General features: G+C 66.9%; 49 protein-coding genes (1 of these 49 only partly in view). 18 read left to right on the top strand and 31 right to left on the bottom strand.

Features of this window, described 5'->3' with window-relative positions; translation table 11 throughout:
• A protein-coding gene (locus tag KME78_RS53125; protein WP_219537673.1) for an SPFH domain-containing protein crosses the window boundary here: on the bottom strand, window positions 1-34 show its start. It extends 587 nt beyond the left edge of the window; only the first 34 of its 621 coding nucleotides appear in the window; its start codon is at window positions 32-34; its stop codon lies beyond the left edge, outside the window.
• Between the two features lie 243 nt (window positions 35-277).
• Between KME78_RS53125 and KME78_RS53120 the strand changes: the two genes are divergently transcribed.
• Together KME78_RS53120 and KME78_RS53115 are read left to right on the top strand one after the other, a co-directional pair.
• Window positions 278-1297 (top strand): HAMP domain-containing sensor histidine kinase, encoded by a 1020-nt coding sequence (locus tag KME78_RS53120; protein WP_219537672.1) that lies wholly within the window; start codon window positions 278-280, stop codon window positions 1295-1297.
• A 5-nt stretch (window positions 1298-1302) separates the two neighbouring features.
• Entirely contained in the window at window positions 1303-1965 is a 663-nt protein-coding gene (locus KME78_RS53115) for a response regulator (RefSeq protein WP_219537671.1), read from the top strand.
• A gap of 163 nt (window positions 1966-2128) precedes the next feature.
• Here the strand turns inward: KME78_RS53115 and KME78_RS53110 are convergent, their stop codons facing one another.
• The 10 genes from KME78_RS53110 to KME78_RS53065 all read right to left on the bottom strand — a co-directional run bounded on the left by KME78_RS53110 (window position 2129) and on the right by KME78_RS53065 (window position 10245).
• Entirely contained in the window at window positions 2129-3415 is a 1287-nt protein-coding gene (locus KME78_RS53110) for an ArsB/NhaD family transporter (RefSeq protein ID WP_219537670.1), read from the bottom strand.
• Between the two features lie 272 nt (window positions 3416-3687).
• Window positions 3688-4146, bottom strand: a complete 459-nt coding sequence (locus KME78_RS53105; RefSeq protein ID WP_219537669.1) for a CBS domain-containing protein — start codon at window positions 4144-4146, stop codon at window positions 3688-3690.
• Between the two features lie 44 nt (window positions 4147-4190).
• On the bottom strand, window positions 4191-4457 hold the full coding sequence (locus KME78_RS53100; protein WP_219537668.1) for a hypothetical protein: 267 nt from the start codon (window positions 4455-4457) through the stop codon (window positions 4191-4193).
• Between the two features lie 648 nt (window positions 4458-5105).
• Window positions 5106-5543, bottom strand: a complete 438-nt coding sequence (locus KME78_RS53095) for a GbsR/MarR family transcriptional regulator (RefSeq protein ID WP_219537667.1) — start codon at window positions 5541-5543, stop codon at window positions 5106-5108.
• The gene (locus tag KME78_RS53090) at window positions 5540-6265 is read right to left on the bottom strand and encodes an alpha/beta fold hydrolase (RefSeq protein ID WP_308127464.1); all 726 of its coding nucleotides are present in this window, start codon (window positions 6263-6265) and stop codon (window positions 5540-5542) included. Before KME78_RS53090 ends, KME78_RS53095 begins: the two co-directional genes overlap by 4 nt.
• 377 nt (window positions 6266-6642) lie before the next feature.
• Window positions 6643-7014 (bottom strand): hypothetical protein, encoded by a 372-nt coding sequence (locus tag KME78_RS53085; RefSeq protein ID WP_219537665.1) that lies wholly within the window; start codon window positions 7012-7014, stop codon window positions 6643-6645.
• A gap of 192 nt (window positions 7015-7206) precedes the next feature.
• Entirely contained in the window at window positions 7207-8367 is a 1161-nt protein-coding gene (locus KME78_RS53080) for a cation:proton antiporter (protein WP_219537664.1), read from the bottom strand.
• A gap of 7 nt (window positions 8368-8374) precedes the next feature.
• Complete coding sequence (locus tag KME78_RS53075; protein WP_246654405.1) at window positions 8375-8869, bottom strand: cation:proton antiporter regulatory subunit; 495 nt, start codon at window positions 8867-8869, stop codon at window positions 8375-8377.
• A gap of 499 nt (window positions 8870-9368) precedes the next feature.
• A complete protein-coding gene (locus KME78_RS53070) occupies window positions 9369-9791 on the bottom strand; it encodes an STAS domain-containing protein (RefSeq protein ID WP_219537663.1) in 423 nt (140 codons plus the stop codon).
• A gap of 94 nt (window positions 9792-9885) precedes the next feature.
• Window positions 9886-10245 carry an STAS domain-containing protein gene (locus tag KME78_RS53065; protein ID WP_219537662.1) on the bottom strand — a complete coding sequence of 120 codons (360 nt, stop codon included), beginning with the start codon at window positions 10243-10245 and terminating at the stop codon, window positions 9886-9888.
• Window positions 10246-10397: 152 nt separating this feature from the next.
• Here KME78_RS53065 and KME78_RS53060 point away from each other — a divergent pair, with 152 nt between their 5' ends.
• The 3 genes from KME78_RS53060 (at window position 10398) to KME78_RS53050 (ending at window position 11413) form a co-directional block, all read left to right on the top strand.
• The gene (locus KME78_RS53060) at window positions 10398-10646 is read left to right on the top strand and encodes a hypothetical protein (RefSeq protein ID WP_219537661.1); all 249 of its coding nucleotides are present in this window, start codon (window positions 10398-10400) and stop codon (window positions 10644-10646) included.
• Complete coding sequence (locus tag KME78_RS53055; RefSeq protein WP_219537660.1) at window positions 10646-10999, top strand: ArsR/SmtB family transcription factor; 354 nt, start codon at window positions 10646-10648, stop codon at window positions 10997-10999. Before KME78_RS53060 ends, KME78_RS53055 begins: the two co-directional genes overlap by 1 nt.
• A 153-nt stretch (window positions 11000-11152) precedes the next feature.
• Window positions 11153-11413: a hypothetical protein gene (locus tag KME78_RS53050; RefSeq protein ID WP_219537659.1), complete on the top strand. Its 261-nt coding sequence runs from the start codon at window positions 11153-11155 to the stop codon at window positions 11411-11413.
• A 277-nt stretch (window positions 11414-11690) separates the two neighbouring features.
• Here the strand turns inward: KME78_RS53050 and KME78_RS53045 are convergent, their stop codons facing one another.
• From KME78_RS53045 to KME78_RS65515, 7 genes are all read right to left on the bottom strand, one after another.
• Entirely contained in the window at window positions 11691-13772 is a 2082-nt protein-coding gene (locus tag KME78_RS53045; RefSeq protein ID WP_308127468.1) for a SpoIIE family protein phosphatase, read from the bottom strand.
• A 98-nt stretch (window positions 13773-13870) separates the two neighbouring features.
• Complete coding sequence (locus KME78_RS53040; RefSeq protein ID WP_219537658.1) at window positions 13871-14611, bottom strand: cation transporting ATPase C-terminal domain-containing protein; 741 nt, start codon at window positions 14609-14611, stop codon at window positions 13871-13873.
• Entirely contained in the window at window positions 14608-14787 is a 180-nt protein-coding gene (locus KME78_RS53035; protein WP_219537657.1) for a hypothetical protein, read from the bottom strand. The genes KME78_RS53040 and KME78_RS53035 overlap by 4 nt, the downstream gene beginning before the upstream one ends.
• Before the next feature lie 75 nt (window positions 14788-14862).
• Complete coding sequence (locus KME78_RS53030) at window positions 14863-15528, bottom strand: hypothetical protein (protein ID WP_219537656.1); 666 nt, start codon at window positions 15526-15528, stop codon at window positions 14863-14865.
• The gene (locus KME78_RS53025) at window positions 15528-15881 is read right to left on the bottom strand and encodes a PadR family transcriptional regulator (protein ID WP_219537655.1); all 354 of its coding nucleotides are present in this window, start codon (window positions 15879-15881) and stop codon (window positions 15528-15530) included. Before KME78_RS53025 ends, KME78_RS53030 begins: the two co-directional genes overlap by 1 nt.
• 361 nt (window positions 15882-16242) lie before the next feature.
• Window positions 16243-16374: an SDR family oxidoreductase gene (locus tag KME78_RS65520; RefSeq protein ID WP_281429133.1), complete on the bottom strand. Its 132-nt coding sequence runs from the start codon at window positions 16372-16374 to the stop codon at window positions 16243-16245.
• Window positions 16375-16533: 159 nt separating this feature from the next.
• Window positions 16534-16788 carry a helix-turn-helix transcriptional regulator gene (locus tag KME78_RS65515; protein WP_219537654.1) on the bottom strand — a complete coding sequence of 85 codons (255 nt, stop codon included), beginning with the start codon at window positions 16786-16788 and terminating at the stop codon, window positions 16534-16536.
• Window positions 16789-16939: 151 nt separating this feature from the next.
• On the opposite strand from KME78_RS65515, the gene KME78_RS53010 reads away from it, so the two are divergent.
• Window positions 16940-18352 (top strand): hypothetical protein, encoded by a 1413-nt coding sequence (locus tag KME78_RS53010; protein WP_219537653.1) that lies wholly within the window; start codon window positions 16940-16942, stop codon window positions 18350-18352.
• Window positions 18353-19228: 876 nt separating this feature from the next.
• A complete protein-coding gene (locus KME78_RS53005; RefSeq protein ID WP_219537652.1) occupies window positions 19229-19828 on the top strand; it encodes a hypothetical protein in 600 nt (199 codons plus the stop codon).
• 219 nt (window positions 19829-20047) lie between these two features.
• On the opposite strand, the gene KME78_RS53000 is transcribed toward KME78_RS53005, so the two are convergent.
• A complete protein-coding gene (locus tag KME78_RS53000; protein WP_219537651.1) occupies window positions 20048-20857 on the bottom strand; it encodes a hypothetical protein in 810 nt (269 codons plus the stop codon).
• Window positions 20844-25355, bottom strand: a complete 4512-nt coding sequence (locus KME78_RS52995) for a PDDEXK-like endonuclease domain-containing protein (RefSeq protein ID WP_219537650.1) — start codon at window positions 25353-25355, stop codon at window positions 20844-20846. Before KME78_RS52995 ends, KME78_RS53000 begins: the two co-directional genes overlap by 14 nt.
• Before the next feature lie 821 nt (window positions 25356-26176).
• Here KME78_RS52995 and KME78_RS52990 point away from each other — a divergent pair.
• Both KME78_RS52990 and KME78_RS52985 read left to right on the top strand, forming a co-directional pair.
• Window positions 26177-27631, top strand: a complete 1455-nt coding sequence (locus KME78_RS52990; RefSeq protein WP_219537649.1) for a hypothetical protein — start codon at window positions 26177-26179, stop codon at window positions 27629-27631.
• The gene (locus KME78_RS52985; protein WP_219537648.1) at window positions 27628-28371 is read left to right on the top strand and encodes a hypothetical protein; all 744 of its coding nucleotides are present in this window, start codon (window positions 27628-27630) and stop codon (window positions 28369-28371) included. Before KME78_RS52990 ends, KME78_RS52985 begins: the two co-directional genes overlap by 4 nt.
• A 41-nt stretch (window positions 28372-28412) precedes the next feature.
• Here the strand turns inward: KME78_RS52985 and KME78_RS52980 are convergent, their stop codons facing one another.
• The 6 genes from KME78_RS52980 to KME78_RS52955 all read right to left on the bottom strand — a co-directional run bounded on the left by KME78_RS52980 (window position 28413) and on the right by KME78_RS52955 (window position 34428).
• Window positions 28413-29513, bottom strand: a complete 1101-nt coding sequence (locus KME78_RS52980; RefSeq protein WP_219537647.1) for a site-specific integrase — start codon at window positions 29511-29513, stop codon at window positions 28413-28415.
• Window positions 29510-30298 (bottom strand): hypothetical protein, encoded by a 789-nt coding sequence (locus KME78_RS52975; protein WP_219537646.1) that lies wholly within the window; start codon window positions 30296-30298, stop codon window positions 29510-29512. The genes KME78_RS52980 and KME78_RS52975 overlap by 4 nt, the downstream gene beginning before the upstream one ends.
• Entirely contained in the window at window positions 30295-31926 is a 1632-nt protein-coding gene (locus KME78_RS52970) for a hypothetical protein (RefSeq protein ID WP_219537645.1), read from the bottom strand. Before KME78_RS52970 ends, KME78_RS52975 begins: the two co-directional genes overlap by 4 nt.
• A complete protein-coding gene (locus KME78_RS52965; protein ID WP_219537644.1) occupies window positions 31923-32630 on the bottom strand; it encodes an AAA family ATPase in 708 nt (235 codons plus the stop codon). Before KME78_RS52965 ends, KME78_RS52970 begins: the two co-directional genes overlap by 4 nt.
• Before the next feature lie 68 nt (window positions 32631-32698).
• Complete coding sequence (locus KME78_RS52960) at window positions 32699-32884, bottom strand: hypothetical protein (RefSeq protein ID WP_219537643.1); 186 nt, start codon at window positions 32882-32884, stop codon at window positions 32699-32701.
• The gene (locus tag KME78_RS52955) at window positions 32881-34428 is read right to left on the bottom strand and encodes a TnsB C-terminal domain-containing protein (protein WP_372455121.1); all 1548 of its coding nucleotides are present in this window, start codon (window positions 34426-34428) and stop codon (window positions 32881-32883) included. Before KME78_RS52955 ends, KME78_RS52960 begins: the two co-directional genes overlap by 4 nt.
• A 289-nt stretch (window positions 34429-34717) precedes the next feature.
• On the opposite strand from KME78_RS52955, the gene KME78_RS52950 reads away from it, so the two are divergent.
• Window positions 34718-35092 (top strand): winged helix-turn-helix transcriptional regulator, encoded by a 375-nt coding sequence (locus KME78_RS52950; RefSeq protein WP_219537641.1) that lies wholly within the window; start codon window positions 34718-34720, stop codon window positions 35090-35092.
• Window positions 35093-35494: 402 nt separating this feature from the next.
• On the opposite strand, the gene KME78_RS52945 is transcribed toward KME78_RS52950, so the two are convergent.
• Window positions 35495-36595 carry a hypothetical protein gene (locus KME78_RS52945; protein ID WP_219537640.1) on the bottom strand — a complete coding sequence of 367 codons (1101 nt, stop codon included), beginning with the start codon at window positions 36593-36595 and terminating at the stop codon, window positions 35495-35497.
• A gap of 722 nt (window positions 36596-37317) precedes the next feature.
• On the opposite strand from KME78_RS52945, the gene KME78_RS52940 reads away from it, so the two are divergent.
• Window positions 37318-38742: a glycosyltransferase gene (locus tag KME78_RS52940; protein WP_219537639.1), complete on the top strand. Its 1425-nt coding sequence runs from the start codon at window positions 37318-37320 to the stop codon at window positions 38740-38742.
• Here KME78_RS52940 and KME78_RS52935 read toward each other — a convergent pair.
• The gene (locus tag KME78_RS52935; protein ID WP_219537638.1) at window positions 38705-39688 is read right to left on the bottom strand and encodes a WD40 repeat domain-containing protein; all 984 of its coding nucleotides are present in this window, start codon (window positions 39686-39688) and stop codon (window positions 38705-38707) included. The two genes, KME78_RS52940 and KME78_RS52935, sit on opposite strands and share 38 nt — an antisense overlap.
• 333 nt (window positions 39689-40021) lie before the next feature.
• On the opposite strand from KME78_RS52935, the gene KME78_RS52930 reads away from it, so the two are divergent.
• From KME78_RS52930 to KME78_RS52910, 5 genes are all read left to right on the top strand, one after another.
• Complete coding sequence (locus KME78_RS52930; RefSeq protein ID WP_219537637.1) at window positions 40022-40264, top strand: hypothetical protein; 243 nt, start codon at window positions 40022-40024, stop codon at window positions 40262-40264.
• Window positions 40265-40371: 107 nt separating this feature from the next.
• Entirely contained in the window at window positions 40372-42465 is a 2094-nt protein-coding gene (locus KME78_RS52925; protein WP_219537636.1) for an NACHT domain-containing protein, read from the top strand.
• Between the two features lie 775 nt (window positions 42466-43240).
• Window positions 43241-43516, top strand: coding sequence for a hypothetical protein (locus KME78_RS52920; RefSeq protein ID WP_219537635.1), 276 nt, complete (start codon window positions 43241-43243; stop codon window positions 43514-43516).
• A gap of 362 nt (window positions 43517-43878) precedes the next feature.
• Entirely contained in the window at window positions 43879-44616 is a 738-nt protein-coding gene (locus KME78_RS52915; protein WP_219537634.1) for a hypothetical protein, read from the top strand.
• A 3-nt stretch (window positions 44617-44619) separates the two neighbouring features.
• Window positions 44620-47262, top strand: coding sequence for an outer membrane protein assembly factor BamB family protein (locus KME78_RS52910; protein ID WP_219537633.1), 2643 nt, complete (start codon window positions 44620-44622; stop codon window positions 47260-47262).
• 902 nt (window positions 47263-48164) lie between these two features.
• Here the strand turns inward: KME78_RS52910 and KME78_RS68300 are convergent.
• A complete protein-coding gene (locus KME78_RS68300) occupies window positions 48165-48662 on the bottom strand; it encodes an nSTAND1 domain-containing NTPase (protein ID WP_372455118.1) in 498 nt (165 codons plus the stop codon).
• Between the two features lie 721 nt (window positions 48663-49383).
• Between KME78_RS68300 and KME78_RS52905 the strand changes: the two genes are divergently transcribed.
• Window positions 49384-50550, top strand: coding sequence for a protein kinase family protein (locus KME78_RS52905; RefSeq protein WP_219537632.1), 1167 nt, complete (start codon window positions 49384-49386; stop codon window positions 50548-50550).
• Window positions 50551-51101: 551 nt separating this feature from the next.
• Here KME78_RS52905 and KME78_RS52900 read toward each other — a convergent pair.
• Window positions 51102-54617 (bottom strand): NB-ARC domain-containing protein, encoded by a 3516-nt coding sequence (locus KME78_RS52900; RefSeq protein ID WP_219537631.1) that lies wholly within the window; start codon window positions 54615-54617, stop codon window positions 51102-51104.
• Window positions 54618-54984: 367 nt separating this feature from the next.
• On the opposite strand from KME78_RS52900, the gene KME78_RS52895 reads away from it, so the two are divergent.
• Window positions 54985-55572: a hypothetical protein gene (locus KME78_RS52895; RefSeq protein WP_219537630.1), complete on the top strand. Its 588-nt coding sequence runs from the start codon at window positions 54985-54987 to the stop codon at window positions 55570-55572.
• On the opposite strand, the gene KME78_RS52890 is transcribed toward KME78_RS52895, so the two are convergent.
• A complete protein-coding gene (locus KME78_RS52890) occupies window positions 55566-56792 on the bottom strand; it encodes a hypothetical protein (RefSeq protein ID WP_219537629.1) in 1227 nt (408 codons plus the stop codon). The genes KME78_RS52895 and KME78_RS52890 overlap by 7 nt on opposite strands.
• Between the last annotated feature and the right edge of the window lie 879 nt (window positions 56793-57671).

Here is a 57671-nt window from a genome sequence, read left to right as displayed (position 1 = left end):
GGGCGGAGATGGCGTGAGCGCTCAGTGCGAGCATGGATCCTGCCTTTCTCCCCTTGCAGCCTTGCCTGCGTGAGCCTCCTCATCGCCCCGGGGCGGGCGTCCGGCTCCCCGTGAGGCCAGTCTGGTCCGGTGGCCGGGCGCGGCGCCATCGGGTGCAACACCCATTCCCGCGGGTGGGCGCCATGTAGATTGCCGCAGGTCAGATCACCACCGTGGGGAGTGTGATGGGGCGCGCCACCCATGGACAAACACCTGTCGCGGTGGGGAGGCTGGAGGTATGACCGTGCTGGCCGGCAAGCATCCCCAGGGATCACCACGCGCGCGCCGGGGGGCTCGTTCCCCGGCTTCGGCGCTGTTCTGGCGGCTGTTCCTGATCAACGGGCTGGTCTTCGCCGCGGGGCTGACCGTGCTGGCGTTGTCGCCGGCCACGGTGTCCTCGCCGGTTCTGCTGACGGAGCTGCCGATCCTGGCGGTGGGGCTGGCGGTGATGCTCGGCGCGAACGCGGTGCTGCTGCGTACCAGCCTGGCGCCGCTCGGTGCGCTGACCGCGCTCATGGAGCGGGTCGACCTGCTGCATTCCCGCGACCGCATCGCGCACAGCGGCAACGGCGACCTGGGGACGCTGATCGCGACGTTCAATGCCATGCTGGACCGGCTGGAGGCCGAGCGCAGCGCCAGCACCGCGCACGCCCTGGCCGCCCAGGAGGGCGAGCGGCAGCGCATCGCACGCGAGCTGCACGATGAGATCGGCCAGAGCCTGACGGTGGTGCTGCTCGGCCTCAAACGCGCTACCGACCGTGCCCCGCAGGAGCTGCGCGAGGACCTGCACACCGTCACCGAGACCGTGCGCGCCAGCTTGGACGAGGTGCGGCAGGTGGCCCGCCGGTTGCGGCCCGGCGTGCTGGAGGATCTGGGTCTGATCGCCGCGATGAACGCCCTGGCCAGCGACTTCTCGCACGTCAGCGGCGTGCCGGTCACCAGGGTGCTGGACTCGCCGCTGCCCGAGCTGAGCGGCGAGACCGAACTGGTGATCTACCGCATCGCGCAAGAGGGCCTGACCAACATCACCCGGCACGCCCACGCCTGCCAGGTGGAGCTGTCGCTGCGCGCGCGTGAGGAGGCCGTGGAGTTGAGCATTGCCGACGACGGCACCGGCGGGCCGATCCGCGAGGGCGCCGGCATCCGCGGCATGCGCGAACGCGCCCTGCTCATCGGTGCTCGCCTTGACATCGACAGCATGCCGTCGGCGGGCACCCAGGTGCGCCTCAAGGTCCCCGTCGCCCACGGAGAAAAGTGATCATCATGGATCAGCCGCCCACCCGGATCCTGATCGCCGACGATCACGCGTTGGTGCGCCACGGATTGCGGATGATCCTGGAGACCGAGCCTGATCTGACGGTGGTGGCGGAGGCGGGTGACGGCGCCGAGGCGATCGAGGTGGCTACCCGCTCCGGCATCGATGTCGATCTGGCCATCTTGGACATCGCCATGCCGCGGATGACGGGCCTCCAGGCGGCCCGGGAGATCTCCCGGCGCGCGCCCGGCATCCGGCTGCTGATGCTGTCGATGTACGACAACGAGCAGTACCTGTTCGAAGCGCTGAAGGCGGGCGCCTGCGGGTACGTGCTCAAATCCGTCGCCGACCGGGACCTGCTGGAGGCATGCCGGGCGGCGATGCGCGGCGAGCCGTTCCTCTACCCTGGGGCGATCACCTGCCTCATCCGCGACTACCTGCAACGCCACCAGCACGGCGAACCGATTCCGGACACCGTCCTGACCCCGCGAGAGGAGGAGATCGTCAAACTCATCGCCGAAGGCCACTCCTCCAAACAGATCGCCGACCTGCTCGTCATCAGCGTCAAGACCGTGGAACGGCACCGCGCCAACATCCTGGCCAAACTCGGCCTGCGCGATCGGCTGGAGTTGACCCGCCACGCCATCCGCGCCGGCCTGATCGAACCATGACCCGGTTGCGACCCGCAGAGGCCCTGCCGCCGGCCCATGCCGCCGGTCTCAACGAGTGCAGTTCCCAGACCACACAGCAGCAAGGCGCAGGAGGGGAGCGCCGAAATGGACCTCAAGCCATTCGCCGGCCGGCCGGACCTTCGGCGGGTGCTCCGCAGGCGCGTCAAATGAAATAGCGCAACCAGATGTACACCCAGGCCATGAGCGTGCTCAGCACGGTGACGAGGATGCCGTACTTGGTGAACTGCCAGAAGCTGATGTTGTGGCCGGTGCGCGCGGCGATGCCGATGGCGACCACGTTGGCGCTGGCCGCCACCGCGGTGCCGTTGCCGCCGAAGTCGGCGCCCAGGGCGAAGGCCCACCACAGGGCCTGCCCGGTCTGCGGATCCGGGGTTTGGGCGACCACGCCCTCCACGATAGGCGCCATCGTGGCGACGTAGGGGATGTTGTCGAAGAAGGCGCCCAGCGTACTGGAGCCGAACAGCAGCGTTGTGGCCGCGAGGAAGTGGTTGTCGCCGAACGCGGCCACCGTCCAGGCTCCGATCGCCGAGATGACGCCAGTGTGCACCAGGCCTGCGACCATGACGAACAGGCCCATGAAGAAGACCAGGGTGGGCCACTCGACCTCGCGCAAGACGTCGGAGACCTCTGAGCGGGACACCAGCAGCATCACCCCGGCGCCCACCAGGGCGATGATCGACGGTTCGATGGGCATCACGGCATGCAGCCCGAAGGCGGCGATGACGCCGCCGAGCACGATCAGGCACCGCGCCAGCAGCCGAGAGTCGGTGATGGCCCGCCGTTCCTGCAGCGCCATCACCGCGGCTACGTGCTCCTCGTTGTACACGAACGCGTTGCGGAACAGCACCCGGGTGAACAGCACGAAAGCGATGAAGACGACCACCACGATGGGTGCCATGTGCAGGAGGAAGTCGTTGAAGGTCAGCCCGGCGCGGCTACCGATGATGATGTTGGGCGGGTCGCCGATGAGCGTCGCCGCGCCGCCGATGTTGGAGGCGAGGACTTCGGCGATGAGGTACGGCTGCGCGGGAATGCGCAGCCGGTTGCAGACCACCACAGTGACGGGGGCGACGAGCATGATCGTGGTGACGTTGTCGAGGAACGGTGAGGCGATGGCGGTGATGGCCATCAGCATCACCATGAGCCGGTACGGCTCGCCCTTCGACCTCTTGGCCGCCCAGATCGCCAGGTAGTCGAAGACCCCCGTCTGCTTGATGACACCGACGATGATCATCATGCCGAACAGCAGGCAGATGACGTTCCAGTCGATGCCAGCGTGCTCGGAGAAGAACACCCGGGAACCGGGGATCAAGCCCAGGACGGCCATCGCCCCTGCGGCGATGAGTACCACCTTGACCTTGTTCGCCGTCTCGGTGGCGATGAGGAGGAACCCCACCGAGAAGATCGTGAGGGCGATGGCCGGGCTCATCGGTCCTGCCCCGGCGGACCGGCCCGGACCAGGGCAGCGGCCAGAGCGGCGGCCAGGGCGAGGCTCACGGCCGACGGGGTGGTGCTCGGCGGCGGGACACGTCCTGACGGTGTCGATACGCAAAAGCGGTACACGGAAACGACCTCCGAACGATGGGCACCTGATGAGCAACTGCGGCGTCACGCACGGGGGAAAACTGATCGGCGGAGCATGCCCGGTGAGTGCCGGGCAGCCGACGATGCGATGGAGCCGGTACCGCTCGCCGGGCCTGGTCAGTCGTCGAGGCCGGACAGCGCCAGGTTGGTGAGCAGCCGCTCCAGGGTGATCGCGCCGACCAGCGCGCCGTCGCGGTCGACGACCGCCACCAGCGGGCTGCGGAGCCTGGCCATGAGAGCGGCCACCTCGAGCAGGGTCGCGTCGAGGGCCACCGTCACCGGCCTGGCCGGCTGGCGCGGCAGACAGTCGCCCACTGTCAGATCGCCCAACTCCTCCCAGAACAGGTCGGCGTGCGCCTCGTCGATCGTCCGGGCGAGCGCCGGGTCCTCCCGATAGGCCCCCGGGACCGCCAGGCGCAGCACCTGAGTGCCCGGAAGTACCGTCCAGGGACGCGCCTGGTCGTCCACCACGATCAGGCCGGGCAGCCGGCCCAGCGCCATGACCCGTACGGCCTTCGCGACCGGGTCGCCGACGCTCACCGTCGGCAGCGTCACGGCGATATCGCGCGCTTGCATGGCACCATCCCGTTCAGGGGGGCGATGAGTCGTCCTCTGTCCGGTCACGGCGCATGCCCGGTGATCTGAGCCAAGCGGCACTCCAGGACGGCACGCCGATCAGCAGTGGACCGGCTGCGCCGGATCCCGCGAACCTGGCCGGATTCATCCTGCTCCACAGGGGAACTCCGCAGCGGCACATCGAGGCCGGCCGGGCCGTGGACCAGGCGCCGACGGCGACCGGCATCGCCCATCAGCATGCCGACACCCTGCCCGCCCCAGGAGAGGCTGTGATGCGCCGTGCCGGGCACGGCGGCATGGGTGATGTTCACGTTCGGAGCCTCCAATCCTCAGACCGCGGCGAACCGGTAACACGAGCCGCGCTCTCGGTGTCGACCGCCGTGTCCGCTCGCCGAGGCGCCCGCACGGCCATGACCAGCCCTGCCGCGACGACCCGGAAAAGGGACATCGTGGCGGCCGGCGCTACCTGCGACCGCAGGTAGCGCCGACGGGTCAGCGGCGATCACGACCATCACGTCCTTCCTGTCTACAGCGCCTGTAGCCCCAGTCTCGACGGCGCCGCCGACCTGCCACCATCGGGTCCAACACCCATTTATGGATGGGGACAACGTGTAGGTCGCAGGCCCCACATGAGGGGTGGCACCCCAGGTGAACCTCTCGCTCCGGGCCCAGCCTGCCCAAATGCCACGCGGCGACGGATCAGACGACGGCTTGTCCGGCCAAGAATTCGCCGGTCACGACGGGCGGCCTTCGTCACTCATCGCGCCGACCGCCCTCGACCGCTGGCTGCCCGCCTGCCAAGCGCCGAAGGCAGGCCGACAGCAGCCGATACGACGAAGCCACGTCGAACGCGTGAGAACGCATGGAACGACCGCGCTCACGCAGAGCCTTCTTTGGAGCTCATCGCACGGGCCGGGTGGAAGGCCTTGCCGGGGGCGACGGCTGACCGGGCGGCGGCCTCAGCGGCGGCGCTGGCGCAGCAACTCCCCGCCCATGTCGACGTACCCCTCGAACAGGCCGATCACGTCCTCCAGGCGGTCCCGGGCCGGACCGGGACCCACCAGAATCTCGCCGTCGCGCAGAGCGGCGATCAGCATCCTGGCCCGGGCGTGGCTCGCCTCCAGCAGTGTCTCCAGCCCGCCCGCCGCCTCCACCAGCAGCCGGCGGCTGCCGGGCTGTGGGATCACCCTGGCCAGCCCCCAGGAGCCGAGCTGCCGAACCGCGGTGCTCACCGCCCCCTTGCTCAGCCCCAGCTCGGCGGCGATCTCGTCGAGGGTGACCGGCCGTTCGGTGATCAGCAGCAGTCCGTAGACGCGGCCGGTGGCGTGCGGCAGGTGCCACGAGGCGAGCAGATCACCCACCGAGGTGACGAACGCGGCCCGTCGCTCCGCGTTCACGCCGTCCCCCTCGTACGGAGGAACGTCTCGATCGCGGCGTTGACCGCCTCCGGCGCATCCTGATTGGCGATGTGCCCGGCGCCGGGCACCACGATCTCCTCGACACCCTCGGCCGCGGCCCACCTCGGCATAGCCGTGGCGATGTTCCCGGTGCGGTCCTGCTCCCCGCGGATCAGGCAGAGCGGCACGGGGGTGCGATAGCCGGGAGCCGGGTCGAGCAAGCTCACGGTCGCCCGCCACACCTCCACGAACTCCCTCTTCGTGAGCTGCGAGAACGCCCTGCGCACATCGGCCCTGGCCGCCGGAGTCACCGCGCAGTCGTCGGCCATCAGTTCGGGGAGCCGCCCGGCCGGGATCATCGACAGGGAGGGCGCCGCGACCTTCAGCAGCAGGTGGTCCCTGGCGGACAGGCGCGCGGTGTTCCAGGTCGAGCCGATGACCACCAGCGCCCGGCACAGCTCGGGATGGCGCCGGACCAACGCCTGGCTCAGATTGCCGCCCAGCGACTGGCCCACCAGCACCGGCCGGTCGAGCCGCAGGTGTCCGATGAGCGCGCGCAGGTCCGCGATCGCCCGCTCGGCGGTGAACGGCGCACCGGCCGGGCGAGAGAGCCCGTGACCGCGCAGATCCCAGGTCACGGCCCGGTAGCCGAGCGCCCGCAGGTGGTCCCGCTGGGCGTCGAACATCACGTGATCGGCACCGGCACCGTGCGAGAACACCACCGGAACACCGTCGCCGCCGCTGTCGGCGTATCGAAGCTCGCAACCGTCTAAGCTGAGAAACAAATTTAACATTTACTAAATATAGCGAATTTGACAGGCGCTCGGCGGGGCACCAGACGGTCAGGGACGGCCTGGACCAGAGCTACGCCTTCACCGCCCCGGGAACAGGGGATCCTGACCGGCGAGGCGGCCACGGCGCCGGTCAACCAGGAGTCGTTCCTGCCCTACTTCGCTCGACGTCACCGGCCGCTTTCCTCCACCAGGCGCGCCGCCCCTCCACCGCCGAAGGGAAGGCCGCTCTCCTCGGCAGACTCCGGCGAGCCATCCTGATCCGGGCACGATCCCGTGGCCAGTGCACCTGCCCTGGGCGAGAACGCTCAGCGCTGCCTGCGCCGCCACCAACTCCAGCGGCGCCGCCGCCGGGCCTGCAACTGCTCCACCCGGGCGTCCAAGGAGTCCAGGCGCGCCTGCATCGTCGTCTGGGCCAGCCCGCGCGCATCACCCAACGTCACGGTGAGTCGCCGTACCAGGAAGCGGCGGGCGGCCCAGGAGGAGTTGCCTGCGGCTGAACGTCCAGCCGCCGACGCAGCCGTCGCACCTTGCCGGCCACGCCCGTCGCCGGCCTCCTGCACGACAGTGGCCGCATCGATGAAACACACCAGATCATCCAGCCACTGCATCGTCTCGGCCAGCACCCGGCCGGGCACGGCGACGAGGTCGGCGGCATCGTGCTCAGGACGGTGTGTCATCGCGTCGACTCAGCTTCGGTCGCCCGAGGCACGGCCGATCGGAACGGGCCAACCCCGAGATCGTGGCACGGAAGTGCTGGCGTTGCCGGGGCGAACCAGCCAGGCCGGTCGCTGCCGCCCTCCTGGCCGTCGGCGTGCCGCTCGGAAACCCCGGGCGACGCTGCACTCCGGCTCAGCACCGCCCGGGGGAGGTCATGCGCGTTTGGCGATGGCGGTGATGAACGGTTGGACCAGGCGGGCGGCCAGCGGCCCGAACGCGGCCAGAATCAGCACATAGGCGGCGGCCAGGGGGCCGAGGTCGGGGTGGGCGCCGGCGGCTACCGCCAGCCCGGCGATGACGATGTTGAACTCACCACGCGGGATCAGCGCGATGCCCGCCCGGGCCCGGCCCGCTTGCGCGATCCCGGCCCGGCGCGCGGCATAGTAACCGGTCAGCAGCTTGGTGATCATGCTGACCAGCGCGAGCAGCGCCGCCAGCCCGGCCACCGGACCGATCTTCGTCGGGTCGGTCTGCAGACCGAAGAAGACGAAGAACACTGCCGCGAACAGATCCCGCAGCGGAGCCAGCAACGCCTGGGCGTCGTGGGCGAGCTCACCCGACAGGGCGATGCCGACCAGGAACGCTCCCACCGCCGCCGACACCTGCAACTGCTGGGCCAGCCCGGCCACCACCAACGCCAGCCCGACCACCTTCAACAACAGCACTTCATTGTTGGGACTGCGGACGAACGCCTCTATAACGCGGCCGAACCGCAACGCCACCAACAGCACCACACTCACGGTGGCCAGCGCGATGCCCACCGTGATCGCGCCGCCGACGAAGCTCAACCCGGCCAGCAGCGCGGTCAGCAGCGGCAGGTAGATCGCCATGGTCAGATCTTCGAACACCAGCAGCGACAGCACCACCGGCGTCTCGCGGTTACCGATCCAGCCCAGATCTGAGAGCACCTTGGCGGTGATGCCGGAGGAGGTGGCGTAGGTGACCCCGGCCATCGCCACCGCCGCTACCGGCCCCCACCCCAAAAGCAGCGCCAAGATGGCGCCGGGCGCCGCGTTCAACACCAGATCGACGAGTCCGGCCCGGGCATTGCCGCGCAGGCTGGTTGCCAGCTCATCGGCGTTGTACTCCAGGCCGAGGGTGAGCAGTAGTAAGACGACGCCGATCTCGGCGCCGACCGCGACGAACTCCTCGCTGGTGGCCAGCGGCAGGATGCCGCCGGTGCCGAAGGCCAGCCCGGCGATCAGGTACAGCGGGATCGGCGAGATGCCCACCCGCAGCGCCAAAGCGCCGAGCAGGCCCAGACCGAGGATGATCGCGCCGAATTCGAGGAACAGCACAGCCGTGTGGTGCACCTGCGGCCTACCCGTGAGCCAGGATGTCGGCGACGGCGTTGACACTGTCCGCGTTGCCCACCACGACCACCAGGTCGCTGGCGGTCAGCGCGAAGTCCGGGGCCGGGCTGGTGTAGACCTGCCCGTCACGGACGACGGCCACGATCGAGGCGCCGGTGCGGGTGCGCACCCGTGCATCCCCCATCGGCCGGCCCGCGTACGGCGAGTCGTCGCCGATCGGCAGCTTCTCGCTGACCAGCCCCTCGACCTCGCGGTGCAGATCATTCAGGCGCTGCACCACGCGCGGCGCGCCGAGCAGTTCGGCCAGCGCGTCGGCCTCCTCATCGTTGAGCTTGACGGTCTCACACGCGCGATCGGGGTCGTCTGGGTCGTAGATCACCAGATCCCGGCGGCCGGTGCGGTGGGAGACGATCCCGATGCGCCGCCCGGATCGCGTGGTGAACTCATGCCGCAACCCGATGCCCGGCAACGCCGTCTGCTCGATCTCCACCATCAGCGCCATCTACTCCCAGCCAGGCATAGCCGCCCATACCGTCCCATTCGGGTTTTGCCTGCCGATCGCGGCCCACCTGCCCGGCGTCGTACGCCTCGAGCCGGGCGCCATCGCCGGCCTCACCGAAACTTCCGAGAACAACGTATCCCCAGGAGGGACTTCCGAGAACCCGGCCCACGGCGGATCACAACCCCCGGAAACAGCTTCCGAAAACACGGACAGGTCCACGGGGAGAAGCACGGAGAGCGTGGAGCCGAAGCGGCGCGGCGCCTGCCCCACCCCGCTGCCCGCCGCCTACGAACACCTGTCGCCGACTACGCCGCAGCCCTCGAAGGAGCTGCGCTGTCGGCCGAGACCCGCCACACCTACACCTCCCGCGTGCGGATATACCTGGCCTGGCTGGACGCAACGCTTCCCGCCGGCGGCGCTCCTGCCGCCGGCCGCGCTCGCCTCCTGCGGCAGGGCGAGCCGCGATTATCTTTGATCTTGCTCCGGGAATGGGTTTCGTTTAGGAGAGCGGCGCTGGCGGCCAGTCGCCCGCCGGCGGGTCCGCTGCGGGCGGCTGGCAGTTGTTGATGGTGCGCAGGTGTTGCCGGACTTGGCCAGGGGTGCGCTCGTCGAGGTAGTCGCGCAGCCCGGCCCGGGCCAGGATGCGCAGCAGCGAGCCGTGCAGGCCAGTGACGAAGACGCGGGCGATGCGGTTGGTGCGCTGGTGGCGCAGTAGGACGGCGAAGCATTGGGCGGCGTGCTGGGTGGCGTAGGTGACGGCGGTGACGTCGAGCAGCAGGCACGGCGGCCGCCGCGCGGCACCGATCAGCCGGTCGATCTGCAGCTCTAGGCGGGGCGCGGTGACGTCGTCGAACGGTCCGCTAAGCGTGAGCGTGATGAGGCGCGGGCGATTCGTCCCTTCGGCGCCGATGTCCACCTGCACAGTCAGTTCTCCCTGTCGTGATCGTTGGTCGGGTGCTGAATCCGTTTGGTGTCGCGTCGCATGGCGGGCGCGTACGGGGGGCGCCGGTCTGTGCTCAGCCGGAGCGCGCGGCGATGGCGGTGAGCGCGGCCTGCAGGGCCTGCTCGACGGTGGCGTCGGTCGGCACGCGGTCGCTGACGCCAGTGATTTGCAGGATGCGGGATGGACCGGTTGCGGCCGCCGCCACGTACACGCCGCCGTGCGGGGCGGCGGTGGTGTAGGTGTCGAGCAGGGCCCACAGGCCGCAGCTGTCCAGGTGCGACAGCGTGGACATGTCGAAAACCACATGGTCATCCGGCTGTGACTGCTCGATATTGCCGCGCAGTTGCTCATCGTTGCTGGCGTCGAGGTCGCCGTCGACGACGATGACGGCGATCCTGGGCAGGCGCCAGCACGACAGCCGCAGCGTCGTCATCAGTTGCGCCCCTTCCGCTGGCGCGATCACCACAATGAGCGCGCAAACAGTGACTCTCTGCTATACGACCAATTCTAAGACGAAGTTGCGAAACTGCGCAATTACTAAGAACATAAGGGGTGTATGCCCGACAGTAGTGTGGAGGTGGTTTCGTGAGCGGAGCATTTGCCGAAGCAGTCCGGGAACGAGCGCGGCTGGCTCAGGTGGCGTTGCGCGCCGCCGATCGCGACCAGGATCTGAACGAGGCTCTCGTGGCCGAGGCGGAGTGGGAGCACATCACGCGTGTAGCCCGCACGCACGGCGTCCGCCTGGCCGAGGATGTCTCGATTGGCCTGAACGCCGACACGGACGGCGCGGACGACAGCCTGCCGGGTGATTGGGAGCAGGGGGCGCAGCGCTGATGTCGGTGCCGCTGTATGAGGCCAAGGCGGAGTTGTTTCGGTTGCTGGGCCATCCGGTGCGGATCCGGGTGCTGGAGCTGCTGCAGGATGGGCCGATGCAGGTGCGTGATTTGCTGGCCGCGATCGAGGTGGAGGCGACCGGGTTGTCGCAGCATCTGGCGGTGCTGCGATGTTCCGACCTGGTGATCGCGCATCGTGAGGGCAGCACCGTGGTGTACGCGCTGTCCTGCGGGGACGTGGCCGAACTGCTGCGCGCGGCCCGACAGCTACTGACGGCCAAGCTCAGCGCCAAACTATCCGGCGAGCGTGAGCTGCTCAGCGAGTTGGTGCAGGCCGAGGCCGGTCGCCAGTGAACCATCTGTGACGACGGACCTTGCCCCGTCTGCGCCTGGTGCGCGACTTGGGGCATCGTCGCCGGGCCCGGGTGACTCGCAGGCTGCACAGATCCGCGGCATCGCCACGCGATCGGCATCACCGAGACAACCGTCCAGCGCATCGTGGAGGATTTGTGCGTAGCCGGTTACGTGCGGGGCGCCGGGCAAGGCGGCAGTCACTACGAGATCGTCCCCGGTGGACGACTGCGGCATCCCAGCCAGGACGATATTCCTGCCCAGATCCTTATTGACATGCTCACCCTCGGCCTGCCCGTCGGCAAGCCGGGCGATGCCCAAGACGCCGCCGACGTCGAGCGGCTGCATGACTCCCGGGACGGGACGGGACGGAACGCGCTACCGGACCCGACGAGTCTGAGCACCGGCTCTGAGTAACGTGCTGGCCGGGAGCCGGCGCGTCAACACCGGATCTCGCGCCCGATCACTCCGAGACCTCAGGCCCGGCCACGGCGGCCCCCTGCTGCAGGGCTTGCCGGTGACAGGTGCGCAACACGGGTCAGCGTGCGATCCGGATCGCTCACCGTCTGCTGTTTCCTCACGAGGAGGTAATCCCCCCTTCGGTCCCGGTGCTGGTGGCGAACGGCCTGTGCCACGGACACAGAGAGGTCAGATGGCGCAGTACCCGGCCGATCTGAGCGCGAGGCGGCAGCGGTCAGCCTGGATTCGCACGGTGTTGCAGAAGAAGGAGCGCGATGTCGTCGGCGCGCTGGGTGGTGTGTGGGGCGTGGTCGAGAAGCGTGCCGCTGACTTGGTCGAGGTGTTCGAAGGAGGCGTGGGTCAAGTGGCCGGCGAGGTTGGCGATCGCGTGGTCCAGATCGGTGCGGGGGGTTTCGACGAGGCCGTCGGTGTAGAGGGCCAGGACGGCGCCAGGTGGGAACGGGGCTTGGAGGGTGGGGTATTGAGCATCGGGGTCGATGCCGAGCAGGAGACCGGCCGGGACCTCGATGATCTCGGCGGGCATGTTCGGCGGGCGCAGCAGCGGCGGAGGGTGTCCCGCATTGGCCGCGCAGAGGGTGCGTAGTTGCAGGTCGAGGTGGATGAGCAGGCAACTGGTGAACAGATCGGTGTCCAGGTCGATGAGAAGGCGGTTGGTGTGCTTGAGCACATCGCCGGGACTGGCGCCGGCCGCCGCGTGGGCGTGGATGGCGGTACGCACCTGTCCCATGAGCGCGGCGGCTGTCATGTTGTGCCCTTGGACATCCCCGATGACCGCTGCGGCCGAGGTGGCGTTCAAGCGGATCAGGTCGTAGAAGTCGCCGCCGATGTCCACACCACGGGTGGCGGGCATATAGCGGGCGACCACCTCCAAGCCCGGGATCTCGGGCAGGCGGTGAGGGAGCAGAGTGGTCTGAAGGCTATGGGCGAGGCGTTCCTTGGTGTCATAGAGACGGGCGCGGTCAAGGGCTTGGGCCATCAATCCGGCCAGGGTGGTGAGGGTGGCGCGCTCCTGGGCGGTGAACGGGTGGGGCTGGTCGAAGGCGAGCACGCAGGTGCCGACAATGTCATCAAAGACCGTCAGCGGCAGGAACGCCCAGGCTGCCATCTGGTCATAATGCACGGCTGCCGGATATATCTGGCGTAGTTCGCTCCAGTTGGCGAAGAACATGGGCTCGCCGGTTCGCAGGACGTGCTCGGCGGGAGTGAGCGAGGTCAGGGCCAGGCCATCGAGTGGAGCAAGGACTTCGGGGTCGTAGCCGTGGGAGCCGATGATCCTCATCCTGCCGCCCTCGGCTACCAGGATCGCCATGGCTTGGGCCTTGAACACGGGCATGACGTGGTCGGCGGCCAGTTCGATGACCTCCCGCACGTTAAGCGCCCGGGTCAGAGCCGCCGCCATATGAAGAAAGTTGTAGAAGGCGTCTGCTCGCGGCAGCCCACCGAAGCCGGCGGCAGGCTCATGGGTGGGTTGTTGTGCGGGATGGTCCATCACGACAGGCGTGATTCGCAGGCTGATGCCGGACGGGTCCGGATACAGCTGGAATTGCAAGGTACGGCCATCAGGGTGTCGGGCTCTGCAGGACGTGATCTGCTGGCCGACCACCGCAGCTCGGCAGCGATCTTCGAATACCGGGTCCCGCAGCCATGCCGCCGCTTCCCACAGCGGCTTTCCCTGCAAGTCGGCCACGCTGGTGCCGAGAAGGTCGGCTGCCGTAGCGCTGACAAAAGTGATGAGACCTTCCAGGTCCAGCGCGACGCAGCCTTCGCGGAGCCGGTTGAGGTAGCCGGATGCGGCAAAGGCATGCTGCGGATCCGGCACCTGAGTCGGTGCCAGGGTCAGGACGCGCGGCTCACCTGCGGCTCGCAGCGGCTGCCCGCCGTCGGCTGCCTGCTGCAGCAGGGCGCTCAGCTCGTGGCAGGCGCGGCTGATGACGTCCAGCTCATCGGGGGCGAGCTCGTACGCGTGCGACGCCGGCCACAGCAGCACCCACGAGCCCCATAGGCGGGATCCGGTGTGAAGAGGAGCGGCAGCGGCGGCGAACGGATACGGCAAAGCGAGCGCCGCCCCAGGAAAGCGGCAGGCCATCTCCTGATGACTCTGTACCCATATCAGCTGGCGCTGGCGGACGGCAGCGGCCACCGGAACGCCGGCGCTCACCCTGACCCTGGTCCACGGCTTGACGATCTGGGCCGGAAGCCCGATCTCCGTGTCCATCAGCAGGAGGTCCCCCTCATCGGCCAGGAGATAAATCGCGCCGATGTGTGCTCCCGTGCTACGAGCAGCTTGGGTCAGCACCTCGTCCAACTCGGATGCATACCCGCAGCCAGCGCGACCGGGCACGATCTACCCCGCTCCGCCCTGCACCGACATTGGTACCGCACCTTCAGGCCCAGTCACGTCTCAACGGTAAGTGCCCACATCTGAGGCATTAGCCCGCATTGCTCAATTCTGATGACAAAGTTGCAGGAGCATGGGGATTTCCCGGCGACGTCTTCCTCACGCGCGGCGATAGCGGGCGCGCAGCAGGGCTTTGACGAGTTCGCCGACCACAGAATCGTCGACCCGACCGCCAGACAGGCCAGCCACTGCTGGGCGGTGAGGTCGGTGGTGGTGAAGAAGCCGTGCAGGCCGTCCGACTCGACGATGAGCAGCAGCAGGATGAAGACCGCAAGCGTTGCGATCAAGGGGCTGGCATGGTGCAGAGTTTCGCGACTGAACAGGGTGCGGGTGGGGTGTCGTACGTTCAGGAGGTTGAATGCCTGGAAGAATACGAAGGTGGCCAGAGCCATCGTGCCCGCTACGCTGGCGTGCCCCGGTCGCGGCTCCGGCCCGGGAGCCAAGGCCAGGACTGCGACGGTGCCCGCAGCCATGACTGCGCTGGCCAGCAGGATCCGGATCAGGCGCTGCCGGGTGAGGATGGGTTCGCGGACCGGCCGCGGCGGGCGGTTCATGGCGTCCGGGCTGGCCGGGTTGACGCCGAGTGACATTGCCTGCGGCCCGTCCATGACCAAGTTGACGAAGAGGATCTGCAATGCGGTGAACGGGGCTCCGCCGGCGATGCCGGTCAGCGAGGTGACAAGGAACGTCAGGACGAAGCCCAAGGCGGTCGAGACCTGGAAGCGGGCGAATTTCACGATGTTGTCGTAGATGCCGCGGCCTTCTCGGACGCGTTGACGATCGTGGCGAAGTTGTCGTCGGTGAGCACCATCGTCGCCACCTCCTTGGTCACCTCCGTTCCGGTGAGTCCCATGGCGATGCCGATGTCGGCCTTGCGGAGTGCCGGCGCATCGTTGACCCCAACAACTGGCACATCCTGGCCAAAGCCCGCATGAACCCGGGGATCAGACAGGACTAAAGGCCCACTGACGGTCGCGGAGATCGCGTTTCAACGACCCGACCGGCAGTAGTCCACGACGACAAGTGCCATTCGCTGTTCAAATTGCCGACCTATTTCGAACAGGCGCTCACTGGTGAAGTCGCCGCCCTCAAGCACCAGCGCCGTGGTTGTATGCGCATGGCCGGTCCAGTACACAACGTCGAGTTCCGCCGCACGTTGAGTGAACTCATCCGCTGCAGCTGGCTCACCTTTCCGGTGCACCACCACCATCAGCGGCGTTTCCCAGCGGCCAGGTGCCCATTTTAGGAGAAATGCACCCATGGTTACCAACTGTCGCCAAAACCACTCATATGTTGCAGTCCTGGCGCGGGACACTTCCACCGAAAGAACGTGCCTGCCGAGGACGAATCCCAGCCGCTCAACGAAGCGGACGTATGAGTCGCCGAACGCCAGCGCACGGTGAGTCGCCGGGGCGGTCGCCAGGACGCGTATCGCGAAGCACAACTGCGTTACGTTCTTGCCTGCCAGCTCGTCCAACTCGGCGGCCCACTCATAGGCGTAACGGTCGCGATCTGCAGCAGGCATCAGTTGAGCGGCGGCCTGCACAACCCGATAGGCAATATGCGGCGCCTGTTCTTTGACAAGCTCGACGGCTAAAGGCATAAGCATCGCGTTCACGACCACTACAACAAGGCCGACGAGCAAGTTGCTCATCAATTCCCCCTCGCCATGTTGTGGTGATGCGAACTCGCAGCGGCTTCGCCACCGGCACCAGCGAATGCCTGCGCAGCCGACGCCAAAGCCTCCTCCGCGCGCAGTGCACCCTGAGTGGTCAGATGGTAGTAACGGCGGCGGCGGCGCCCCTCGGCAGATTCATCGATATTCTCCCAATCGCTGATAACCCATCCGGCGCGCTCCAATCGAGCCAGGATCGGGTAGATGCTGCCGTTCGGCAGCCCAGTCTTCGCGGCGATCTCCAGGCCATAGTGATCTTCATCTCGATCGTCTAGCAGCACACGCAGGACCAAAAGCGTCTGCAAGGTTAGACGGAACGGGTACACCCCCATACTTGCAACTCTAGATAGGGGGGCCAGGGAAGTAAAGCACATGGGTTGGTGACCAGTCTGAAAAACCATTTGACGGGATTCGAGACACACCTCTGAAGGGCGATTGGGGCTGGCTGGCCCTCCGCTGGAGATCTCGCGAGCTCTCAGCGCTGTTTCGATGTCTCATGAGACATGCAGATCGTGGAGAACACATGATCGCCGATCTGGAAGCCCGGCTCACCGAGCCGGCCACGAGCTGATCAGGGCGGCCTTCGCGTCGTGGCCCGGAGTGGAAACACCCGGTCCGGTTCGCGACGCCTGATACTGGCAGGCTCCTCCTGCAGGTCACGGGTCACGGCGGAAGCTTTTCCCGTCAGTGCTGTCACTTGACCCAGCGTCGGAACCCGCCCTCGGAGTTGATCACCTGTCCAGTGATCCAGGCGGGCTCGTCCGAGGCAAGCCAGCGGACCAGACGAGCGACCTCCTCTGATCGGCCCCACCGGCCCGCGGGCAGCGCGTTCAGGGCAATAAGCGTGACCCCAGCTCATTGCGACGACGGCCTCTGCCTGCACCTTGAGCAACCCGCCATCAAGCATCTCCTGCTTCTACCGTGCCGGGGTCTCCCAGGCAGTCGCTGATCGTTGCCTCCCAGACCTGGCCAAGAGCACGTGACCTACCGGTGCTGTGAGGTTGCACTCCACTCGAACAGATCTCGGGTGGGCACGCGGAGCGCGTCGGCGATCTGGAACACCTTGTCCAGGTGCGGACTGTACATACCGTTCTCGATCCGGTTGATCGTCTTACGGTCGACGTCGGCCATCTCGCCCAGCTGCTCCTGGGTGAGCCCGTGCCCTTCGCGGAGTTCACGCAGCCGAAGGCCGAACTGTCTGCGCAGCTCAGCCAGGCGGGGCGTGATCGGGTCGGGCACTCACCAACGGTGGCGTGCATGATCACCAAAGGTCTGTACCAACGTTGGTACAAATGATGGTGGTGAACCCCAGTCGTGCCGTGGTGACGTGCAAACATGCAGCCGACCACCGCACACGCAGTCGTTGTCACCGCCCCTAAAAGAAGGACGCATGACCCGTTCACGGCAGGCCCGCCCCTACCCCACCCGCACCATCACCCCGCCCCGCCGCACCCGCGATGGCGGCATCTCCCCCGCCTGGCTGCTCATGCAAGCCGCCCAGCTGTCGTGGGAGATCCGCAACATCCTGCTGCTGATCAACGGCATGCGGCTCAACCTCAGCGAAGAGCTCCACATCCACAGCGAATCCAGCGACATGCTGATCAACGCCGCACACGCCACCGCCATCATGGAAGCCCGGCTACCGCTGGCCCCCGCCTGGGGCAACGGACGGCCCCGCAGCCGCTCCATCTTCGCCCAGGCACGCGAAGCCGGCACCGACCCCGCCGACGTACGCCCAGACCTGGCCATGGTGCACCCACCCATCGACCCCCAATTCATCCACGACGTGGACGCCGCCCTACGCGACGACCCCGACCCCAACGCCCAATGCGCCGGCACCACCCTCAAAAAGGAACGCTGCGCCAAAACCATCGTCACCGGCATCGGCTCGGCACACTGCAGCGCCCACCTCACCCCCGCCGAACGACAGCGCCGCGACACCCTACGCGCAGCGCAAGACCGGCAGATGCAAGCCATCCACGACGCCCTCGAAGACCAGCGCACGGCCCTGGCCGTGAACTGGATCGACCGCTATGGCCGCCGCCCCCACCGGCTGGAGCTGCCCAGCCCACCGAGCCGCCCGCGCCAGGTCTTCCCGTTCGACGACGACGCCGGACTGACACTCGGTGAGGACGACCAGGCGATGCTCGCCCTGTATGACACCGGCTGGCCGGCGCTGTGCCCACGCTCGGCGGAGATCATTGGCGCCCTCCTGGACTGCCCCCGTGGCACGACCGCCGACCTCGCCGAAATCGCCGCCATCCAGACACCGGAGCGCTGGTCCAGCGGCGAGCAGTGGCTCGAGTCCAGCGTTTGGGACGGCATCCGTCCCCCGGAACTCCCCCTGCCTGCCGCCGGTGAAGCCCCAGAACTGGATGAGCACCCCTCCATCCAGGTGCTGCGCCGCCACCTCCACGATGACCACCATGCCTGGGAGCGCTGGAACACCGGCTTCGCTACCCTGGTCGAGGCCTGCGACGACCCGCCCGTGGACACTATGGCCGAGTTGCTGGCCTTCTGGCAGGACATCGGCATCCTGGCCTCACACGACAGCACGGCCGATGAACCCCTCTGGGCGCTGCAGCCATCGCTGCCCTCTCCATGGCGGGTGATGTACGCCAGGGGCCGCCACGTCCAGCCGCACGTGCTGGCCGGCGCACTCGACCACCTGCTCGCCAACGACGTGCCCTTGGACCCCGACCTTCCCCCACGCGAGGTCTTCAACCTGATCATCGCCCCGAAGGGAGAAAGCGCCCACGGCACCGACCTGGCGACCAGAGATACCGTCAGCGTCTCGAGTTGAAAGCCCCTCGGCAATCGATACCAGTGAAGGAAGACACCTCCCGCGGACGATCGACCTGGTGACGCACCCACGCCAGGAATGCTGAGGATGCGGCCCGTTTCGCGACTTACGCGGCGCCGCTGAGGGCTTCTGCTCGATGGTCTGGCTGAACTGAGCTGTGATCTTTCTGGCCCTTCCAGCGGGACGGCCTGTGCCATCCACTGTTGTAGCAGCCGTGTGTAGCCTCTCCGCCCGTCCGGCGGTGAGGCTTGGCTACCATCCCGGTCCTGACGGGCGCCACGGGCACAAATTCGCGTACATCGCGGTGTGCATGGGCGCCTTCGCGCGCTTCGGCGAGCTTGCCCGCCTTGACTGGGTTGTCCAACGCTTTCTGCTTGCACGACAGCCGCATGTTGTAGACGTCGCGGCTGCCTGATCGCCAGCGCAGGACCCGGGCGACTCGATCTTGATCCCGTCCGAGGCGATGGCGAGGTAGCCGGGTCCCAGATCGACCCTCCCAGCAAATCCAGAATGGGAAACCTGCTCAGTCTGCGGGACGACGAGCGCTTCCGATCGATCGGTTGCGGTCAATCGTGGTTGATGCGTCGACTACGAGATCACTCCATCGAGAAAGGTGACCGTTCCCACGAACGCGCCGGCGCCTACGAGTATGGCGGTGGGCCAGGCTTTCCCCTCCTTGAGCACCAAAGCCACAGCTAGCGCGGCCGCACAGGCTGCCAGGCCAAAGACGACGGCTGCGCGCATTGTCAGCAGATACAAGGTGCTCTCCTTGCCTGAAGCGCCCGCTGGGGATCCTGACGGTTCCTATCCATCGATGGATAGGCCCAGTCGAGGCATACTCATTTCAAGGAAGGTAACATGGATGGATAGGTTACGATGGATCCTATCCAGCAGCGGGTTGTCGTCATGGAGGACGTGGACATGAGGAAGGACGAGATCGAGATCATCCCCGGCGTGATCGGGCCTCGGGAATGCCACGTGAACAACTGGATCATGCCGCACGGCCCTGGAGGCAACCCGGTGGCTGTCCGGCTCCGCTTCGACGAGGAACGCCGTCGCTATGTCTGTGACGAGATCACGGTCAGCCGGGCTGGGCAGCCGCATGCCGGGCCGATCACCTCGGACGTGTTGCGCTCCATCGCGGTCAACGATCTGATATCCATGATCATAACGTCGACTTTGCTCATCCACAGCGACACAGGGATGCATCTGCGTGACCTGCCCAATCCTGATGGGTGTGAGCCTTGGGGGCGGGTGCTTCCCAACGACGTAGCCCAGCAGGGGCCGACCGACCGCGCTCTGCAGTGGGTGGCACACATGTACCGGCTCGCCGTGGCAATAGAGATGGCTCCCACCAAGACGATTCAGGAAGAGTTCGGCCTGTCCCGCAGCACCGCCATTCGCTGGGTTATGTCGGCTCGCGCCAAGGGCTTCCTCGGTGAGGCGAGCATGGGCAAGGCGGGCGAGAAGGGATAGCTCCCCCTTCTGCAGATGCCGTCACCACGGCAAGCCGACCATGCCGGGGTCGCCGCGGACCGGCTTCACAAAGCGAAAGCCAGCCCCGTGCTCCTCCTCGCTGAGTACGGAACTGACCCTCGCACGCTACGCCACCGGGAACACTCAACCCACACGGCTTGGGTGCGTACAGGAAATCTCAGACAGTTCCTCCAGCGTCTGGAGCTGACGGATGGATCGTCACGATGCCGAAGCCGCAAGATCGTTGAGAGTGGCGTTGACCACGGGCCAGCACATGTCGACGGTGTCCCTGTCGGGCGGCTCGCCCATGCGTACCTGTGCGTGGGGATGAACCAGATTCCGGTAGTCGCGCAAGGTGTGGCAGAACTTCTGCACGTCCAGGCCGATGAAGCGGTGCCGGCGGGCCAGATTGATGAGGTCATGCATGGTGTGTTGCTGCGGCGGGGATGAGGGCTGTCCCAGCCGGGTGTGGATGGCGTCGAGGAGGACTCCTTCCAGGAGGCTTCCCAGCATGATGATCGCGGCCACGTGGCAGCCGTTGTCGGTGCAGGTGCGAGCCTCGTCCAGGCGGCCCTGGAGGACCTTCGCGAACGTTGGGTCGTGGACGACTTGGGACATCGTCACCTTGAGGGTGACCGGTGCGAGGGAGCCTGGTGATGCCGACCCGGGTTCGCATTCGACGATGCATGGTCGTCCCGCTGGGCGTTCGACTTTGTAACCCTCGTGAACGAGGAACTCGTTGACCACTTTGGTGATCTGGGCTGCGGTGTCGGGCGGTTCGCCCATGTATTCCCTTTGGTCGCACAGCCGGAGGATGACGCGTTCGATGTCGTCGACGTGATCACGTCGCTCACGAAGCCGCTGCGTGATCCATTCGAGGCGAGGGCCGTCTTCATAGTCGGGAACCTCTGTCCAGTCGGCGTCTTTGAGGAACTTGGGCAGTTCGTAGCTCCGTCGCGCGTACGGCATGTCATCGCCGCAGATGACGCGACCGAGCTGGCGCAGGGAGTTGTCGTCAAGGCGTTCCATCGCGGTTCCTCTCTTCGCCGTCGTGCAGGGTGATGGGCTGCCAGGGCGAGGGTCTTGCCGGCTTTCGGGTCTGGATGGCTCCGGGTCTGATATCGCGCCTGTCGAGTTCGCGCCACAGGGGCTCCAGGGCGCGGTCGGGGTCGAGGTAGAAGTCGCTTTCTCGAAGCCGCCACAACTCCCAGCGCGCGCGCCGGAGCTCCTGCTCCCTGCGGATGTCGTGGCGTACTTGGTCGGGGGTGGTGTGCCAGAAGCGGCCGTCGCATTCGACGCCGAGCCTGCCTTTCGAGCCGACCACCACCAGGTCGATGTGCTTGCCGCCGGCGGGTACCTGCGGCACGACGCGGTAGCCGCGCTCGCGGATACGGAGATAGACGCGTTGCTCGAAGAGCGATTCGAAGGGCCGCTGAAGGCTGTCAGGGGAGACATCAGCCGGTTCTTGTTGACCGAACTCGTTGAGCGCCGGGTCGGACATCCACGTCAGCAGCGAATACCGCAGATCGTCGTGCTTGAGACGGTGGGCCGGGATTGAGGTGAACAGCCACATCTGGTCGCGTGCTCGGCTCGCCGCCACGTTGAACCGCTGCTGCTGGACTGTGCTGCTGGCGATCTTGGGAGGGTCCGTGACGACCATCGACAGGAGGATCACATCACGCTGGTCGCCCTGGAAGTCCGGCGGTTGTCCCCAGCGCAGGTCGTGACGCTCGATGTCGGCGGCGTCAATGTGCTCGTTGATAAGGCGTTCCAGGAGGCGGACCTGGCCGTCTCCCTGGAGCACGATGACGCCGAAGGTCTTGTTGGAGTAGTGAGGATCGGCAAAAAGCCTGCCCAGCGTGTCCACGATCTGCTTAGCCTCGGGCTCATTCCTGATCCGATGCTCGACGCCTTCGACGTGGCCGCCTTCGACGTTCACGACCTGGAGCGGGTCGAGTCGTTCGGCGCCGAATTGGCGCAGCGGAACGAGGTTGTCACGGTAGAACTGCTTGGAGGACCAGCCGATGATCTCGGGCATGCACCGGTAGTGATCGGTGAGCAGGACGACGTCGGGAAAGCGTGCTCGAAGCAGCGCGTACAGGTTCGAGGTGGGGGCGAAGTCGTCGAGGAAGGCCGGCCGCAGATCCGGCAGGTGCTGGTCGATCCGGTCGTGGATGGGCTTCAGCTCACCGTAGGAGATCATCGAGGGAGTGCACTGCTGGTCGTCGCCGACGACGATGACATGTGGCGCGAGCCAGAGCAGGAAGGCGGAATCGACCCGCATCTGGCTGGCCTCGTCGACGATGACGACGTCGAAGCAGTCGGGGTCGGGCTGGATGGTCTCCACGACCAGCGGCAGCGGCATGATCCATGCCGGAACCGCCTCCCGGGCGATGGCCATGGCATCGCGCACGCCTTGGCGATACCGCTCGGCGTAGCGTTTGCTCGTGCCCTTGCCCAGCTCGTTCACCCGGTTTTTGTAGGCCTGCAGGCCTTGTCGTTGCTGCTGTGTCATGCGCGTCAGGCAGCGCAGCCAGGCTTCTTGCGCGGCCAGCTCGGCGGTGATGTCGCCGACGGCTTGTTCGGCTTCCTCCAGCGCGGAGGTGAGTTTCCGGTCCAGGTCGGGATCGCTGAACCGGCGGCAGTACGCAGCGGCCCTGCCCCAGTGCCATGCAGCCGCGAAGGTGGCCAGCCGGTCGGTCCAGCTTGGAGCGGTGGGTGAGGCGGCGATGGCTGCGGCTGCCCGCGGGTGCGCCGCCCGGAGTTGGTCCAGCAGCCCGTCGCAGCGTCGCTGCTCATCCTTCCTGATGATGGCGGCCGAGAGCGCATCGGCCCCGTGCTCATATGCATGTGTGTCCCGATCGTGGACAGCGCGCTGCAGGGTCTGCGTCACGGCCGCTGCGGTCTCGTTCGGTCGCGGTGTGAGTTTGGCGGCGATGAGGTCCAGCTCTGTGGTGGCATGCCTGGCTATGATCTGGCGTCGGCTCCACGCGATGTTCTCGAGCAGTTCGTCCCATCCGTCAGCTGCCTGGATGAGGTGGCGCAGGCGGTTGTATCGCAATGTGGCGCCAATATGTTGGATGGCGCCGACGAATGACATTATCGCGGTCAAGTCGCTGGCTCGATCGCACAGGTCGGACAACCGCGCGATCAGCGGACCTGGTCTGGGGATAACACCGGCGTGCTGCCAGTACTCATCCAAGAGGGCGACGAGAGCCTCGGCTTCGAGATGTATCAGCAAGGCTTCGACACTCTTGTAGCTCTGTGGTGGCTGGCCGTCGACGCTGCATCCGGCCAGGAGCCGTTCGGCGCTCCGGACCGCCTTGGGTCTGATTAGGCCACGTTGAGCCCTGTTGGCCAGGTATTGGCTCAGGTCGTGTGCCGCGCTGACTCTCGCGCGTTTGACGTCGAGTTCAGCGGGAGCGAGGACGACATGGCGAGGCCCGAGGCCGGTGAGTTCTCGCTGCTGGCCTACGGCCTTGTGTGTCATCTGCTCCAGGGTCCGCCACAGCGATTGGTCTCGTTGTGACAGGCCGCACCTCAATGCGGTGGTGCGCCAATCGGTGTCGTCCCACCGAGCAGCGCGGTCGGGCATGCCGAGCCGGTGCAAAGCGTCCAGCGCCATGTTGCAGTGCACATCGATGGCCTCGACTTGATCGGCCGGAAGCGCTGCCAGTTGCTCGCCGAGCGGAGTCGGTCCGGGTTCGTGCTCACTTGCCGTCGCCGCGACGAAGGCGCGGAATTCGGCTGGCGACAGCAGATCGCTCTCGGCGGGCAGAAATTCGCGCGACAACCGGAGTCGATCCGGATCCGCTCCGCCCAGCAGATTGGCGAGTTCCCGTGCTTCCGTCTCCCTCAGGGGCGGATCCGGCGGCGCCGGATCCGGAAGTGGATCGATCCAGCCGAACACGGAGGCCTGCTGTCGCACGGCTTCGACGATGTCGGCTCGCGTGCCCTCATACCCTGGAGATGGGCTGAACGTGAGCGTTTCGCTCTCACGAAGTTGGAAGACCTGCTCTTGGAGATGGGCACGCTGGTGGAGTGTCTGGGCCCGCTGATCATGCAGCGTGGCGATGATGTGGCGGATCTCTGTCGCATCACTGCTCGCCACCCGGTCCGACAAGGCCGAAATGGTACGTACCAGCACGTCGGAGCCCTTGGCGTAACGGTGGGAGAACTGCACGCACAGGTCCTGAAGAGCAGACGGGAGCTGGTCGCGCACGACCTTCAATGCCTGGTCCTTCGCGCTGGTGACCAGGACGCGTTTGCCGCGTGCCAGCAAGGCGGCCATGAGGTTGGCGATGGTGTGCGTCTTACCGGTTCCGGGAGGTCCTTGGACGACGACAGCGGTGTCGTGCTGCAGCCGTTGCAGCACTGAACGCTGGGCTGCGTTGGTGGGCAGCGGGAACAGCGGATCATCGCCGAGAAGGAGATCGGCCTGCTGGCCAGAGCTGGTGCGCCATGCGATGCGCTCGTCCTTCTCCAGATCGAAGACCAGCTGGGCGAGCCCGAGGGGAGCGGGAATGTCAGGTTTTTCCAGTGTTTCGAGGATGTGCTGGTAGCACTCGACGAGGAGATCGCTGTCGCGCTCACGGATGATCAGCGCGGGCGCGACGGCGGTGATGGGGGTCTCATCTTCCGGATCCGGCTTGCTCCAGGTCCGGTCGAACTGTGCTGAATAGCCGAATGCCCGGGAATGCCATTCTTCGAGCAAGTCGCATATATCATCGGAGAGCGGGTGATGCCCTCTTTTCTGAAGCGCCTTCCACAACGGTTCGACTCGATCGGCAGCGAAACCGTCCTCCGCTTCGAGAAACTGCCGGTCCTCAAACCGCGGTATCGCTTCTTGAGCGAGTTTCACGGTGATGGTGGTCGTTTCGCGGTTGATGAGAAGTTCGACCCTGACGGTGATCAGATGGCGGTGGACTTTCTTCCTATCCTGCGGTGCCGCGCGTAGCAGCCCGACTCCGAGTACGGCTTCGAGAGTGTCGTCGTGCTGATCGATCTGACGGGCCGCAGACAGGAGTTCCTGATAGAGGTCACGACGCGGCTGCGCGCGCCGCTCGGCTTCAGCCCATCGATGCCAGGCATCCAGCCAGGCCTTACCTGCGGCCGCGCCGGGCTCACTGCCGGGCTCACTGCCGGGCTCACTGCCGGGCGCGGGGATCGCAGGTGTGCCGCTTGCAGGGACAGGCTCTCGCTGCGGAGGCGGATCACGAAAAGCCGGCGCACTGCCCCATGGATTGGCAAGCTGGCGAGGGTCGACACGGCCATCGAGGGCAGGCGGCGGATCGGGCGGAGGCAAGTGAGGCTCGTACGCCAATTCCAGAAGAATCTCATCGCTGTGGTCGCGATGAACAGGTGTGTCCTCGGGCAACTCGGCGAGCCACCAGACGTTCGGGTAATCACGGCAGTCGCGAATCGGTTTCTTTCCGGCACGAGCGAGATCACGTAGGTAACTGACGAGGTGTATGGTGGTCTCGAGGACTTTGGGGTCTTGGGCAGTTCTCGCGGTTGATGACTGCATAACGAAAGGTCACCCTTCTGACAGCCCAGCCCTTCAGAATGCATGATCAGCAACAACTGCTCAAGTATCGCAGCCAAAGTGGCCGTAAGGGATGCCCGCACGCATCTAATAGCGGCCCTCCTAATTTCGGTGCTCCCGGCCATCAACAGGTCGAAGGGAGCCAGGTGATCTCTTCAAAAATATGGATTTCGAAATCAATAGCGAATTTTCCCTCATGAGACATCGCATCAGTAATCTTAAGATGCGACGATTGCCTCCACGAGGAGAAAGCTTCTCGGCGGCACGCCAGGCACGGACGTCCGTGCCATGTTCTTCTGGTCAGGCCGCGCCGTCTGCGGCGGCCCGGCCGGCTGGAGGAGCACGAGAATCGCGCCGCTGGAGATGGCGAAGCTCGGGGCCGGAGTGGTGCTGCGTGTTGACGTTCTGGATCGTGGCTGGAGGTCCTGGTGGCGCTTTCCCTGTGGGGATCGGCGAGTCGGCGGTGTTGTGATCGTCGAGTTCGGTTGTGGTGTCGCTCGGTGCGGGATCGGGGTCGAAGCCCTTCAGCCGGCCGTTAAGCCCTTCAGGCTTTCTCTAGTTGATCGTTTGTTTGGGGCGGTGATCTGCGCCGTCTCATCATGGGCATCGTCTGCAACGAGACGGCGCAGCAGATTACTCAAAGCATTGATCAGCTGAACGATGCGCCATCAGGATGGTGTTGAGACCGAAGCAGAACCGTGCCCGGCTATGCCGAGCCCGCACGGGAGCCGATCGGAGGAGCCGTTATGTCGTGGGCCAGCGATGAGTACGCTCACCCCCTCGCTGCTGTGAGCGCGCCCCCGGTGACGGTTCTGCTGGATCCGCAGGATGAACGCGCTGTCATCGATGCGGCGCTGGCGGCGCACGCGCCCGACCACGGCTGTGTGGCGGTGCATCCGACGCCTGCGGCCAGTGGGGATCAGGTCCTGGCCCAGGATCTGCTGTTAGCCCTGGGCAAGCGAGCGATTCGGCTGACCGTCGAGCAGTTACCGGACTCCGCCTCGGCTTGGGCGGCCGTGGCCACCTGGATGCGAATCGCGCATATCACGACGTTGGTCGTGCTGCGTGCTCATCTGCTGACCGCTCGGCGCTGGCGACTGCTGCTCGAGCTGCGCTCGGCGAGCGGCGTGCACCTGGTCTTGGTGCATCATCGCCGTCACATCGCGGCGTCGCTACGCGGCCAGCTGACAGGTGTTGACTACCGCATCAGCTTCGATCCCCACAGCGAGTTTCCGGCCGCGCCCGCTGTCGAGCCTGCGACTGGGCTCACCACCGCGCACAGCAGCGCGGAGGTGAGCGGTGCTATCGGTCAGCGCGATGAACGCGCCGAAGACTTTCCGCACACGGTAGCGGCATCACTGCCCTGGTATCGCGCCGATGCCTACCGGCGATTGAGTAGTGCCGAGTTCGCCCGGGTCGATGCCGAGTATCGGCACGGCCTTCAGGCCGCCTGCCGATGGCTGCGCCATCACACTCCCGCGCCCCAGCCGCGCCTTCTTCCTGCCAGTACCACCATCGGCCTGTTCGACGGGCTCACTCTGACCGACCAGCTCTTGGGACGGCTGCCGAGGATAACGCTGCCGAGGTTGGGCGGCCCTCCTGACCGCTACCCTCTCCTGTGGCATGACATCGGACTGCAAGCGTTCTTGTCCGGGTTGGTGGCCGACGCGCCCACCGCCGGCCACGCTGTGGCCCGCATCCGCGGCGCCCAGGCAGCATTTCTCCGCCATGGGTTGCTGTTGAGCCCGCCCGAAGATCTGAGCACAGCACACGGTCCTGGCTTTGGCCCGCAAGGGTTCACCCCCGTGGTGGCCGGCCGGATCCGTAACCAGATAGCTCACCCCTGGGTAGCCGCCGCGCTGAGCATGGCCGTGATCACAGGCGAGCCCGCGAGCGTTGTGGCGCAACTGAGAGTCGAGGCGATCGACGACGAAGCCGGCTTCGTAACGATGGGTCACGATCGCTTCGGCATCCCCCGGCATGGGCGCGATCTAGTGGTGGCCGCCAAAGTCTTCGGCTGCCTGGCGCCTGTGCGAGCCGGTCAGCGCCTGGCAAAGGTCATCGGCCGCAATGGAGAGCGACTGGAGTCGGCTGCCGAGGTGTGCGGTGTGCTGCTGGCAGCCGACGCCTTCGCCGGTCGGCCTGTCCACCGTTCCTGGCACGCTCTCGCCGGCTGCTGGCAGGTCGGCCGATCGCTTCACGAGCGGGACGGCGACAGCGGACAGTGCCTTTCGGCAGATCAAGGAGGGTACCCATGACCTCTCCCACCGTCTACACGCTCGACCTCGCGCTCATCGAGTCGCGCGCTGCCGAGCTTGGCTGGGACGACGCCGTCTTCGTCGCCGAAATCGGCATCCATCTCCGTGACTTGCACCGTGTGCTGCGCCCCGATCGGGTCACGCTCGCGTGGCTGTGCGAGATTGCCGAATCTCTCGGGCTGCATCCCGCCGACCTCATCGTCGCTGTCCCCAATGCGCTGAGCGAACACCCTGCAGATGCCGACGTTCTCGAGGCGTTACTCGCCCCGCGTTCCCGGCCCCGCCCGGTGTCGGTCGAGACGCTGTCGATCGTGCTGCGCTGGCCCGTCGACCGGGTCGTGACCGCTGTGGATACGCTCACCCGGCGCCTGCAGAAGACCCCCTTCGCGTTGCTGCGTGAGCAGGACGGTTATCTCATCGCCAGCCGCTTTCCCAGCCCGTACGCGACCAGTGCCCTATCGGCTGTCCGTGCGCGAGCCAACCCACTTACCGTCGAAGATTGTGTGCCCCTGTTGACACTCCTGCACCAGGTGAGCATGTCGATGCCGCATGATGATCAACCGCCGGCGGCCCCCGCTGTCGATCCGGCCATCTCCTGCTCCCTACACCCCGATTTGTTATTCGCGCTGCTGCTCACCGATGCGCCCGCGCCTTGCGGCCCGCCGGAACCGGGCCCGGCAACAGCGACGGCGGAGCTGCCTGAAGGGTCGCAACATGGCCGTGCCGGGCGCCCTCTATGAGGTTGTGCTGCGTGACCGACAGCCGTTCCAGCCGCAGACGCCTACGATATGACCGGACCCGCGATGGGCTGATCACCACGATGGCTTTTGATCGTCAAGGCGCCCCAGCGTAGCGGAGCACCGCTCGGCTCCCCGTCAGCGTCTCCGGGAGCATGTATCGTGCGGGGCGCGGGCCGGTGGTCCGCGTCGGTGTGCCCGGTCGGGCAGGGCGTGAGGCCAGCTCGGGGAGGCAGGCCGCACTCCGGGGCGAACCGCGCCAGGATGTTGATCACCTCCATGTCCGTCAGGCGTTGGTCGGGCGTTCGCTGGAGCGGCGCGGTGGCCAGGAGCGGGCCGAGCAACTGCTCAAGGGGCAGCCGCTGGCGGGCCGCGCGACGCGTGAGGTAGCGCACCAGCAGGCGGGCCGGCTGACCGGCCAGCGGCACCCGGTCACGTTCGTGATCGCCATGCCAGGCCGCGCCTCGCTCTGGTGCGTGTGTGGTTCCCGGCTTCCATTGCAGTTCAGCCAGGTCCAGGTCCAGCAGCGCCGGTGGTGCGATGGCGGTGTGGAACCAGATGGCTATCAGCGCTGCGTCACGCCAGTTCGTCTCGTTCCATTCCGTTTCATCGCCGCACGCCACGGCGTGGCCCTCGGCATAGTCGACCAGGGTTGCGCTGGCGGAGACGCCGTGGGTGCCTGACGGCTCGTGGGCGGCTACGGTGGGAGCGCGGCACAGGTCAGCGGCGGGATGGCTAGCGCAGATGCCGCGGTGGTGCAGTTGGGAGTACCACGAGCGTAGCGAGGCCAGAGCGCTGGGCACGGCTGTGGGCGTCCGGCCGGGCGCCAGCGAGTCCAGCCATCGGATCACGTCCCACACCTGGGCGCGCAGTGGATGCACGTGTTCACGTTCACAGTGGCGCAGCCAGGAGCGTAGCTGTCCCAACTGGTCCGCGCGGATGTCGGGGTCCTTGTTCGCCAGCCATGCTGCGGTGGCGACCAAGGTCTCATCCAGAGCTGGGCCGCTGTGCGGGTCGCGTTGCAGCAGACGGGCGCGGAGTCGGCCGGCCGGCGCGATCGTGCTCAGACTCGTGCTGAGCTCTTCTACCTCGTCCAAGGCGGCGGCGTCGGATTGGTTCGATCGCTTGGGGGGTTGCGGTGTCATGACCGCTCCCCTGAGGGCTGACCGGGTGCTGCGCTGGGCCGAAGGTCGGGCATCGGCCTCTCGTCCAGGTCGAAGGCGAAGACGACATCGGGGTGCAGGGTGAGCCTGACGCGTTGCTCCTCATCCTGGTGCGGGTTGGTGTCGCCCGCGTCGGCATCGGCGGTGGCGATGCCGCGCTGCGCGAGCAGTGCGTGGCAGGCAGGAGAGAGAGTCACTGGGCGCCGGGAGGACGGACGCTGGCGCCGCCGCACGGCGGCGATGAGTATCCCTGCCTCGCGCGTCGACACGTCGCCGCGAAGGTCCACTTGCCGGGCGGCCAGGCGACGCGCCACCTGCCCGGGCAGCACGTGCTGCTCCGGTTGCAGCATCACCAGGTCTCCGGCGCGCACCAGGTGGTGGCCGCTGCCGATCAAGAGGCGGTGCAGCGTCTGCTCGGCGGCGTGATATTGGTGGGCGTCCCAGCCGAAGGCGTCCCTGATGTCCCCGTCGGTCAGCGGGCCGAACGCGGTCAGAGCCACGTGCAGCGCTCGCGCGTCGGCGTAGGGCTGTTGCAGCGCGGCGGGAATGAAGTGGCCGTTGTTGTAATTGGCTACGCATGTCCACGCTGGTAGATCCAGCATGATCTGCAAGGAGATCATCTGTGCGGCGGTCAGCGTGTCAGCATCGATGGGAGCGGCGGCCTCGGATTCCGGAGGCGGGCCGATGATGGCCGCCACCGCCGCAGCGAAATCACCGTCGCCGAGTTCGTGGGCGCGTTGCCAGAGTCGGCTGGCGTCGATGTTCATGACTGCTTCCGGGGACGGGCGCGGCGCGGGCGTTTGCCGGGCCGGCGTGGGTGAGCCGCTTCAGCGGCCCAGAAGCAGCGGGCTTGCAGAGGCCAGCCCATGCCGGGCTCGACCGGTAGGGGCCGGTTCAGATGGAGGTCGCACCGGTGTGCGTTGAATTCCAGAAGCTGTGCGCGTGGGCCGATGCCTGCGGCGAGGAAACGTGTATCCGAGCCGCCACCTTGCACCGTCGCGAGCGCACGGGCGGCGACGAGCAGATCTCTGGCGTACACCGGGATGGGATAGTGCACCGTGATCTCCCCTTGCTGACGCAGGGTTGATCCGTCCGGGGACAGGTCACCTGTTTGGGCCACGCTCAATTCCCACGCGGTCAGGCCGGTGGCCAGGTACGCCGCCAGGGCTCCGGCATGGGCGGGGTTGTTGAGGTGGGTGCGGATCTGCGCCGCTGCTGCGGGTGTCAACGGTGGTTGCCGCGTCCCCGGCCCGCCGGTCCTGTCTACGTCGGGAGGCAGACGCAGGTGCAGGCCATGCAGCAGCAGGCCAGCTTGGGCGCCGCGCAGCAGCGTGATGGTGTGCTCATCGGAGCCGGCCTCGGCGATGAGGTCGAGGATGAAGCTGACGATCGCGCCCTGATCCTGCCATGGGCGCGGCAGGTCGGGAGCCGTCGCGGGAAGCACGCCGATGGCCGCTTCCTCATCGTCACCTTCGAGGGGTTCTGCAGAACCGACGGGACGGGCGGGAGAGCCTGAAACGGTGTGGCCGCCACGCTCACCGATCTCGGCGTTGGTGGTGCCGGATTGCTCATCTTGATCAGGTGCCTCAAAGGGCTGCCTGGCCGTGACTTTCGCCTGCGTGCCGGAAGGCGGGCCAAGGGTCGAGCCAGCGATGCTGAAGGCGGGGTGAGCGGACAAGAACGCGCAGGCGGAGTCCATGGCCGAGGCATACAGCAGATCGACGCGGGCGAAGGCTTCACGACTGAGCTCCCGCCGGGCATCGGCGCGAAAGCGGAGCAGGCCGCTTCGGGGTACCCGCGGCAACGGCTGGTCCATGAGGCGATGCATGTCGCGACGCTGCCAGTCGGGCACGATCGCACTGCACTGCATCGCCGGGGTGGCCTCGGGCGCGCCGGGCACAGGGCCGGGTGCGAGGGCCTCCTCCAGCGATGGACTCTGCTCCAGTACCCGCAGCGTGGCCTGCGGGATCAGCCGGTCCCAGCTCTCAGGTGGGCTGTGGTGCCAGACCAGCGTCAACGCCGCTCCCGACTCGGTGGCCAGGTGTGTCAGCCGCGCCACCACAGCTCTGGGCAAGAGGTGAGTCCGCAGCACCACGAGCCGGCGAATCCGTGCCGCGATCACCCAGGCAGTGGCGGTGTGCCAGGCCGCGGCTGCCGCAGACCGCCCTTCGGACACCACCGTGGTGCTCTTGCCCAACGCGACCAGGATGTCCTGTGCGAGCCCGACAAAGCGGTTGTCGCCCACCGTCGGATGGACGATCAGCACGCCGTGTGCCGGGTCGTGAGCGGCGAGGACTGCGTGCGTGAGATGGTAGTCATCGTGCGGATCCAGCAGGATCGTCACCGACGCGGTGTGGGCGAGCGGCTCCTGAACACAAGCGGTCGCGGAGCTCATGCGGCGTCCTGGCCGCCGAGCTTGTCCAACACCCAGGCCAGCACCTCTTCATCGACCGTGGTGCGCTGGAGGTGTTTCAGCGCCCGCACCGCCAAGACGGTGACGCGTGCCCAGGCGCGGAAGTTGCCGTGCCCAGCGTGCCTGTTGGCCTGCAAGAGGATCTCCAGGTCCGCCTCGGCCCAAATCGGGTGGTAGACCGGCATCACCGTCATCACCTCGGCGGGCGTCAGCCGTTCGAACTTCTGCCACAGCAGCACGCGTGAGGCCAGCATGGGCTCGCGCTGCAGCACCTTGTAGCAGTTGGCGCCCCCGACGAAGATGATGGCGATGTCGGTGTCGGGGTCGTCCCACAGGTGCCGCCACAGTTCGAAGCACTCGGTGGACAGCCACTGTGCTTCGTCGCAGACCAGCACACGAAAGCGTTCCGACAGCGTCTTTTTGAGCAGGGTGTCGAATTCTAGGGGGTGGCTGGGTTTGAGACCCGGCAGCTCGAGCGCGTCGAACAGGACACCGCGGATGTCGCGAGGGTAGGGGTGGGAGCGGAACTGCACGCGGATGGTGTCGGCCGGCGCCAGTTCGCGCAGCGAGGCGTTCACCGACAGCGTCTTGCCCAGACCGGCACCGCCGTGCATGCAGGCCATGGCGCGCTCTTCGATGGCGATGGCCAGGTTGTCCTGGGTCCGTTGGAGCGCGTCGGTGACCACGACGCTGGCGCCCTTCAGCCGCAGGAAGTGATCACGGCTCTCGCCCAAGGGATCCACAAAACCCGCGCTCACGAGGCATCGCCCTGCTCGGCACTGGCGCTCCGCTCGATGCTGTGGCCTGGGGCGGCTGCTGGAGCAGCCTCCCATGCAGCACGCGAGGCGGTGATCGACAGCGTCTTGCCGATTCCGGCCTCTCCGTGCATCCACGCGCTGCCGTTACCGTCGCCTGGGAAGAACCCCGAAACTGCGCTCATGACTGATCGTCCTGTTCTGGTGCGGGAGTCTGCTGTGGTGGTCTGGGAAGGACCCAGCCCGCGGCGGGCGGCCTCAGCGGGATGAGATCGGGGTTGACGGGCAGGGGCCGCTCGCCCTGCTCGGCCTGCTGCAACTCGGCGCTGGCCTCCTCGGAGGTCAGCGCGCCCAGAACGCGTGGCGGCTCGGCCTGGGTGACGGCCGCATAACGCACCCGGCGCTTTTTCGCGGCGGCTTTGAGGATCTGTTTGACGCGCTTGCTCGCGGTGCGGCGCGACGCCAGTACCGCGGCGACCTGCTGCTTGGAGGCCTGATCAGACAGATCGGCGGGGCCGAGATGGCGGCCGGTGACCGCGTCGAACACCTCGATTTCGTGGTCATGGTGCGGCATGTACCGCAGGCGTACCTTCCTCCCGGCGTTGCCCTTGCCGGTCATCCAGGGGCCCACGTACATGCGGCTCCGCCATGAGATCCCGTCGCCGGTGATCGTGCGTACGCGGCCGTCGTCCTCCAGCATGAACAGGCGCAGGTCCTTGGCCGGGATGTCGTCGACGGGCCAGGCGTCGTCTTGCCAGGCCTGCAACGGGGTGCGGCCCGCCAGGGCGGGTTTGGGCAGGTCGACATTCCATTCCCGCACCCAGTCCAGCAACAGCTCGACGAAGTCCTCGAACAGCAGCGCGGGTGCATCGGGATCGATGGGCGCCCCGTTGAGCTCGGTGGCCTGGCCGGTGTAGTGCGGCAGCGACTTGCAGTGCATCGTCTGTACCGCGCCGTTCAGCGCCTCCACCCGGCCTTTTAGATGGGGGTGGTAGCCGGGTAGCTCGCCCACGAGCACGGCGAAGCGGCCCAGAGCCGCTCCCACCGTGGTGCTCAGGAAGTCCCGGCCTCGATCGATCCGCACGGCCGCCGGCACGCCCCCGAACGGCCCGTACCGGTCATCACGCATGATCGAAGCACGCAGGGCGGCCAAGACGCTGGCCCGGTTGGGGTAGGTGGGAGTGATGGCCAGCCCGCAGACGGCATCGGTGGCGCAGTCGATGAACCAGGTCACCCATGGCTTGCGCAGGTGGCCATCGACGTCCACCTTTACCGGCATCTCGACATGATCGCCTTCCCAGATCGCGTTACGATGATGGCCCTCACCGTCCGTCGGCCGCCGCAGGTGGACATCGAAACGGCGGCGTGCCCGCTCGCCCTTGCGGATGCCGGCCTTTTCCCCAGGGGTCAGCGCGCGATTGACCGCCCGGTACAGGGTGCGTCGGCTGGGCGCTGCAGACCCGCCCGCACGTTCTTGCGCGACCAACTCGCGGTGCAGGCGGGCGCAGTTTCCGCCCAGCAGCGCCAGGTGCGCCAGCAGGTCGTCGGTCAAGGTGAACGCCTTGCGCGGCTGGCGCTCGGAGTGCCCGTCGGCCCGAGCTCGCGCGAGCCAGCGCCACACGGTCCGCTCTGAGGCGGCCAGGCACGAGGCCACCAGCCGCACATGCCCGGTCGTCAGTTCGCCGCGCGCATCCAGGCTGATCAACCGGCGGGTTGCCGGCCCGCGCAGCTCATGTAGTGATGGAGGTTTCGGATCTACTGCCGACTGGCGATCCGGCGGGTCGTCGAAAGTGCCGAACCCTGAGTCAGGTTCGAAAGGGAGACATCGGTGTGGCCTCCGATCCGGCGGACTGCGCTACTGAGCGTTGGGCAGCCCGTCTGAGCGTCCATAGCCGTCCGGGGCGCCCGGCACTACAGTGGCTCGGAAGGGCCGCGACCTCCTGCTGACAATGTGATCTACGTCACTATGTAGCCGCATCGTAGCCCCAGAAAATACCTGGTGCTATGGAGTAACCAAGATGGGGCCCCAAGAATCCTCCACGGACTTCCCCGACCCGATCCCCGCCTCACAACCCCTGCACCTGCCGGCTGCGGCTTCAGCGGCCTTCGAGTTGCTCACCAGGCGCTGGGTTCCTCAGCTTCTGTATCTGCTGTGTCAGCGCCAAGCCCGCTTCGGCGAACTCGCCCAGGCCGTACCTGACATGTCCCGCCGCGTCTTGATGGAACGTCTGCGGCAGTTGGACGAGGAGGGGCTGGTCCATCGTCTGGTCGAACCAGGCCCACCCACACGCATCATCTATCAGGTCACCGACCTGGGTCGCGGGCTGTGCGCGACGCTCCAGCAGGTCAGCGCCTGGGGAGAGCGCTACCTCGACGTCAGCTCATCCAGGTGAGGTCAGCATGTTCCCAGGTTGCGCGCCTGATCGACTCTCCCGACCCCTCCCCTGGCTGCGCACACGGTCCCGGCTTGGCGCAACGAGCCAGACGCGCTCGCTCGCGGTCAGGGCTCGGTGCGCAACGGCCTGACGAAGGGCCTGGAAGAGGGTCGTGCCCGGTGTTGCCCCTGCAGCCGTCCCCGACGAAGTCTTGGGCATGACGGGGAACCTAGCGGTGAGGGGCGCCGACCTCCAGCTGCGGCCGGTCATCCCTCAACCGGCCCGAGACCCTAAGCGGCCCCCGAAGTCCACGACTGCACTTCCGCTGTCGTGAAGAGCGCGAGTTTCGATCTGCTTGTGCAGTTGGTGGTGCTCATGACGGCCCCGGCTTGGGTGTGAGGTGATCCCGGAGCGTCCTGATCAGCTTTCGTCGATGACCTTGGCGAGCGTGGGTGCCAGGAGCAGGCCGTTGGCCATCGGGATGAGCAGGCCGTCGCGATGAAGGATGTCGAAGGCTTGGCGGATGTCGTCGGTCTGGGCGAAGGTGAGGATGATCTGTGTGTCATCGGTGAAGTCGAAGTTGCCGGCCATGACGTGGGGGAAGGCTACGGCAGCGAGGTCCATGACCGCCTGGTCAGCGGGGATCTCGTCACCGTAGCGGTCCAGGATGCGCTCATATTCGTCGATCATCAGCGGGTCGGGCTCGCTGTCCCCCTCGGCCAGCCAGGGGTGAGCGCTGAGCTGCTCTGGGCTCCAGGTCAGGCTGGTGGCCGGGTGGAGACCGCTTCGCAGATCCCACTGGAACCGGCAGGCGTCAAGCAGTGTGTCCAGGGTGGGAACTTCGTCCGCGGGCAGCGGGTCGAGCCGGAACCGCGTATAGAGGTGGCTGGCGGTGGGCCAGCGACGTACGTGCGGCGGCGCGGGCGGCACCCGCTGCAGGAGGAGGCCGGGGGCGTCGAGGAACCCATCGGCCATGGGGGTGATCCAGCCGCCGCGGTGCAGGATACCGAGGGCTTCGCGCAGGCCAGAAGTCTGAGCGAGAGCTGTGACGTGCTCAGATCGGGCTTCGATGCCACAGTCGTTCCAGGTCGTGACGCCGAGGAATGAGCGGGCGCTGAAGTCCAGCAGCGCGAGATCGGCGGGGATCTTTTCGCCATAGCGGGCCAGGATCTCATCGCGGGCCTGATCAGCCTCGTCATCGCAGAGCTCGTCGATCCACTCCAGAGCGAGGAACTCCTCGGGAGTCCACCACTGGCCGTTGACGCAGACGTGGTCTTCGCCGCTGATCCTGTGCCGGAGCGCCAGCTGCTCCAGTGTTCGTGGCGTTTCGAGCGGAACCAGCCGGCTCACCGGGCGTTGCCAGCCGAGATCCGCCAAAGTGGGCCCGGGCGACGACAGCGGCGGAAAATGGCCCTTCAGTCCGTTCCGTGATTCCTCCGCGTTCGTCTGGCGGCCGGCGAGCCGTTGCCTGCGACGTGCCGCCTTCTTCGCGCGACGCTGCTGCGGGTTGGGCTTTCCCATGGGTGCTCTCTCCTCTCGCGGATGACCACCGAAATCCTAGGGACGGCATCCACACCGACAGCGGGTGCCGCGCCGTGCGATGCTCGGCGCTCTGCTCCCACCTGCTGATCGGCGGGCGCGACAGCGTCCGGTACGGCACCGGCAGACCGGCGCGGTGGACGGGCTGGTACATCACTTCGACATTGGCGGCGATGAAAGGTTCGCGCAAGGGGCCGTCGTTAGCCTCTGCCGGGTACGCGTCGCGCGTTCCTGGAGACGATGGTGACACGATTCAGCTTGGTCGACGCCACCGTGATGATCACGTCTGTGGCACACCTGTGCGCTGTTGCGATGGTGGCCTACCGCCTGCGTGAGGGGCGGGTACCTGGCGCGGTGGGGCGTGCCGCCGGGCCGGCCTTCTGCTATGCGCCGACGACCGTGGCCGGTCTGGCTCTCGGGATCAATCCGTGGGACACGTTGCTGGTCGCCGCTCTGGGGTGGCTGGCTTGCGCGGGGGTGGCCACGCGGGCAAGCGGGATGCGCCCGGCTGGAGCGACCGCCCTGACAACGCTGGTGATCGCATCCGCCGCGGGCGCTGTGTCGGCCGCAACCCATTTGGCCGGGTTCGCCATCGGTCCTGTCACGGTGACGCTCATGACGCTGGTATGGGTTGTCGCCGTGGTCCGGATGCCCACGAACCTCATGCAAACGTACGAGAGCTGGGAGACGGCGCCGCGCTGGAGGTGGCGGCGAGCCGCCTCACCGATGACCCGCTGGACACCCCAGCAGGCGGAGCACCGTTCGTCACCATCATGGTGCCGGCGTACGCGGAGCCGCCCGCGCTGGTGATCGGCACGCTGAATGCGCTGGCCCGCCTCGACTACCCGGTTTTCGAGGTGCTAGTGATCAACAACATCACCACGGACGAGACGGTGTGGCGGCCGGTGGAAGAGCACTGCCGCAGGCTTGGGTCGCGGTTCCGTTTCTTGCACGTCGAGGGGATCACCGGCGCGAAGGCCGGCGCCCTCAACTGGGCCCGTCCTCAGGTGCACCCCGACACCGAGCTTGTCGCACTGCTCGATGCGGACTACCAGGTGGATCCCAAATGGCTGGCGCACACAGTCGGCCACTTCGATGATCCGCGACTCGGTTTCGTCCAGTGCCCGCACGGATATCGGAACTTCGACGACTCGCTCTACGGCCGAATGGCCAACGCTGCGTACGCGCTGCCGCATGAGACTGACACGGTCGCCCGAGACGAGCACACCGTGGGCAACGCCCTGGGCACCATGACGGTCATCCGCCTCGCCGCTCTGGACGCGGCCGGCGGCTGGGCCGAGTGGTGCTTGACCGAGGATTCCGAGTTCTCCGTGCGGTTGCACGCCGCCGGGTACAGCTCCGTTTTCCTGCGTCGGCGGTACGGCTGGGGCGTCATCCCCGATACCTTCACGGCGCTGAAGAAACAGCGCTTCCGCTGGACGTACGGACCGGGGCAGGAGGTAAAGGCCCACTGGCGGCGCTACCTGCCGGGTCCATGGCGGATCCCGTCGGCGCTCACCCTGGAGCAGCGGATCCGGCACTGCCACTACGGTCTGGTCATCCTGCTCAACAGTCTGGAAACTCTGCTCCTGCCGGTCTCCGGAGCGTTGCTGCTGTCGATTCTCGCCCAGCGTGAGCAGTTGATGGTGGATGCACGGTTGTCGCTCGCGGTAGCCGCTCTCGTCGTGGCTCGCTGGATCATGCGGTGGTCGCTGTACCGATGGGTTGTCGGCGCTTCGATCGCCGAGACCCTCGGGGGCAGTATCGTTCTGCTCGCGCTGCGTCCGACCGTCTCCAAGGCAGCGTTGCGCGTCCTGCTCGGCGGATCGGCCCGCTGGGAGCGCACGAACAAGTTCCGGCCCCCGTTACGCCGGGGTCGAGTGCTGCGCAGCACCTGGGTGGAAACGACCTGTGCGGTGGCCTGCCTGGCCGCTGCGACGGCCGCTTTTTTCGCTGTGCGGGACGTCGTCGCGGCAGCCTTGCTGGCGCTCGGGTTCACTTGGCAGGCGGTGGTACACGCCAGCGGGTTCGCCGTCGCCATGGCGTTCGAGCACGCACTCCGCTCGCGCAGTCTCCGAGCGCGAACTACACTCAACGCAGCAGAACCGCTAGGTCCCAGACACGAATGACGTCGTCCTCACCCCCGCTGAGGACGACGTGGCGGCCGCGGAGAGTGGTGGTTTCCACGGCCTTTACGCTGCCTCGATGGCCGACCAATGGCGCACCGACTCCTGTGCCATCGGCCAAGTCCCAGATTCGCAGGGTCTCATCGCGACCTCCGGTCACCGCGAGGGGCCGATCACCCACCACGGCAGTGTCCAGGGCCAAAATGTGGCCCTCATGCCTGGTCAACGGACTGCGGATCGGCTCATCACTGTCATCCCCGAACAGCTCCCACACGTACACCGCACCTGCGTCAGTGCCCGTGACTATGATTGGGCGGTCATCGATCCGGGAAACAGCGACGGCACTGGCGCCCAGTCCACCAGCGCCGTCAAGCGACGTCAACTGCTCGCCGCCCGCCAGATCCCACACGCCGGCATTGACAGACACAATCAGCGAGCGACCGTCTATCCGGGCGGCGGCAAGCCCACCGCCCACGTCAGGTAGCACCACCGGAGCCGCATCGGCGGGCAATCCCAACACCTCGATATCGACGTCAGTTTCGATCGCGAACCGTGGTGGGTTCTCGCCCTTCACCGTGGCTATGGAGTAAACGTACGGCTCAACATACGTCGTCGCGCGGAGCAACTCGCCACTGTCCAAGTCCCAGATGGCCGCCGGCTGTTCATAGCCACCGGCAGCCAGCACGAGCCGCCCATCGAAGACGGCCACAGCGACTGAGTGGATTTCGTTCCCGGCATCCGGGTACGCGGCGGCGGCCGGATCCTCGGCGAAGGCGCACGTCAACGACGGTTTGCTCCACACATCCCGCAGCGGATCCCAGGTCCACACGGTCCCTGCCCAGTCGGCGCAGACCACCTGCGGTGCATCACCCACTTCCACCACCGCAAGGTCTTCGATCCGATGTGAGGAAGGTATTTCACTGCTCAGAAGCAGCGGTGCATCAGACATGGGACAGAAGCTATCCGACACGGCAAAAGGCCGTCCTCACCGTCGGCTGGACGGTTCTGCGGCTTTGGAAGGACGAACTCCTGGAGGCATCCGAGATAGGCCTTGTCCGGCATCGGCTCGCGATCGAGCGCCCAGGCCGGCATCTGCAGCGCACGCGGGTCACCCGCCCCGCTGAGCGCCCGCAGCGCCGGCGAGACAGTGGGGAATCCGACCCGTGGATCCGTATGCGTCCGGCCACCTGTACGAGTGCGGCCGCCCGTCACCTTCTCGCGTTTCCGAGCACGGCCGCCTACCGGCCGCACCCTCTGGAGCAAAACCCTCGGCAACACCTGCATGCTCATGGTTGGCGTCATCCAGGAGGGCGGCAGGCGCAGAGGTATCGGCGAGACCACGATCCCCTGTGGCCTCAAGAACTTCTCCTGGTCCGTGACCACCGCCACGGTGACGATCGCGCCGCCGCGGCGCTGGGACGTCCTCACCAAGGTCTCCGTCCGGGTCCGGCAGAGCGGCGAACTCGGCGGCGTGTTCACCGTCGCCAGAACGGGCGCGAACCTGACCGCCGCCTGCGGCAGATGAGCGGAGACCGCAGGGCCCGCATCGGGGCCCGGCGCGCCGGCCGTCGCCGAGCCCCGCATGTTCGTCGTTTCGGTGTCCTTCCCGAATCCGGCTGCCAAAATGACGGCATGATCGCTCGGCTCCGAGCTGCCGCATTGTGGATGGCGGGCATTCTCATCCCGGTCGCCCTCAGCGCGGCGGTCAATCTCTGGACCAACGACGGTGTGTGGAACCCGCCGTGGATCGCGTTCGCGGTGGTGCTGGCCTTGGCGGGATGGTACGTCACCTTCCTGGCCGGCCGTGACTCGGCGCCGGCCGCCGCCGATCTGCCTCAGGTCAAGGCGCGGCTGGCGGAGTTGGTGGGTGGTTTCTGGCGGAGCGAGATGACGAAGCGTTCTCTCGGCGACCCGCCGATCCCCGTCACCTGGCATGTCACCACCCGGCCCAACCTCATGGACCATCCCCACCTGATCGCCGAGGGCGAGCTCTCCTTCATTGGACGGTCCGATGAGATCACCGTCCTGGCCTCGTTCTTCCGCCGGCTGCGCCGGCATCGGCTGGTCGTCACGGGCGGGGCGGGAACGGGAAAGACCACGCTGGCCGTTCAACTCCTCCTCAAACTGATCGAGACGCGGGAGGCGGACGAGCCGGTGCCGGTGTTGCTGCAGATCGCCGACTGGGACACCGAGCTCTATCCGAACGTGCACGACTGGCTCGTGGTCCGCCTGCGGAATGACTTCCTGGTTCCGAAAATGCCCGACCAAGGCCGCGACTCCGCGCGGATCCTGGTGTCGGGCCGCCATGTCCTGCCCATTTTGGACGGGCTGGACGAGCTTCCAGAACCGGCTCGGGCAAAAGTCATCAACCGGTTGAGCCAAACCCTGGACAAGCACGATCGGTTGATCATCACCTCGCGCACCTCCGAATTCGCCGGAGCCGTCAAGAACGCGCGCCGAGCCGTCAGGGCCGCCGCGGTCGTGGCTCCGATGGCGTTGACCGCGCCGACCGTGGTGCAGTACCTCGCCACGTGCCTGCCTCCGCGCCGCCCCCAACCCTGGGACACGCTGTTGTCCGCGCTGGCCGCGGGCAATGCGCGGGCCCTGGAGACTGTGTCCTCGACCGCATGGGGGCTGTGGCTGATCCGGTCGGTGTACATCGACCGCGATCGCGATCCGACGCCGCTGCTGACCGTTTACCGGGACGATGTCGCCGCGCTCCGCAAGCACCTGATGGACAACCTGGTCGAGGCGTTGCTGCACGCCCAGAAGCTCGCGGGGACGGCGGTCCGCCGGGTTCCGTCATCCTGGGACGCCAAGCGGGTACGGCGGTGGCTGGGACGCCTCGCCGCGCGTGCTTCGGCGTCCGGAGCGCGGGACGTGGCCTGGTGGCGGATCGTCCAGCCGGTGCCGGACCACTCGGGGCGGACTGTGCCGAGCACGCCTCCCCGGTGGTTTGTCTTTCTGCTTGCCGGGCTCGTCTACGGCCTGCCCGTCACCGTGGGCGCCGCCCCGAGCGGCCACCTCGTGCTCGGTCCGGCCGCGGGTCTTTTCTTTGGCTTCGCGACTATGGTCAACGCCTCCGAGACGCCCGATTTCGCGCGCCTTCGGCTCGGCCGGCGTATCACCACGACGCTGCGCGAACACAGCGCCTACGTCATGCCCGTCGCGCTCGCGATGAGCCTGCCGCTCGCGGCGGCGGTCACCATTATGCAGGGCCTCGCCGGAGGCCTTTTCGTGGGCATCACCATGACGCTCATCACCTGGTTCGCCTTCGTGCAGGGCAAGCATCCGCCGCTAACCGAGGGGAAGGCGACGGAGGAGCGACTTCCCCAGTTCGCCGACGCTCTCACCCCACTGTCGGCGTGGCGGGACAACCGGTCCCTGCTCTGGCTTCACCTGATCGGCGCACTGGCCTTGGGCGCCCTGCTGGGTGTCTCCGTGGACTTCGTGGCGCCCTTCTTCCCTGGGCCGTGGGACTGGTTGAGCGACCTCGGACTCGGGCTGATCGTCGGTGGTCTGGCCGGGACGGCACAGCGGCCGCGGCAGGCCTGGCTGACCTCCAGGATCACGTTCCTGTTCCTGGCCCTGTCGGGCGACTACCCGGTTCGCGTGATGAGGTTCTACGACGAGATGCACCGGCTGGGCGTGCTGCGCGCGGTCGGCCCGTTCTACGAGTTCCGGCATGACGCGCTCCACGACCACTTCACTACTTCGGCGAATTGAGGAGAACGCACCGCTTTGACAGCGGCCCGCCAGGAGCATCAGGCGTCCGGCTCGGGGTAGGGGCAGCGGGCCGGTGGGGTCGCGCAGCGCGCGCACCGGAGAAGGCCCTCGCCTATGGATGGGGAACCCGACTCGTCCGGAATGCCGCTCTCCGGGGTGACATCAAACTCGGTACGCCTGAACTTCCGCATCGTGCTTATGGCATCGTCAATCGTCAAACCAACATCCGAGGTCATAAGTCGGTGCCCACGGTCGGCGTTGGCGTGCCCAACTACCAATGCGCCGATTCGACCAATCGCTTTCGCAGGCACTTTCGTGACATGCTCCACTGATATCGGATATCGAGAGTGCATGTAGAGACACAAAGCACACGTCAGTCGGTGGCATTCCGCCATATCGGCCCGTCATGCCACGTGACTGACCGCTCACCGCAAGGCTGACAACGTTCCGTGAGGGTAGGCGAGGAGGTGAGTACTGCTACTCCAGAGCGACATTGGGTGCCCGCCTCGGGCTCGGCGGGTGGCCTGCTGCCCGCGACCGCCCTACCCGAGGGCCTGCCCGCTGCTGTAGACGGCACGGCGGACGGCGCCGACCAGCACCATAACCCCTATCTCGCTTACCTCGACCAGCTCGACAGCGCCGAGTCGAAGGCGACTATGAGAGGTTGCCTGGACCGGATCGCCCGCATCCAGGCCGGCGACAACATCTACGGAATCGACCCGGCGACCGGGAAGAAGAATCCTTCCGCGCGAACCGGGCGGGACTTTCCCTGCACGTGCTGCGGGCCGAGCACACCGTTTATGTCCGCGCCCGCCTGGACGAGCAGGTCGTTATTGACCCCAGGAGCGGCGAGCACCGCCCGTGGTCACCTACCTACCGCAACAAGCACCTGACCGCGCTGCGCCAGGTGATCAAGATCGCGTGGCGGCTGGGCCGGGTCACGGCCGAGGAATGCGACCGTGCCGCGGGCGTCCGACCGTTCAAGGGGGTCCCTCTCTCGGCCGGCGAGCAGCTCACCCCGGCTCGGGTCGGCGCTCTCCTTGTTATCTAGTGTGCTGGAAACGCGTCAAGCATGTGAGGCATGTGGACTCTCGACGAACGTGCCTGACACGTTATCTGGGGTTGTCAGGCACGTTCGTTACCTGCGGAACCCCGACGGATCTCTCGGCGGCTCCTCCCACGGGCCCTAGGGATTTCCCTGGCCTGCGCCGGGCGCGGTTGACGCCTTCAGAGGGAGTGGGCCAAGGTTCCTGTGTAGCCGTTGTCGCCTGGGGTGGGAGGCGTCGGATGGCCGGACCTCGCCGGGGCAGGCGCCCCGCCAACGACGTTCGCCAGGATGGTGAGCCGGCACCCGAGGAGCGGGCCGGGTGGTGGAAGGGGCCCCGCGCGTGGCTGGCGGGTGTCCTGAGCGCGGTGCTCATCGCCGCGGCCGGCGTCGTCTTCACCGATTGGTACAACGCGCGCGGCTCGGACACCATCGGTCGTATCGCGGGTCAGGGTCCGCTGACGATCGGGTACGTGGCGGTGGACACCGGCCTGCGCCACCTCGCTCTGCGCGAGCCCGTGACCGATCCGCAGGAACGGGCGGTGCTGCAGGCCGGCGCCGCGGACGCTGAGCGCGAGGTGGTGCTGGCCCGCCACCGGGTCGCTCCGGTCGGTGGTGTGGACCTCACCGTCGTGCTGGTCGGCAACCGCAGCAGCGTGCGCATCGTCGACATTGAGCCGCGGGTGCTGACCCGGGAGCCGGTGTCGCGGGGCGCGCTGCTGATGCCTGCGAGCGCTGGTGAGGCCGGCACCATCCAGGTCTCGGCCAACCTCGACGATCGGGCTCCCAGCTTCCGGATGGCCGGGGATCCGAAGGTGGCCTACTTCCGGAGCAAGCAGATTGATCTGAAACGGGACGAGCGGGTCACCTTAAGCATGGCGATTGAGGGTGACAAGGCCTTCTACGAGTTCGACCTGCTGGCGACCGTGCTGGCCGAGGCGCGCACCGAGCAGGTCGTCGTGAAGGGGCCCGACGGGCGACCCATTAGGATCACCGGGTCCGCGAAGACCTATCGCTCCTCATACCACGAGTCTCCGCTGGGCGGCTGGCAGCCGGTCCGGCACAAGCAGGTGTGCGCGGATCGCCCAGCGGCGGAGAGGTGCTGAGCGATGCGGGGCGCCGTGATCGGGGTGGCCCTGCTGCTGGCCGTGTGTGCCGTGGCCGTGGCCGATGCCCCCGCGCCGCCGGACCTGGTCTGGCGCCGGGCATGGACGTTGCCCGCTGCTGTTCCCGCCGAATCAGCCGGGCTCTGGACGCCGACCATGGCGGTCTCCGACGTGGCACTCGCCCTGCCGGGCGAGCGGGGAACGGTGAGCCTCCTGGACCCGCGTACCGGCATGCTGCGCCGCTCCGTCGCGACCGATCCGGCGTCTCCCACACCCGTCACGGGGCTGTGGGTGGCGTCAGGGACGCTGGTGGTGGCCCGCGGCTCGGACGAGGCTCCCGTCCAGGCGCTGTCCGCCTACGACGTGGCCACCGGCGCCCGTCTGTGGCGACGGACGGTGATCGTGGCGCAGCAGCCGGAGACCAGAGTCTACCGCGGGCCGCGGATCATGGTGACCGGGAACAGCGTCGTGATCGTCGGGACCGAGGCCGAGCCTGTCATCGTGTTCGCTGTCGATCTGCGGTCGGGGACCACCACGGCCCAGGCGTCGGCCGAACGCGGCTGCGTCACGCAGGGCGCGGCCACCGCGTGGTCGATGCTGCTGCTCAGCCACTGCCTGGCGGGGGGCCACGTCGCCCTGTCGGCGGTGGATCCGCGTACGCTCCGGCGCGTGTGGACGCGCTCGCTGCCGTCCCATGACACTCCTGGCGACGTGCCTCTCGACCTCACCGCCGGTACGGATGGGTATGCGCACGTCACTGTCGGCAACGACAACGCCTTCACCGACGCGGACGGCCGTATCCTGCCCGTCCCCGGCGCGGCGACCGGCTGGAGCCGCCCGCTGTATGTCGGCTCGTACCCTGCCACCGGCCCGAACGGCGAGCTCGAGCTGCACAGCGGGTGGCCGCTGCCTGCCTTCCTCATCGCCGTGGACCTCCGGGCCGGCCGCCTGGCTGGGCTGCCGCTCGACGTGCCGGCCCAGGAGGCGTACCTCATTGGCGTCACCCGCGACATGGCCTTCGTCCACAGCACCCTGGAGGGGGCCGAGGTGATCATCGCCTACCGGCGGCACCCTGGCCGGCTGACACCCGCCGCCGTGCTGGGCGGGGTGGCGCCTGGCGCCTGGCCGGACGCCTGCTCGCTGCTGAGCGGAGACGACCTGCGGATCCTCGGCGCTGGCTACCGCGCCGTCCCGTCCGCACGAGCACTGGGCCCGGCGAAGCTGCCACGACCCGCTGCGTGTGACTGGGTCTCCACCGCAGGCGACGGCCCCGCCGTCTCGCTCTCCCTCGACTGGGTGTCGGCGACGAACACCGAGGCCCGCGCCCTGTTCGCCGCCGAGGTCGCCCAGGAGAAGAGCCGCAGCTCGTTCGACCCGGGAACCGACAGCGCGCAAGTGTTCTCCTTCGTCACATCGCACCCGGCGGGCATCGTGGGGATGACGCTCGTCGTCGTGGGCCCCGTCGTCGTCCGGCTGACATCCGTCTCCCGCCAGGCGCTGCACCTGCTCGCGCCCGTCCTGCGGGACAACCTGCGGGCCCGCTACCGCCAGCCCCTCGCCCCATCCCCTCTCCTGTCGGCTGGCTGGAACCGTCCGACCTACGCCGTTCTTCCCATCGAACTGGTTGTGTCCAGAGGTACTGTCTACGCCGGCGCCGACGACATGATCCACGCGCTGGAGGCAGCCTCCGGCAGGCCGCGGTGGAGCTACCAGCTCGGGTCCGACGTGGCGGCCGCGCCGGTGGTGAGCGGCGGGGTGGTCTACGTCGCGGTGTCCGACGGCCGGGTGGTCGCCCTCGACGCCAGCACCGGCCGGGCCCGGTGGAGCCGCCGGCTCGGCGCTCAGGGAGAACTCATGGTGGCGGCGGGACGCGTGCACGTGAACGACGGTAACTCCGCGATCGCCGCCCTGGACGCTGCCGATGGCCGGACGCTGTGGCGGTTCCAGGCCGGCGGCGCCTTGCGCGCCACCACGTCCATCTCCGCGGGCGTCGTCTACAGCGGCAGCGACCACGGCACGGTCTACGCCGTGGACGCGCGCACAGGCCGCGCGCGATGGCGGTCGCGGATCGCCGGCCGATCGGACCCGATGACGGTGGTCGCGGCCGGTGGGCTCGTCCACGCAGGCACCGAGTCCGGAGTGGTGCACGCGCTCGACGCGGCCACCGGCGCGCCTCGCTGGCGGGCCCGGCTCGGCTCTCTCGCCTTCGGTCCGCTCGTCATCCACGGCACTATCTACGCCGGCGGCCTCGGCACGACCTACGCGCTCGACGCGTCTACCGGCCGCCGGTTGTGGACCTTCAGCGCACCGGGCGACCGGCTCTACAACGTCACGGCCCCCACGGTGGCACGCGGCTTGGCCTACCTCGGCGGCCCCGACGGCAAGCTGCACGCCCTGGACGCCACCAGCGGCCGGGAACGGTGGAGCCGCAGCGCCGAAGCCGGTAACGGGATCACGGTCGCAGGCGGCACCGTGTACACCGGCGGCGACGGTGACAGCCTGCTCGCGCTGGACGCCGCCACCGGGGCGATCCGCTGGAGAGCACCGATCGGCGGCGAGATCGGGCGCGAGCCGGTCGTGTCCGGCGGCCTGGTGTACGTCGGCAGCTCCAACGGCATCGTGTACGCGATACCCCTTCGGCCGTGAGCAGCGCGGCTTCGCCACCGTGTCAACCATCGCCATCGCGGTCCAGACGCACAAAAGGGCGGCCGAGACCGAGGTGACGAGACAGGGGATCTCGGGCGTGGTCTTGGGGGACGCCGGACGCGAAACTCCCGGCCATCAGCGGGTGTCGGGCTCACCTCAGGCCGACGCCACGTCGTGCACACCCATGTGATCCGACGGCAATGCGATCACAAGGTCACGTACGACGGTACATTACGATCCGACACACGCCAGACGCACCCGCCAGCACTTGAGCAAGTAGGCGACCCCGGGCATCACCATGATCGGAACGCCCAGACAGACGTTCGCCGCAACGTGCCGTGCACGCCAGCGCATATGCCTTACGTGCCTGACAAGATCGCATCTCCCTGACCTGTGAGAAGACCCAAGAACCCAAGATAACTGCCGACGCCTGCGACGCCGACCTCGACGTACCCGCCCCGGACGAGGCCCGGTACGCCGAGGTGCGCCTGCTCGCCCTGCGCGACGCCGCGATGATCGAGGTCCTCTACTCCACCGGGCCTGCGCCGGGCCGAGCTGGCCCGGCTCGCCCTTGACGACTACGATGCCGCCCGGTCCTCGCCGCGCGTGCGCGGCAAGGGCAACAAGGAACGGGCCGTTTTCCTGACCCCGAGCGCAGCCTGCGCCGTCCGTCTCGTCCACGTAGGCCACCATCGTCGTTCCTTCGCCGTAACGCGCCAGTGCTCGGGCCGACCCGGGCACGAGACGCCACATCTTCCCACCCGATCCACGCCACCGCGCATTCCCCGCGTACGGTCGCTGCTGAGCTCCGCCAGCGCAGCATGAGCGAATTGGGCACACAGTACGGGCCTCTGGAAGCGGGCCAACATGACCAGGCGCTGAGCAGAACGTCGTGGGCGAGTTCAATGGAGTCGACCGCCGCCTGATCCGCGAGCCTCGCAGGAGGGTCTACCGTCGCCGGGGAAGACGCGCTGCTGCCCATCGTGGTCGAGTCGGATGCGCCCGGTGCGCTGACGCGTGCGTTGGCGGAGGCGGGTGATGTGGAACCGGTCACCATTAGCCGGGCCTATGTGAAGGCCATCACGACGTGGCGGGCCACCTCGGACTCGGCTGGCTCGCAGCGGGCGGTCAGCACACGGATGCTCGCGCGCTGCCGCACGCACTGCCCGTCGGCACCGATGAGGGTCAGCGCCAGCAAACCCCGTTGGACGGCTTCCCGCTGTCGGGCCCAACTTGCGGTTGTAGACGTCCTCGACGGCGGAGGCGACGCCGCCGGAGCGGTCGTAGCCGGGCAGGGTCAAACGCCTGTCGTGGCGGTGCTGCCAGGTGCGCACCATCGCCACCGACAGTAGCGGCAGCACCCACACCACCGAACCGTCGCCCAGCGCCCCATCCGTCATGGCCCGGGGTGTGGGCGATCAGGTCGCGCATCACCGGCTCGGCCAGGCCGTCCTGAACCCGCAGCCCGGCCGTCGCGGCCGGCCCGGTGATCCCGCGGCGCGCTGCGGCCGGCGCCCGCGCCACTCGGAAATTCTCCTCTACCGCGAGCGCCAACTCTGGCCGCCTCGCCTTCACCCTCGCAGCAAGACGAACGACCAGGACGATAGACCATCAGAATCCCCGACATCTCTTACAGCACCCGAAGAAACCGGAGCGCCAACAGATAGCCCCAGGCCCTGGGGCTAGAGAGCCTGAAGAACCCCGAAGGGACTCGAGGGCGACTAGATCTAGCCAGAAACAAGCAGCGGATGGTGTACGTACCCGACGACACCGCTGCACGGGCTCGGCGGCCTGCCAGAGGGTCCGCCACCTCAGGCCGATTTTCGGAGATTACGACGGCTCATCACTCCTTGGCCCTGCTCTACGGGATGCCGCTTGGCTGGCGGAAAACGTGAACAGCCTGTCGTGGAACCGGCACCTGCATCCTCTGGATTCGCCCGTGACGGGCCACGCTCCCGGCCTGGCTGGTAACACCCGCCGCGCAGGTACGCTGGCCCCAGCCAGATCGCGAAACGCTGCGTTCGGGCCTACACGGAATACCGGTCGCGGCTGGACAGCGCCACAGGACGTCCTGACATGGCGGCAAGTAAAGCGAGAACGTGAACCAGTGATAGGTGGGCGATGACACCTTTGGATTTGATGCTGGCGGATTTCAAAGAGAAGTACGCCGCTCACAACCCGTCGGGGGCCTTCACTCGCCTGTACGACGACCCCGAACTAGGATCCATGTTCGCATACTTCCACGAACAGTTAACCGAGCACTTCGAGAGCATTAACGGCAGGATCCGCAGTACCCGGCACTACTGGGCGGATAACAGCCGACAGCTGATCGCACTGGCCGACGACCTGAGCCAGGTCCTTCTGACGTTGAAGGCCTCCGGTATCGATGTGCGATTCGACGATCGGTACCAGCAGGCCGTCGACCGGTGCCTGCCGTGGCTGTCGATGAGTGGCGGCAGTACCATCCCGGATGACTTCGAGCCGATTGTGCTGGTGCGATACGAGCCCGTGTTCGTCCGGACAGCGATGACGACCGTGCTGAAGAAAGACCGAAGGCCGGTGAACCTGAAGATGGAAGGAGAAGGATCGTACGCAATCGTGTATTCGTACATCGACCCGGACTACGGCATCAAGTTCGCGATCAAGCGCGCGAAGAAGGAAATCAGCAACCGCGACCTGACCCGTTTCAAGAACGAGTTCGAGACAATGAAACGTCTGAGTTACCCCTACATCCTCGAGGTGTACCAGTACGACGACGCCCGCAACGAGTACCGGATGGAGTTCTGCGACGCCACTCTGAGATCGTTCATTGCGCGGCGCAACCAGAACTTGCCCTTCGCGTCGCGTAAGCGGATTGCGCTGCAGTTCCTGTATGCCATCAGCTATCTGCACAGCAAGCCTCTGCTGCACCGCGACATCAGTCTTCAGAACGTGCTACTGAAGGTGTACAGGAGCGGCGCTGTCCTGGTTAAGCTATCGGACTTCGGCCTGGTCAAGGATCCGTCGTCAACGTTCACCCGAACCCAGACGGAGATGCGTGGCACCATCCGCGACCCGCTTCTGCACGACTTTCGGCAGTACGGAGTCCTCAACGAGATGTACGCCGTTGGCTGGGTGTTGTCGTACATCTTCACCGGCCGCGAATCGTTGTCGACGACTGGCGACGCGGTGAGCCGCATCGTGCAGAAGTGCACAGCGCACGACCTCGCGAGCCGATACCAGACGGTCCGTGACCTGATCGCTGACGTCGAGCAACTCAGCGCGCCGTCGGTGGACACATCCGCTTGAGGGTGAGTACCGGTGAGGACGGGACAACCCGTCATCTCAATCCAGCGCCAGTTCCCGCTCGCTTTGCTGCTCACCCGGCTCTCGTGCCGGCGCCGCGGGCCCAGCGGTGGGTATGTTACCCAGTTGTCGAGTGTGGTGTCATGGATGCCCAGTTCCTTGGCCGCATGCGCCACCATCACCGTAGGGCCCACGTTCATCGGCCGTAGCGGTTGGCCTGCAAGACCGCAGCCGAACTATTCTCTTGAACGTTCCGTAAGCGATGAATTACTACAGCAACCATCGAGACGATCGTTCTCTAGGGTTGTTAGAGCCTTCTCGCAGGTCAAAGCCATGTAACCTTGTCAGGCACGTAAGGCACATTGGCCGGTGCTCGCCAGCAGTTTGCCGTTCGGGCTGAAGGCCACGCTCCAGGCAATAACGATCGGGACGATATGACGACGATCGTTATCGTCGGCCTAGCGCTCGGCGCGCAGCTCGAGTTCGTACTCGGCCGCGGCGGCCAAGACTCAAGCAGGCGTAGGTTGCCGCATCGCGCTCAGCGATCTCCGGCCTTACCGTTTAATCCCGCGCGGATCCTCCCCAACCCCGGTGTCGCTGTCACCGTCATGAAGCTCTTCGGGGAAAATACGGCACAGATACCAACCATTGGCGCCGCCGAGCACCAACTGGTTGCTGGACGTTCCGAACGAGCACGAGGTCAGGTGTCCATCCACTGCCAAGCGGCATCGGCGGTGTCCGCTGGCCGCCTCCCAAAGGACAGCAGAACCCTCGGCGGTCACGCCGACGATGTAGTGCCCGTCAGGGGAGAACTCCGCCTGTTGGAACGATGATGTATCCCCTTCCTTTTTGAACAACAGGCGGCCGTCGGTTTCCCAGCATGCGATGACGCCCGCTGATCCGGTGGTGATTATCCGGTTCCCGTTAGGTGACCACGCAATGGAGTTGATCTCTCCTATGTCTGCCTCCCATCGGACATCGGGCGGGTTGCCGCTTAGATCTACGATGGCGAGCCCCGAGCCGTTGAGAGCCATCGCCATTCGCTTCCCGGCGGGGTCGAAAGCGAGTGATCGGACCCTGTCGCCTTCCTCGCGTTTGGTAGCGCTCCAATTCTCCGGGTTGCACAGCAGAACGTCTTCGCCGACGCCGACCGCGACTTGTGCGCCGTCGTTGCGCCATGCGATCGGGCCGGTCGCGGGCACTTTGAGGTTGCCGACCGGAGTGCGCGTTCGCATGTCCCACAGGACGACGCGCCCGTCGTGGCTGAGGGAAAGCATTTGTTGTCCGTCTGGTGAGAAGGTCAGCGTCCGCAGCTCATCTGAGTGAGCGGGTGAGTGGTCGCCGTTTGCCTCCGAAACCGGTGAGCCGGCCGCCATGGGATTGTTCGGGAGGTCGATGAAGAGCACGTCGCCGTTGGCGGTGCCTGCGGCGATGAGGTTCCCGGCGGGCGACCAGCGGACCGCGTTGACGTAGACGCGGTGCGGCTGGATCAGGCGTTTGCCGAGGTCCCACACGCGGACCACACCGGCGGCGCCGACAGCCAGGAGGGGCTGGTGCGGGTGGGCCGCTATCGACTCAACTTGTACCTCGTTGATGGTGATCCTGTCGAGGAGGGTGAAGGGTTCGTCCGGTGGTGCTTGAGGGGCGTGCCAGATCAGCAGTTCGCCGAAGGCTGTGCCGGCAAGATAAGCCCCGTCGTGGGTCCAGGCTACGGCGTCGACCGATTCGGAGTCGGCCAGGATTTGTTTCGTGCCGTCCGGATCGATGATCGCTACCTTCGCCCCGGCTGCGGCGATCAGCTGTCGGTGCGGATGCCACGCGATCGAGACGACGAAGCTGAGGCTGGTGTCGATGGTTCTTGGGTATTCGGGTGAAGAGTCCCACAGCAGCAGGTGGCCGTCTGGTCCGCTTGCGGCCAGCCCGTGCCGGGACCAGGCGAGGGTGCTGCAGGCAGTGCTCGCGAGTGGCCGCGTCACATTGCTCGTCGTGTCCCACACCTCGATACCGTGATCGGTGCCGATGGCAAGGTTTCCACCTTCGGGCGCCCAGGCTAGCCAGGCGCGTTCCGCGTTGCCGGGTCGTTCAGCCTGGACCGTGCCGTCCTGCGGGTCGAGCACCATCAGGCGCCCATCGGCGGTCGCCGCGGCCAGGGTGAGCAGGTCAGGGCTCCAGGCCAGGTGGTGTACGGCCTCTCTGAGGAGGGCTAACTCCTGGGCAGGTTCGTCAGTGTCGGGTCGGTGCACAAGGATCTGGGCGTCGATGCCGCCGCTGGCGAGTTGGCCGCCGTCCGGCCGCCAGGCCAGGGCGGTGACGCCTGTGGTGTGACCGGTGATCACGCGTCGCATCCGGGGATCGGGCAGATCGGGGAAGGGTACTGCTGCGGCGAGGAGACCAGCGAGCGTGGCGTCGCAGTGGTGCAGCTGGCCGGCGACGGCAGGACGGGCTAGCGCCTGGCTGTACAGGGTTGCAGCAAGGTCGGTAAGCCGAGCGTGTCCGACCAGCAGGTGTGCCTCGTTGCGCACCAACTCGGCTAGCTCGCGGCCGTACTGATCGTCCGGGCCCCGGCGGCGGCAGTCGGTGACTAGTGCGGCTGGGCCAGACCGGCGGGTCCGTTCGGCCAGGAATCGTAGGTCGGCGGTGATCCCGTACAGTTCCTCGGGCAGCTCCGCGCCTTCGAGGTGGTAGGTCAAGTCGTCGAGGAAGCGTGCGTCGTCGCCGGTGAGCGTATGCCAGCCTGTCGACCCGCGGACGGTGCGGTACTGCTCGACGAGATGGCGATGCGCGTCGCGGAGCTGCGGGTGGTACTGCGCCACCAGGAAGTCGCGGATGACGTCGTGCAGCGTGACACCGTCGCTGGTCAGCGAGCCGAGCAGCGATTGGGCTGCGAAGCGTGAGCATTGCGTACGTGCCACGATCGCAGTGCAGTCCCATAGCCGTGTTAGCTGGTGAATATCGATGCGGGTGTCCGGCGGGAATGCACCGAGCATGACGAAGCGGCGTACTGCCTCAGCACCGTCGCGCGGGTCGCGGCCAGGGTGGACACGGCGAAGGTAGTCGATGCTTAGACCTATCGAGGCTGCGGCGTCATGCTCGCGGTCACCTGCGGCCTTGATCAGCTGTTCCAGCCCGCCGCGGCGGTCGAGTTCCGCCGCGATCTCGGCGACGGCGTCGCGCACCGTCATACCGTGGTCACGGACTGAGCTGCCTAAAACCTTGTTGAGCAGCGCGATCACGAGGGGCCATCGGCCGCAGCGCTCATGCAGCGGCAGCAGGTCGGCGTTGGGTGCTTCCGGCAGACCGGACCGAAGCAGGTTCATCGCCTCCAGTGCCGACATGCGACCGATCACCACGGTTCTGACCGAGTCCTGCTCGACATCGCCCTGTCGAGTGGTGATGAGCCGGACGCAGCGCGGGCCCCCGCGGGAGAACAGCTCCTTGTCGTGGCGGTTCCACACGTCGTCCACCACGATCAACGCCCGCCGATCAGCTAAAGCCTCGACGAGCCGCTGCGACGCTGCCGCAACTGTGGCGTCGACCGTTGCCGTGTCGACCCTCATCTGGGCCAGCGCGTGCCGGATCAGAGCAATAAGCTTCTGCTCGTCTGGGTCCTGCCCGACTTCGATCCACACCACACCGTCGGGGAACGCCGCTTGGATCCGGTCCTGCCGGCACGCCCAGGCCGCCAAAGTGGTCTTGCCGAACCCGCCGGTTCCTCGCACTGCGGTCGAGGCCAGGGCGACTGATCCGCCGTTCACGTTGAGCAGGCGGTCCAGCAGCGCCTGGCCCTCGACTGCCCGGGGTACGAAGCCCTCAGGTAACCGCGGCACGTGGTCGAGGTTGAAGGCGCTAGGGCTGGCGCTGCGGGCGGGTCTGGCAGGCCCGGGAGCAGGGCTGCTGCTTGTGGCGTGCTGTCGAACCCGGCGCAGAACGGGGAGCAGCACCCGCCGAACCTCGTCCTCATCCGGGAGCCGTTCGAGACGATCCAAGATCGTCAGACCGTCCGCGTCTTCGCGAGTCGTGTCGGGCAGAGTCCCGCCCTTCCTCCACTCGGAAAGAGTCGACTTCTTCACCCCGAGGTCCTCGCACAACGCTCGGTCTTGGTGACCGTGGCTGCCCAGCAGGAGAAGCGCGTCCCTGAGTGCGCGACGGGGGTCCTCGGTATCCGTGCTCACTGCATCACGTCCGTCCGTCCGGGACACCGCTCGGGCACATTCCGAGAGTGGAGGGTCCCTCCCTCATGACCAGTGCACATTCTCGCAAGGGACAGGCGCAAGCCGGCCCTGGTACGGCGACTCACAGTGCTTCCGGAGCTGGGCGATCCGCAGATTGGCGGGTGAGTTGGGTGCCGGCGAGCGATCGCTGCTCTTCCCGAGCAAGCAACCGAATGTGATACTGATTTGAAACATTCTGTGTCCAGCCGACCACCGCGAGGTCCCGGTGAACGCGTCCCAGGTCAGCGTCACAGCAGCGACAACATTGATCGCCGTCGTGCTCGGCGGCTGGCTGGCGATACGAGGTCAGGACCGGCTGTGGCGGCGTGATCACCAGCGCCAATGGCGCGACATCCGGCTGGCCGCGTACACCAGCTTTCTTAACGCGTTCCGCGAGTACGTCGCCTATGTCTTGCAGCCGACCGTGCAGATCACCGCGGTGCCCCGTCCTGGGCCGCCGAACGATCTCATGCCGTTCTTTGACGAGAGAGGCAGCGCGTACAAGGAACGGCTGGAGGCTACGAAGACAGCATTGCGGCTCATCTCGGGACGACTCGAGGTGGTGCAGGCGTCCAACGCGATGATCCGTCACGCCCGGCTGCTTGCCGCCGACCGTGCGACGCACCAGGCCGACGACATCCCGCCGACGCGGTTCGAGCGGTTGTGGTCCGCCGAGCGCGAGTTCGTGCTCGCCGCTCGGGAAGAGCTGGGCCTGGCCAGCGATTTCGAGATCGGCGGCCGACCAGCGCTCGGCGGTGGGTCCGGCGATACCTGCGTTTCGCCCCTGGCGGCATGGATTTCGACCCCTCAGTAGCCCTCATCCAGAAGCCTGATGATCTGCGGGGTGAACGCCTCCCGACGGACGTGGGCGAAGCTGGGACGCAGCATCACGTACGGGCGCCGCCCGGCCTCGTAACGCACGCGCTCAGTGAGCTTGGCGCGGAACCCGTTCAAAGCTGGTTGAACACCGAGGTTGTCCCATGCCACGCTCGGTTGCGGAATGAGCATCATCTGGTAGAAGCCTGGGCAGTAGGCATCGAACTGGTCGATGTGGTACACCCTCGGCGACCGCAAGCAGCCACCCTCGACGGGGACGGTGTCCAGATTCAGGTAGTAGCTTTGCCCCGCGAACGTGCGCACGTGGTCCTGCTGGGCCCGCGGCGCCTCCCGGTAATCCCGAACGGTCCGACGGGCGCCCACCGTGTCTTTCGCCAGCCGAGGTGTCGAAGCCACGAGCACATGCTCCAGCACGGACGGGGTCATGAAGTGAAGGCTGAGCAGGTAGTCGGATGGTGCGACCGCAGGCGGCAGCGTTGGGTCCGAGGCGCCGTCGGACCACAATGCGATCTTTTGGCTGAACACGGTCCTTCCGTCATCCAGGTGGTCGGCGAAGATGTGGGCGCGGCGAGCGAGATGATCGACGTCTCGCGCCGAGAGGCGGGACAGATCCGCCAGCGCGTTAACGACCGTGCCGAGGACTTCTGACCGCTCGATGGCGATGATGAAATCCAGGTCTGATGCGGGTGCCCCGTGGCGGTTGCCGCGGACGTTGCAAAAGGGGGCGTAGCTCGTGGAGCCGATGAGCAGGCCAGACGTCCGGGTGTCGACAAGAGCCTCACGCAGGGCCCGCGCGTCGCGCAGCCGGCGGCAGGTCTCCACGATCGACTCGTAAAGCGACGGTTGCCGCCGACAGGTCCCGTCGAATCTTGAGGCCGAGATCCCGCGGTCGTCGTTGTAGTGCGCACGGAACAGGCCAAGGTCGAGGATCTCTTGGTGGGTGACGTCGGCGAGGACGGCAAGCAGGTGCTCGCACATCTGCTCCTCCCGCCCGGTATAGCTCCACGAGATCTGCAGAACCGCGTCGGCGAAGGCCTCTCCAAGCACGTCCGGGACGTGTCCGGATCGGCTGTCGAGGATCCGGGCGCGCTGGTCGTAGAGGGCCCGTACTCGGTTCCAGTTGGCGCAGTGGTCAACCTCCGGCAGTATGTCGGCGACCAACCGACGCCGGCCCTTGCCAGGATGTGACGTGGTCATGGCAACGACCCTCCGCCTTCTGGACCTGTCCGGGCAGGGGGTCCGGACGGACGGACGCCGGACGGACGGACGCCGGTGAGCATGGAGACAGACGACGTCAGTCGCGCGCTCGTGAACGCGCCGATCGTCCTCATCGACCAGGACACGCACGACAAGGACCACGAAAAGCTGAGCCGCTTGGCAGCCGTCACCCCGCACCAACCCAAACGGCCGCTCCATTGGCAGGACACCTACACCAACCGGCAAGGGGGCGGTCCGCTACCTGGACGAGACGACCGCGCTGGCCGCGTGCATCGTCCAGCAGGCAGGCGGCTTCAAAGCAATTGACCTCACCCGCAATACCCCGAAGACGCGTGCCGATCGGTTTCCTGGAGGGGCGTTCGCTTCGCCCTTGACGCTTCTGACTTCTCGAGAATCGATGATCACCTAAACGACGCCGCTGCTGACACATTCGTGGCACGGCTCTCTGACATCAGATGGCAAAACGACATGTCAGAGCATAAGTACCACGTGTCAGTAGATGGCAAATCTCGCCGCAAATGACAGCAACGGGACGTCTCAAAACCTCTACCGTAAACGAACGACTTCGAAAGGTGTGAGAATGCCCGATGAATCGAACGTCTGGCGATCGTCTCCCGACAGGAAGCCCGCGCTACCGCGATGAACTTCGTGAACCGACAACGCGCTGACCAGCCTACTGACACTTCGTGGCAATCCGGCACTGGCAGTTTCGTGGCAATTCGCAGTTCGTCATCACCTGTCACCGGTTTGGTCGCTTCTTGTCACGCGGGCACGGCCACTCGTGTACATGTGTGAAGCGCGCGCGGGCTGTCGAGCTTGCCGAGAGTGTCCTCGTCCTGCTGCATGAGCAGCAGGACG

The sequence above is a fragment of the Nonomuraea guangzhouensis genome (assembly GCF_019396345.1).
GTDB lineage: Bacteria > Actinomycetota > Actinomycetes > Streptosporangiales > Streptosporangiaceae > Nonomuraea > Nonomuraea guangzhouensis.
This window is presented reverse-complemented; position numbering and strand designations above follow the sequence as displayed.

Excerpts from the sequence above, each read along its gene's own strand:
- KME78_RS53120 (WP_219537672.1), top strand. The coding sequence starts at position 278 with ATGACCGTGCTGGCCGGCAAGCATCCCCAGGGATCACCACGCGCGCGC.
- KME78_RS53115 (WP_219537671.1), top strand. The coding sequence starts at position 1,303 with ATGGATCAGCCGCCCACCCGGATCCTGATCGCCGACGATCACGCGTTG.
- KME78_RS53110 (WP_219537670.1), bottom strand. The coding sequence starts at position 3,415 with ATGAGCCCGGCCATCGCCCTCACGATCTTCTCGGTGGGGTTCCTCCTC.
- KME78_RS53105 (WP_219537669.1), bottom strand. The coding sequence starts at position 4,146 with ATGCAAGCGCGCGATATCGCCGTGACGCTGCCGACGGTGAGCGTCGGC.
- KME78_RS53085 (WP_219537665.1), bottom strand. The coding sequence starts at position 7,014 with ATGACACACCGTCCTGAGCACGATGCCGCCGACCTCGTCGCCGTGCCC.
- KME78_RS53075 (WP_246654405.1), bottom strand. The coding sequence starts at position 8,869 with ATGGCGCTGATGGTGGAGATCGAGCAGACGGCGTTGCCGGGCATCGGG.
- KME78_RS53065 (WP_219537662.1), bottom strand. The coding sequence starts at position 10,245 with ATGACGACGCTGCGGCTGTCGTGCTGGCGCCTGCCCAGGATCGCCGTC.
- KME78_RS53055 (WP_219537660.1), top strand. The coding sequence starts at position 10,646 with ATGTCGGTGCCGCTGTATGAGGCCAAGGCGGAGTTGTTTCGGTTGCTG.
- KME78_RS53030 (WP_219537656.1), bottom strand. The coding sequence starts at position 15,528 with ATGAGCAACTTGCTCGTCGGCCTTGTTGTAGTGGTCGTGAACGCGATG.
- KME78_RS53025 (WP_219537655.1), bottom strand. The coding sequence starts at position 15,881 with ATGGGGGTGTACCCGTTCCGTCTAACCTTGCAGACGCTTTTGGTCCTG.
- KME78_RS53010 (WP_219537653.1), top strand. The coding sequence starts at position 16,940 with ATGACCCGTTCACGGCAGGCCCGCCCCTACCCCACCCGCACCATCACC.
- KME78_RS53005 (WP_219537652.1), top strand. The coding sequence starts at position 19,229 with ATGGATCCTATCCAGCAGCGGGTTGTCGTCATGGAGGACGTGGACATG.
- KME78_RS53000 (WP_219537651.1), bottom strand. The coding sequence starts at position 20,857 with ATGGAACGCCTTGACGACAACTCCCTGCGCCAGCTCGGTCGCGTCATC.
- KME78_RS52995 (WP_219537650.1), bottom strand. The coding sequence starts at position 25,355 with ATGCAGTCATCAACCGCGAGAACTGCCCAAGACCCCAAAGTCCTCGAG.
- KME78_RS52985 (WP_219537648.1), top strand. The coding sequence starts at position 27,628 with ATGACCTCTCCCACCGTCTACACGCTCGACCTCGCGCTCATCGAGTCG.
- KME78_RS52980 (WP_219537647.1), bottom strand. The coding sequence starts at position 29,513 with ATGACACCGCAACCCCCCAAGCGATCGAACCAATCCGACGCCGCCGCC.
- KME78_RS52975 (WP_219537646.1), bottom strand. The coding sequence starts at position 30,298 with ATGAACATCGACGCCAGCCGACTCTGGCAACGCGCCCACGAACTCGGC.
- KME78_RS52970 (WP_219537645.1), bottom strand. The coding sequence starts at position 31,926 with ATGAGCTCCGCGACCGCTTGTGTTCAGGAGCCGCTCGCCCACACCGCG.
- KME78_RS52960 (WP_219537643.1), bottom strand. The coding sequence starts at position 32,884 with ATGAGCGCAGTTTCGGGGTTCTTCCCAGGCGACGGTAACGGCAGCGCG.
- KME78_RS52950 (WP_219537641.1), top strand. The coding sequence starts at position 34,718 with ATGGGGCCCCAAGAATCCTCCACGGACTTCCCCGACCCGATCCCCGCC.
- KME78_RS52945 (WP_219537640.1), bottom strand. The coding sequence starts at position 36,595 with ATGGGAAAGCCCAACCCGCAGCAGCGTCGCGCGAAGAAGGCGGCACGT.
- KME78_RS52935 (WP_219537638.1), bottom strand. The coding sequence starts at position 39,688 with ATGTCTGATGCACCGCTGCTTCTGAGCAGTGAAATACCTTCCTCACAT.
- KME78_RS52930 (WP_219537637.1), top strand. The coding sequence starts at position 40,022 with ATGCTCATGGTTGGCGTCATCCAGGAGGGCGGCAGGCGCAGAGGTATC.
- KME78_RS52925 (WP_219537636.1), top strand. The coding sequence starts at position 40,372 with ATGATCGCTCGGCTCCGAGCTGCCGCATTGTGGATGGCGGGCATTCTC.
- KME78_RS52910 (WP_219537633.1), top strand. The coding sequence starts at position 44,620 with ATGCGGGGCGCCGTGATCGGGGTGGCCCTGCTGCTGGCCGTGTGTGCC.
- KME78_RS68300 (WP_372455118.1), bottom strand. The coding sequence starts at position 48,662 with ATGACGGATGGGGCGCTGGGCGACGGTTCGGTGGTGTGGGTGCTGCCG.
- KME78_RS52905 (WP_219537632.1), top strand. The coding sequence starts at position 49,384 with ATGACACCTTTGGATTTGATGCTGGCGGATTTCAAAGAGAAGTACGCC.
- KME78_RS52890 (WP_219537629.1), bottom strand. The coding sequence starts at position 56,792 with ATGACCACGTCACATCCTGGCAAGGGCCGGCGTCGGTTGGTCGCCGAC.